We start from the raw sequence: 57,450 nt of genomic DNA on the forward strand, positions 1-57,450 counted from the left end.
CTGAAAATGCCGGCCTTTGAATGGGTTCATGTGCAGCTCCATCAGCAAAAGGGGATGATAAGTTTATCACCACCGACTATTTGCAACAGTGCCCAGTCCACGCCTCAGAACTTGTGGGCTCGCTTTTAAAAAGTTCCCGTCCGTCAGGGCTGGCGCAGGCGATTATGGAGGTGGGACGGGTCAACAAGACGCTGTACCTCCTCAACTACATTGATGATGAAGAATATCGTCGCAGGATACTGACTCAGCTTAACCGGGGAGAAGGCCGTCACGCCGTGGCAAGGGCGATCTGTTACGGCCAACGTGGTGAGATTAGAAAACGTTACCGTGAGGGGCAGGAGGATCAACTGGGTGCGCTGGGGCTTGTCACTAACGCAGTTGTATTGTGGAACACGCTTTATATGCAGGAAGCGCTATCACATTTGCGCAGCGCTGGTGAGATCCCGGAAGACGAGCATATCTCACGCCTGTCGCCACTGATGTACGGTCATATCAACATGCTGGGACATTATACGTTCACGCTGCCGGAAAATATTCTGAAGGGAGAGTTGAGGCCATTAAATTTCAATTCAAACAATGAATTATTGCCTTAACGTGGTTTTTTACACGATTGAACCTCGAACCCCTACTACGGCACGCGCGGCTGTCACTTCGACAACTATCCGAACGCCAAATATGCGGGTAGTTCACCGGCTCGCACCTCTTACGGCGACTGCATGGTGGAGATGAATGACGTCTTCGCTAACCTGTATAACGCGCTGGAGAAAAACGGCCAGCTGGAAAATACGCTGATTGTCTTTACCTCCGACAACGGCCCGGAAGCCGAAGTCCCACCGCATGGCCGTACGCCGTTCCGCGGTGCAAAAGGCTCAACCTGGGAAGGCGGTGTTCGCGTACCGACCTTCGTCTACTGGAAAGGGATGATCCAGCCGCGTAAATCGGACGGCATTGTCGATCTGGCGGATCTGTTCCCTACCGCGCTGGCACTGGCCGGGAAAGGCGGAGCCGAAGTCGCTAAGCTGGTGCCGACAACCACCTTTATCGATGGCGTCGACCAGTCTTCATTCTTCCTCGGTACCAACGGCCAATCTAACCGTAAAGCAGAGCATTACTTCCTGAACGGCCAGCTGTCCGCCGTACGTATGGATGAATTTAAATATCATCTGGTTATCCAGCAGCCGTATGCCTTTACCCAAAGCGGCTACCAGGGCGGTTTCTCCGGCGCCATCATGCAGACGGCCGGTACCGCGGTCTTTAATCTCTACACCGACCCGCAGGAAAGCGATGCTATCGGCGTGCGCCACATTCCAATGGGCGTGCCGCTGCAGACCGAAATTCATGACTATATGAAGATCCTGCAGAAGTATCCGCCGAAAGTACAAATTAAGCTGTAAGGTCAACTCGCCCGCCTCCATCCGGGAGCGGGCTTTTTATCACCCTACTGCTTTGCCCTCACCAGATGCACCTTCATGATGTCGCTCGCCGGACGGCCGTTCGCCAGCAGGTCGGCCATCGCTTTCAGGTAAGGCGGCAGATAGCCAAAATAGCGCTGGAACCCGGCGCAAAGATAGTTAAGCCCTGGTTCGCCGGATGCGGTCAGCATAAAGCGGTGCTTCGGGCAGCCTCCCCAGCAGGCTTTCAGCACGGCACACTCGCAGCACTGTGTTGGCAATGTGCTGTATTTCTCCTTGCCGAATTCAACCTGTACCAACGAGTCCACCATGCTCGCGAAAGTCTCGTGATGCAGATTACCTCGGCGGTATTCCGGGTACACGTAGTGATCGCAGGCATAAACATCGCCGTTATGCTCTATTGCCAGCGAACGCCCGCAGGTCGGCTGATGGTGGCAAACCGCGCCGGGCGCACCGACAAAGCTTGCGAACGCCCATTCAATGTTCATCACAAAAACGCGGCCGACATCGCGCTGACGCCAGCGGTCGAATACCGCAATCAGGAAGTCGCCATACGCTTCAGGACGAACGGACCACGGCGTGAGAGAACCTTTCATCTCACCGGGGGCATGCAGCGATAGACCAGCCCGGGCGGCGGTATCGTCGGCAAGACGTTCAACCACCGGCAGAAACTGAATGAAGGTGACACCTGCATCGCGCAAAAAGTCGTAAACCCGCTGCGGCTCGCACGCGCTCTGTCGATTCACGCAGGCCAGCACGTTGTACTCAACGCCGTGCTTTTGCAGCAGCTTCAGCGCGCGCATCACCAGCTTATGCGTGGGCCGCCCACCTTTCGTCACCCGGTAAAGATTGTGAATTTCCGCCGGGCCGTCCAGCGAAAGCCCAACCAGAAAATGGTGCTGAGCCAGAAACGCGCACCACTCGTCATCCAGCAGCACGCCGTTGGTCTGGAAGCTATTGCTAATCCGCCGCCCCGCGCCGTAAGTGTGCTGCAGCGCCACCGCGCGGCGATAGAAATCCAGCCCCAGCAGCGTAGGCTCTCCGCCCTGCCAGGTGAAGACGACTTCATCCTGAGGTTCGCTGGCCGCAATATAGTGGCGCACGTAGGCTTCAAGCGTGGCATCGTCCATATGCGTCGCGGGCTGGAGGGGATAAAGCGCGTGTTTTTCGAGATAGAAACAGTAGGTACAGTTCAGGTTACACGCTGAACCGCTCGGTTTCGCCATCGCGTGAAACGCACGCGTCGGAACCTGTTGCAGCATATTCACTCCTTCCTGAGTAAAACGTCGTCCATTGTGGAAGGGGGAATAGTACAGCTACGTAGAAAGAAGAGAGCGGCGTTTATTGCGGCGGGGCGTGAGCAGGATTGCAGAAAACAAAAAACCCCGCCGAAGCGGGGTTCAAAATTGGTCGGCGAGAGAGGATTCGAACCTCCGACCCACTGGTCCCAAACCAGTTGCGCTACCAAGCTGCGCTACTCGCCGAAATACTGCTTTTTGAATTATCGTTCAATTCGGTTTTTATTCATGACGTTAAGTCTTGAATAAAAAACCCTGCTCTGCAGGGTCTAAAATTGGTCGGCGAGAGAGGATTCGAACCTCCGACCCACTGGTCCCAAACCAGTTGCGCTACCAAGCTGCGCTACTCGCCGATGTACTGCTTTTTGAATTATAAATTCAATTCATTATAAAGTCGTGGTGCGAGGGGGGGGACTCGAACCCCCACATCCTAAGGACACTAACACCTGAAGCTAGCGCGTCTACCAATTCCGCCACCTTCGCAATTTCACAACTCTATCAAATAATGGGGTGGCTAATGGGATTCGAACCCACGACAACTGGAATCACAATCCAGGGCTCTACCAACTGAGCTATAGCCACCACTGCAAATCTCTTACGCGGTCTTTTAGAACCACCGCAGCTCCAGCACCGGGTAAATGGTGCGCCCGACAGGATTCGAACCTGAGACCTCTGCCTCCGGAGGGCAGCGCTCTATCCAGCTGAGCTACGGGCGCTTAGCGCCGTTGCGGGGTCGGATAATACGGACTTCCTCCCCCGCTGTCTAGTGCCTTTTAAAAGAAAATTATCGTTTGCTCATGCTTTGCGCGTTTTGTCGCTTATTTCTGCAAATCTTGCACTTCCGCGCCCTGGCTCATGCCAAAAACCTTATAAACCAGCGTCACAAGGGCCAGGAAGATCACGCCAACAAACAGCGACATCCGGGTGTCATCGTTGAATCCCATACCGATCAGCACGCAAATCAGGAACGCCATGGTCAGATAGTTGGCCCACGGGAACATAATCGAACGGAACGGATGGCTGGCAATCGCTTCTTTATGTGCTCGACGGAAGCGCAGCTGGCTAATCAGAATCACAAACCACGGCACCATGCCTGGCAGTACGCTTGCACTATAGACATAGACGAACACGCGCTGCGGGTTAGGAATGATGTAGTTCAGGCAGGAGCCAATCAGCAGGATAACAATCGACACGCTAACGCCCGCCGCCGGAACACCGCTTTTGGTCACTTTCGCCATCGCCGACGGCAGCTGACGGTTTTTCGCCAGCGCGTAGAGCATACGGCCACAGCTGTACATGCCGCTGTTACAGCCGGAGAGCGCCGCCGTCAGCACCACGAAGTTGATAATACCCGCCGCCGCGGTGATACCGATTTTAGCGAAGGTCAGGACAAATGGGCTGCCGTTGGTACCAATTTCATTCCACGGGAAGATGGTGACAATAACGAAAATCGCGCCCACGTAGAAAATCAGGATACGCCACAGCACTTTGCCTACCGCGCTGCGCAGGGTCACCTGCGGGTTTTTCGCTTCACCGGCGGTCATGCCGATAAGCTCAACGCCCTGATAGGATGCCACGACGATGCAGAGCGCCGTCAGGAAGCCTTTCCAGCCGCCGGCAAAGAAACCGCCGTGTTCTGTCAGGTTGCTAAAACCAATGGAGGTACCACCGTTGCCGAAGCCAAAGAAAATGACGCCGAGGCCGATGACAATCATCACGATAATGGTCGTGACCTTAATCATCGCGAACCAGAACTCGATTTCACCGTACAGGCGCACCGCCGCCAGGTTTGCCAGCGCGACCAGCCCCACGGCAATCAGCGCCGGTATCCACTGCACCATATCCGGGAACCAGAACTGGACGTAAACCCCTATCGCGGTAATCTCCGAGATCCCCACCGCCATCCACATAAACCAGTATGACCAGGCGGTGAGATAGCCGAAGAACGGGCTCATATAACGGTGCGCGTAGACGGCGAACGAACCGGTTACCGGCTCGAGAAACAGCATTTCGCCCATCGAGCGCATAATGAAGAAGACAAATACCCCGGCCAGAATATAGGCCAGCAGCACCGACGGCCCGGCCCACTTCAGGGTGCTTGCCGCACCCATAAATAGGCCCACGCCGATGGTGCCCCCAAGGGCAATTAATTCGATATGACGGGCTTCCAGACCGCGCTGGAGCTCCGGTTTATTCTCTGCCATAGATCCTCTTGTGTTTGCATTTGTCCGGTCGATGCCGGTTTTATTTTTTATAGAAAAATAGATGTCTGTCGGATACGGATACCGCCGTAGAAAATACGTAGATATCGTCAGGGCAGGCGAATGGTTTAACAATTTGGCTGAAATGGCAAATAGAAATGAGGAATAAAGTATCGGAGTTGTGAATGCATCACGCATATTCTGCGTGATGCATCACGGGTAACGCGCAGGAAATTCAGAGATTATTGGTGTAGTGCCAGCGTAAATAGCGCAGCAGACGAAGCTGGCGTTTAATTCGGCTTGGTTGGGATAGCAGGCGGTAAAGCCACTCTAGCCCCAAGTTCTGCCACACCTTCGGCGCACGCTTCACGTGGCCGGTAAAGACATCATAAGTGCCACCCACGCCCATATAGAGCGCGTCGGGGTAAACCTGCCGGCAATCGCGCATCAGGATTTCCTGCTTCGGTGATCCCATCGCCACGGTAACGATTTTTGCCCCGCTCTCACGAATACGCTCGAACAGCGCCTGTCGCGCTTCCGGCGTAAAGTAGCCATCCTGGGTGCCGACCAGATTCACGTTCCACTGTTTGCGCAGCTTCTCCACCGTTTCCGCCATCACCTCAGGCTTACCACCCACGAGGAACACCGGCGTGCCCTCTGCCCCGGCGCGCGCCATCAGAGCTTCCCAAAGATCTGCTCCCGCTACGCGCGAAACGTTAGCTTCGGGATATTTCTTGCGGACAGAGCGCACCACGGAAATACCGTCGGCGTACTTAAATTCCGCCGCGTTAATCAGTTCCCGCACCTCGGCGTTATCTTCCAGCGTCAGCATCTTTTCAGCGTTAATCGCCACCAGCGTGCCCTGCTTCAGATTGCCGTCCGCGTACAGATAGTCCAGCGCATGCTGCATGTTGCGCCAGCCGATAAGCTTCAGCCCACGCAGGGTATAAGTCGGCGCGGTTAATGAGTCAGCCATTTTGTCCTTCTCCAACGTGCGAGGGACGTTTTAGCCGCTGATGAATCAGCCCCGCGCTTTCAAACAACCAGTACAGCAGTTTTGCCACCAGCAAGCACACCCCAAAGATAACCATGAAAAAGACGACGCGAGAGCCGAAGGAGTCCAGCCCTTCACGCGCCAGCACGATCATATTGAAGATCGCGCCAAAACAGAAACTGTGCAGAATCGCCGATTTATAGCGGTTGGTTTCCCGATTGCCCAGCATATACAGCCAGTCGAACCATTTAATAATCAGACCCACCGCCACCGCGCCCAGTGGCACAAACCACATACCGCCCATCACCACCAGTGAACCGATAAGCGTCGGGGAGATAGCCAGCCCGGAATGGTTGTTCAGCACTTCCCAGGTAAAGTAGTTGGCGGTGTTCAGCACGATGCTTGGCCGTGATGGCCACATCCAGCTTGGGATAAAGACGTAGAAGTCGCGCACCATCGGCGCCAGCCCCTGGAAGTCAATCTTGTCGTAGTTCTGTAGCAACAACGCCAGGTTTTCCCACGGCGAGAAGGTATCGCGCGTCAGATAGAGGAAGGTATAGAACGCTTCATCGCCGCTAACGTTCATGCCGTAGCGCTTCAGCGCCAGCCAGAACATGCCAACAATCCCCATCACCCCGGCCGCCACCAGCATCCACAGCGAAATCCAGCCGCGAATGATGCCGATAAACAGGAAGATGGCGAAGGCGATAATAATGTTGGCGCGAGTACCGCCGACAATCGCGTAGGTCAGCAGGCCAAAGGCCGTCGTCGCGATCAAAAAGCCTATCCACCGCTTCCAGCTCGGATTGAGGAAATAGACCACCAGCATTGCCGGAATAAAGAAGTAGAAGAAGCGCTTAAGCGCCACGCCAGAGACTTCACTGGAGAAAATCTGGCTGTAGGAGCGCAGCTTAAACAGCAGAAAACCGTTATGCATGAAGAAGGTGCCGACCGTAAACAGCGCGATCACCATCAGCAAAATCCAGGTGATGTTCGTTTCAACGCGATTCATGGTAAACAACGGTCGCCGCGCAACGTTGGTCTGCGCAGGCCGCAGACGCGTTTTGTAGGTTACGTAGTAGACCGCATAGAAACAGACCGAGATCAGCAACGTTTGCAGCAGCACGTCCGGCGGCGACACGCCGACGCCAAAGCGGAACACCAGCGTACAGGTCAGCGGGAAGCCAAAGAAGAAGGTCAGCAGGAACAGCAACGAGAAGAAAACGTTGAAGTTAAAGCGAACACGGCGAAACTCAAACCAGGTCAGGGTGCCAATAAACAACGTCGACAACAGCCAGACGGCAAGCAGCCCGGTAAACTGCATTTCGCTCATACCGCTTCCCCCGCCGCCAGTTGCAGCGCCCGATGCCACGGCGCCAGATAGTTAGGTTTGAAAAAGGCGATGGCGTTTTTATCCACCAGCGCCAGCTGACGCTGCGCTTCACGCACCACCGGGACGGTCAGCGCATCGTCGGTGAATAACACCGGAATATGCTGCTCGGCCATATCCTGCCAGAACGGGTTCTGCCGGTTGAGTACGCAGGGGATCCCCGCCTGAATCAGCAAACAGAGCGTGCCGATACCTTGCTGGCGCGCAAAAATAAAATAGCCCAAATCGCAGCGGCGCAACAGCGCAAGATAGGCGTCAAATTCCAGCTTTTCACGAAGAATCTGCACATTTTCGGCACTGAATAGCGACAGCGCGGCTTCGTTTACTTCCGCAATATAGGCCGCGTTGTTCGCCGGGTAGCCCATCGGCACAATGACGTTTACCGTATCGCCAAACTGCTGATGCACGGCCTTCAATGCCGCAACATGTTCATTGCTACGATCGCCGGAGTTACCCACCAGTACCGTCAGCTTGCCGTCGCGCGGCGCGGCGTCTGCCAGACCGTTCAGCGAAGGGTCCATTCGCGTTGGGAAGTAAAGCAGCTCGCCGGGCACCTGCGGGTGACGGGCAGAAAAATAGCTGAGGTCGCCACGGGTTGCGAAGACACGGCCCACACGCCCCTGTGCCATGCGGCGCAGCGGATAAAACAGACGGAACTTCAGGCCGCGGGAGACTTCATACAGATCCGCCCCCCAGATATGCCAGCTCGCCTGCGATGGCTTCAGGCCGCCGCTGAGCAGCGCCAGCCAGATACCGGTATTAAACTGACCGTGGAAGAAAAAGCGCTGCTGCCGGTTGGCCTTCGCTTTTGCCACCACCGCCTTTGCCAGCGCGGATTTATCGTTATAGCGGTCTATCTCCAGCGAAGGAAATGCCTTCACCAGGCTCTCATCACCGCTTACCACCATAAATTGACGGGCGTGCGCGGACTCTGCGGCCAGCTCATCGGCAAAAAACCGTAGCACCGTCTGGTTATGATGAGGGATATTCGATCCCAGGATATGTATCAGTTCGGTCATTGCCGTTTACGCCAAATTAAAAATACGCCGCTACACAGCGTGAAATAGACAATATAGGTCGCCATATAGGCCTGCGCTGCCCCCAATGCGCCGTGCGCCGGGATAAGCCAGTGGGAGAACGCCGTCAGCAGCGTAAACTGGCTCAGTTCGGCCAGAATATAGAAACGCAGCGAGGCTTTGGCGATCACTAAATAGCCATAAACGTAAGCGCCTACTTTCAGTACATCACCCACCAGTTGCCAGGCGAACAGGTCGCGCATGGCGACAAATTTTGATGAAAACAGCAGCCAGATAGCAAAATCGCGCAGCAGCCAGACGGTCAGGCTTGCCGCCGCCACCGCTGGCACCACAAACTTCAGCGAGCGGCCAATTTCGCGGCCAATATCCTGCTTGGCGGTTAACCGCGAAAGCGTAGGTAACAGATAGACGCTAAACGAGGCGGTAATAAATTGTAGGTAAGCATCGGAGATACTGCTCACGCCTTGCCAGATCCCTACCTCATCCCAGCTGTAGTGCTCCGCCATTAGGTTTCGCATCATCACGTAGGCCACGGGCATGGTGACCGAGGTAATCACCGCCATCAGGGTAAATTTACCCAGTTGACCTGCCAGCAAACGGTCCCACTGCGGTTTGAGATAGCCCCAGGGAATGACGCCGCGCTTGCTGAGCATGACCGCCGCAGGAATCACGATCAGCGCCGGTACCAGCGCCAGCCCCAGCAACGCGCCCTGATAGCCGCCAAAGTGGTAGCAAGCGTAGTAAGCCACCACGCCAATAAGGCTACCGGCAATCAGCGACAGCGCATTGCCCGCCGCGTCACGGAAGCCTTTCATCAGCGCCAACAGCAGGTTAGCCCAGGCGATACCTAACTGCACCAGCGCGACGAGTCGCACCAGCCCCTGATAGTGAGTATGGCCAAACAGCCCCTGGCTTATCGGCGCCGCCGCGAGCAAAAAGACCACCGCCAGCAGCGTGGAGAAGCCGAGCACCATCGCTGACGAGGTGCCCACCACCTGGCGCAGTCGCGCCGGGTCATCGTGATGCTGGGCGACCAGCTTCGTCACCCCGTTAAAGATTCCCGCCCCGGCAAGCACGCCAAGTACAGTCACCAGCTGGCGAAAGTTACCCGCCTGACCCACCCCTGAAGGACCAAATGATACCGCCAGCAGCTTGACCACCAGCAGCCCAACGCCAATCTTTACCAGCGTGGACGCGGCGGTCCACACCGAAGCTTTTGCCAGTGACATATCAGGCGAAGTAGCTCAGCAGGGTATTAATGACCGTGCGCTGGTCAACCGGCGACAGGTTATAGAACAGTGGCAGGCGAAGTAAACGCTCACTTTCTTGCGTAGTGAAACGGTCCTGGCCGTGGAACTCGCCAAACTTCTCGCCCGCTGGGCAGGAGTGCAGCGGAATGTAGTGGAACACCGCGAGGATTTCCGCCTCTTTCAGCCAGCTAATCAGCGCGCTGCGATCTTCTACGTCGCGCAGTTTGATATAGAACATATGCGCGTTATGGCCGCAGTTTTCCGGGATCACCGGCAGGTCGATACGCCCGGCGTTTGCCAGCGGCAGCAGCGCGTCATAGTAGGTTTGCCACAGGGATAAACGCTGTTTATTGATCCGTTCGGCGGCTTCCAGTTGTGCCCAAAGATAGGCAGCCTGCAGGTCAGACATCAGGTAGCTGGAACCGATATCGCGCCAGGTGTATTTATCCACCAGGCCACGGAAGAACTGGCTGCGGTTAGTGCCTTTCTCACGGATAATTTCCGCGCGTTCCACCAGCGCGCGATCGTTAATCAGCGTCGCGCCGCCTTCACCGCCGGCGGTGTAGTTCTTGGTCTCGTGGAAGCTAAAGCAGCCGATGTGGCCGATGGAGCCCAGCGCGCGGCCCTTGTAGGTCGACATCACACCCTGCGCGGCATCTTCCACCACGAACAGATTGTATTTTTTCGCCAGCGCCATGATGGTGTCCATCTCACAGGCCACGCCCGCGTAGTGCACCGGCACGATGGCGCGGGTTTTGTCGGTGATGGCCGCTTCAATCAGCGTCTCATCGATATTCATGGTTTCTTTATGCACGTCGACAAACACAATTTTCGCGCCGCGCAGCACAAAGGCGTTGGCAGTGGAGACAAAGGTGTAGCTCGGCATAATCACTTCGTCGCCCGGCTGGATATCCAGCAGGATCGCCGCCATTTCCAGCGACGCGGTACAGGACGGGGTCAGCAGCACCTTGGCGCTACCGAAGCGCTGTTCCATCCACTGCTGGCAGCGACGGGTAAAGCCGCCGTCACCGCACAGTTTCCCGCTGCCCATCGCGGATTGCATGTAATCGAGTTCAGTACCCACTACCGGTGGGGCGTTAAATGGAATCATGGAGTCACCTGTATAGCCAGTACGCGGTGCTAACCACGTTAGCACCGCTATGAATATAGCGTTGAAGTGCTGCGGTATTGCCGGCTTGCGTCGCCACCCGTAGCGTCGAAAGACCGCGGGTATGCGCCCAGCACACCGCCGCCTGCATCAGTTCTGCACCCGCACCGCGCCCGGCCAGCAGGCCGATTCTCGCGTCACAGGCGTTTAATTCTCTTAAGGAGACAAAGGCGCGAATCGCCCCGCGTTCATCGCGAAACACCAGGCACTGGTTATCAAAGGTGCCTTTTACCGCGTTTTCAATCCACTGTGCATAGAAACGACCGCTCGCCTCCGGCGCATACCAGGGCGCGCGAAAACGGCTTTGGGCAAAAGCATGAGCCGCAAGGCTTCGCAGCGCGGGGATATCATCGTCAGTGGCAACCTGTGCCAGCGTGGTTCCACCCGCAGTCACCGGCAACGCCAGGTCAACTTCCCCCTCGACCAACCGGAAACCCAACTGCTGGAGCGCATCAAGATGTTCCACCTGATGCGCGGCGATTTTCGCCTGCACCCGCGCCCATCCCGCTAGTCGTTCAGCGGTCAGTAATGGCGCATCGTCGGCGATACGAACAATGGCGCTGTTCACACCGAAGAATTGGTTTTCCCACGTCAGGGGATCAATACTGGCGCGGACGAGCACGAAGCAGCTCCAGCAGATACTGGCCGTAGCCGGTTTTCGACAGCTGCGCGGCGGCGCGCTTAACACCGTCGTCGTCGAGCCAGCCGTTGCGCCAGGCTATCTCTTCCAGGCAGGCAATTTTGAAGCCCTGACGTTTTTCTACCGTCTGCACAAACATGCTCGCCTCAATCAGGCTGTCGTGCGTGCCGGTATCAAGCCAGGCAAAGCCGCGGCCCAGCAGTTCAACGGTCAGCTTGCCGTCGTCCAGATACATCTGGTTGATGGAGGTGATCTCCAGCTCACCGCGCTCGGAAGGCTTCACGCGCTTAGCGTACTCCACCACCTTGCTGTCGTAGAAATAGAGGCCGGTCACCGCCCAGTTGGATTTAGGCTGTTTCGGTTTTTCTTCCAGCGACAGCGCGTGGAAGTTATCGTCAAACTCCACCACGCCAAAGCGTTCCGGGTCCATCACCTGATAACCAAACACCGTCGCCCCTTCGGTACGCGCCGCTACGTGGCGCAGTTTCGGGCTAAAGCCCTGGCCGAAGAAGATATTGTCGCCCAGCACCAGGCATGACGGCTCGCCGTTGAGGAAAGCTTCGCCAATGATAAACGCCTGCGCCAGGCCGTCCGGGCTTGGCTGCTCAGCATACTGCAGCGAAATACCAAATTCACTGCCGTCGCCCAGCAAGCGCTGGAAGTAACTTTTGTCATCCGGCGTGGTGATGATCAGGATTTCACGGATTCCCGCCAGCATCAGCACCGACAGCGGGTAGTAGATCATCGGTTTGTCGTAAATCGGCAGCAGCTGTTTTGACACGCCGCGGGTGATCGGATGCAGGCGCGTGCCCGATCCGCCAGCAAGAATAATACCTTTCATTGCTTTCCTCCTCTGGGGTGATTACCCCTTCAGACCCAGACGTTCACCCTGATAGCTACCATCCTGTACCTGCTTCCACCAGCTTTCGTTGGCGAGGTACCACTGGACCGTTTTACGCATCCCACTTTCAAAGGTCTCTTCTGGGGTCCAGCCCAGGTCGCGGGCGATTTTCGCCGCATCGATAGCGTAACGTAAATCGTGGCCAGGACGGTCGGCGACAAACGTAATCAGGTCATGATAATGCGCGATGCCCTGCGGCTTTTCCGGCACCAGTTCTTCAAGCAGGGCGCAGATAGTCTCGACCACGTCGAGATTTTTACGCTCGTTATGACCGCCGATATTGTAGGTCTCCCCGATGCCGCCTTCGGTGGCAACGAGGTAGAGCGCACGGGCATGATCGTCAACGTAGAGCCAGTCTCGGATCTGCTGACCATTGCCGTACACCGGCAGCGGTTTCCCGGCCAGCGCGTTGAGAATGGTCAACGGAATCAGCTTTTCCGGGAAATGGTACGGGCCGTAGTTGTTTGAACAGTTGGTGATAAGCGTAGGCAAGCCGTAGGTACGCAGCCAGGCGCGAACCAGATGGTCGCTGCTGGCTTTAGACGCAGAGTAAGGGCTGCTTGGCGCATACGGGGTGGTTTCAGTGAAGAAATCATCCACCGAATGCAGGTCGCCGTACACTTCATCGGTTGAAATATGGTGGAAGCGGAACGCCGCTTTACCGTCGTCATCCAACGCAAACCACCAGGCGCGAGCGGCCTCCAGCAGCGTGTAGGTGCCGACGATATTGGTTTCGATAAACGCCGCCGGGCCATCAATAGACCGGTCAACGTGGCTCTCGGCCGCCAGGTGCATCACCACATCCGGGCGATACTGCGCAAACACGCGGTCCAGCTCTGCGCGATCGCAGATATCCACCTTCTCGAATGCAAAGCGCGGGTCTTGTGCCACCGGTACCAGCGACGCCAGGTTACCGGCGTAGGTTAGTTTGTCCACAACGACGACGCTGTCAGAGGTGTGGTTGATAATATGGCGGACGACCGCCGAACCGATGAAGCCTGCGCCACCGGTTACCAGAATGCGTTTCAACGCCAGACTCCTTTGGTATCAACCACGTACTGTTGAGCAATCGCGTCACCGCTGATAGCTTTAAACTGGCTGTGATCGACCAACATCACAATCACGTCAGCGCTGGCGAGCGCGGTTTCAAGCGAGACCAGAGAGCACAGCCCGTCGAGCTTTTTCGGCAACTGATGAATATTGGGTTCCACTACCAGCGTTTCGCCGCTGTGCCATTGGGCAATCAGCTGTGCAATTTCCATCGCCGGGCTTTCGCGCAGGTCGTCGATGTTTGGCTTAAACGCCAGGCCAAAGCAGGCAATTTTCAGCTCGCTGGCGCGCTTATCGCTGGCCGCCAGACAGTCGGCGACGTTAGCCTTCACCTTGTCGATAACCCAGAACGGTTTATGGTCATTAACCTCGCGCGCGGTGCGAATCAGACGCGCCTGATCCGGGTTTTGCGCCACGATAAACCACGGGTCGACGGCAATACAGTGCCCACCGACGCCTGGACCCGGCTGGAGAATATTGACGCGCGGATGGCGGTTCGCCAGACGAATCAACTCCCAGACGTTAATCCCCTGATCGGCGCAGATAAGTGACAGTTCGTTGGCAAAGGCGATGTTCACATCGCGGAAGCTGTTTTCCGTCAGTTTGCACATCTCGGCGGTACGGGCGTTAGTCACCACGCATTCACCTTCGAGGAAGATGTTATAGAGTTCACTGGCACGCGCGGAGCATACCGGCGTCATTCCGCCAATCACGCGATCGTTTTTAATCAGTTCCACCATCACCTGCCCTGGCAGCACGCGCTCCGGGCAATAGGCGATATTGATGTCCGCCTGCTCACCCGCCTGCTGCGGGAAGGTCAGGTCCGGACGCATCTCGGCCAGCCAACCGGCCATCAGCTCGGTTGCGCCCACCGGTGAAGTGGATTCGAGGATCACCAGCGCCCCTTTCTTCAGCACCGGCGCAATAGAGCGCGCCGCCGCTTCGACGTAAACCATATCCGGCTCATGGTCGCCCTTAAACGGCGTTGGCACGGCAATCAAATAGGCATCTGCCGCTTCCGGCGTGGTGGTGGCGCGTAAATAACCGGCGGACACCGCCGTTTTCACCACCCTGTCGAGATCGGGCTCAACAATATGAATCTCGCCGCGGTTGATGGTATCGACCGCATGCTGATTAATGTCTACACCCACCACCTGTTTTTGCCGCGAAGCAAACGCAGCTGCAGTTGGAAGGCCAATATAGCCCAGACCGATCACCGAGAGGGTTGAGAAACTCATAGCGTTACCTGATTATTTTTTAATGCTGACAATATACGTTCGCATGCCCGGCCATCCCCATATGGGTTATGGGCCCGGCTCATCCTTTGATATTCTTCTTCGTCGCGCAGTAGTCGCGTGACTTCATCCACGATGCGTTGGCTATCGGTGCCCACCAGGCGTACCGTCCCGGCATCAATGGCTTCCGGGCGTTCGGTGGTTTCGCGCATCACCAGCACCGGTTTACCCAGCGACGGCGCTTCTTCCTGAATACCGCCAGAGTCGGTCAGGATAAGCCAGGCATGGTTCATCAGCCAGACGAACGGCAGGTACTCCTGCGGCTCAATCAGCATGATGTTATCGATATGCCCCAGAATACGATTAACCGGCTCGCTGACATTCGGATTCAAGTGCACTGGGTAGACAATCTGTACGTCCGGGTTGTTCGCAGCGATTTCCGCCAGCGCGTGGCAAATTTGTTCAAAGCCCTGACCAAAGCTCTCCCGACGATGCCCGGTGACCAGGATCATCTTCTTTCCCTGGCTCAGGAAAGGGTAACGTTGGGAGAGATCTGCATTCAGCGCCTTATCGTTCATCACCCGATCGCGTACCCAGAACAGCGCATCAATCACCGTATTGCCGGTAACAAAAATCCGCTTACCTGACAGATTTTCTCGCAGCAGGTTCTGCCGGGAATTTTCAGTCGGTGCGAAGTGATACATCGCCAGATGCCCGGTCAGCGTCCGGTTGGCCTCTTCCGGCCACGGTGAATAGAGATCACCTGTACGCAGGCCTGCCTCAACGTGCCCTACGGGGATACGCTGATAGAAGGCCGCCAGGCTCGCGGCTGCAGTAGTGGTCGTATCACCATGCACCAGCACGACGTCAGGTTTAAACGATTCCAGAACGGGCTTTAACCCCTGCAGAATTCGGCAGGTAATTTCCGTTAAACCCTGTCCTGGACTCATGATGTTGAGATCATAATCCGGAACGATGGAGAAGAGGCTTAGCACCTGATCAAGCATTTCCCTATGCTGCGCAGTGACGCAGACCTTAGCCTCAAAATGAGGATCCTTTGCTAGCGCGTGGACCAGAGGCGCCATTTTGATCGCCTCCGGGCGTGTGCCAAATACAGTCAGTACTTTCACATCGATTCTCTTCTATAGATGAAACAGGCCCATCGCCCTTCATCAATTGATGGGTATTTACTGCGTGCGACGACGCGCCAGCGCTACCCCAGCACCAACCAATGCGCCGACAATGCCCCACATGACCATCAGGAATACACGACGTGGGCTAGTGCGTTTTACCGGTTCCTCCGGCGTGCGCAAATACCGATATGTCTGGAAACTTGGCGCCAGCGTCGGGCCTACGTTGAGGGTCGTTAGCATAGCCCTCCCCTGATCGTAATCAAGGTCAAACGTCGGACCTACGGCCTGAAGATTCTCCAGACGCGCCTGCAGCATCGGGCGGCCAAGCAGAGAGAGCTCAGAGTCCGGCAACTCATCGGACGGCACGTCGGTTTCGCTGCGATTAATATTGTGCTGCTGCGCGATTTTCAGCGCGGCTTCAATGCTGTGCAGACGGCGGTTGAAAATCGCCTGTGCGACCTCTTCCTGACGTTTTACCTGCGCCTTCACCTGAATGGTGCGGGCGGCCCAGGCGCCTTTCAGTTCGTCATTCAGGTGCCCCGCAGCCCGCTGGCTGGCGAAAGCCACGTACTGACGCAGCAAATTATTCGCGTCCGGTGCCGTTTCCGCCGTCAGCTTCACGCTGTCGCTGACGCTTTTCTGCGCATCGCCAGGGATAAACTGAATATCGTCAATCAGGTCATCGAGCAACGCAGCATCGGCGCGCGAGTTACCCACCATCCGCTGCTTGTAGTAATCCGTCTGCAGCCAGAAATCACGACGGGTATCCCAGGAAGCCAGTTGCATAACGAACTCTTTGTAGACTTCATCCATCACCGAAGGCGGCGTGGCGCTAGTCGGGTTGACCTTCACATCCAGATTGCGCAGGAACTGCTGCTGCGAATAGTAGCCACCCAGCATGTTTACGGTCGGCCGATCGGTGATCGCCGTAGCGCTCCACTCCTGCCGGGCAAAAAAGGTATAAATCAGCACCACGGCGGCAAACAGCACCGCAAAGCCAATAATCCAGTGTTTTCCTGACCACAACGCGCGAAACAGGCCGCGAATATCCAGTTCATTCTCAGCACTAGCCAACTGTGCTTCCGGTAATGGTTGTGTCATTACTACCCCAGTTTTACTTGGTTAATTTTGGATTGTTGTCGCTGTTCCGACGCATTCTGCGCTTCATGCGCTTAATAAAGCGCGCCACTTTCCAGGCCCGCTTGATGCAGTAACCATAGAGACCAAAGGCCAGCAGGAACAGTATCAGCATGACCCACTCAGGCACCACGCGGGTGTATTCCGCAACAACACCAATGGTTGCCAACAGCGCAGCGGCGAGGGTAATCAGCACCAGCGCCTGACGCGAGGTGAAGCCCGCGCGCATAATGAGATGGTGAATATGCTGGCGGTCAGGAGAGAACGGACTCATCCCTTTGCGTAAACGACGATACATGATGGCAACCATGTCCATCAACGGAATCGCCACAATCCACAGCGCCGTAACCGGACTTATCGGATGGTGCGTTCCCTGAGTGGTTTCCAGCAGGATCCAGATAACGGTAAAACCAATCAGCGTACTGCCGGCGTCGCCCATAAAGACTTTGTAACGGCGGCCCAGCACGCCCAGGTTCAGCATGATATAAGGCAGGATGGCGGCAATCATCGCGAAGCACCACATGGCGAGGCTCGTCTGGCCGTCAAACCACAGGATCAGGCCAATGGCGGCAAAGCTGACGCTCGACAGACCGCCAAGCAGACCGTCAATACCATCAACCATATTGAAGGCGTTAATCATCGCCCACACCGCAAAGAGGGTCAGGAAGAAACCAAACGGCCCCAACACCAGCTCCCATGAGCCAAAAATATAGCCCAGGCTTTGCAGATATAAATGGCCTGCGGTCATCATGACGATGCCTATTGCTGCCTGAACGGTGGCACGAATTTTGACGCTGATGTCGTAACGGTCATCCAAAGCCCCCACTAGCACCAGAACACCGGCACAAGCAAGGTACAGGGAAGCGTGTGGGATATAGTAATTGGCAATCGCGAAAGTGAGGCAGATCCCGGCATAGACAGAGATGCCGCCAACAAGCGGGATAAGCCCCTGGTGACGTTTACGAAAGTTTGGTTTATCCACCAAACCGACCCATTTTGCCGCTTTGCGGGCAAAAAACAGGAATACGGTGGTGAACAAGAAAATACTGATCAGGTCAGTACCGACGGTCAGTAAACTCACAATTTATACTCGCTGCGAATATTAATAGCGAAAGTATACCCACGATAGCAACGCATCAGAAGAGGAAGCCTGATGAATATTGGGGAAACTTGCCTGATTTATAACCGATTTTGCAAACTAACTATCATTGTAGCCACAAACTCCAAGTATCCATGAAAAAAATGCGATTCCCCATTGGCTAAACTCCTAAAAACAAAAACGCCACACGATTGTGTGGCGTTTGTCAGCAAAAACCTTATTTTACGAGCGTTTCATCATATCGAAGAAATCGTCGTTGGTTTTGGTCATGGCCAGTTTATTGATGAGGAACTCCATCGCGTCGATTTCACCCATTGGATGGATGATTTTGCGCAGGATCCACATTTTCTGCAGCTCTTCAGGCGTGGTGAGCAGCTCTTCTTTACGGGTACCGGAACGGTTGTAGTCGATAGCCGGGAAGACGCGTTTTTCAGCAATCTTACGAGAGAGGTGCAGTTCCATGTTGCCGGTACCTTTAAACTCTTCATAGATAACTTCATCCATTTTAGAGCCGGTATCGATAAGCGCGGTCGCGATGATAGTCAGGCTACCACCCTCTTCCACGTTACGCGCAGCACCGAAGAAACGCTTCGGACGGTGCAGGGCGTTGGCGTCCACACCACCGGTCAGGACTTTACCAGACGCAGGAACCACGGTGTTGTACGCACGTGCCAGACGAGTGATGGAGTCGAGCAGGATGATAACGTCTTTCTTATGTTCAACCAGACGTTTCGCTTTCTCGATAACCATTTCCGCAACCTGAACGTGGCGAGATGCTGGTTCGTCAAAGGTAGAAGCAACCACTTCACCTTTCACCAGACGCTGCATCTCGGTCACTTCTTCCGGACGTTCGTCGATCAGCAGAACCATCAGAACGCAGTCTGGGTGGTTGTAGGCGATGCTCTGCGCGATGTTCTGCAGCAGCATGGTTTTACCGGCTTTCGGCGGCGCTACAATCAGACCACGCTGGCCGCGACCAATTGGCGATGCCAGATCCAGGACACGAGCGGTTAAGTCTTCGGTAGAACCGTTACCACGTTCCATACGCAGACGAGAGTTTGCGTGCAGCGGGGTTAAGTTCTCGAACAGGATCTTATTGCGCGAGTTTTCCGGCTTATCGTAGTTAACCTCGTTAACTTTCAACAGCGCAAAGTAACGCTCACCCTCTTTTGGAGGACGAATCTTACCTGAAATGGTGTCACCAGTGCGGAGGTTGAAACGACGGATTTGGCTAGGGGAAACGTAGATATCATCAGGGCCGGCGAGGTAGGAGCTGTCTGCGGAACGGAGGAAACCAAATCCATCCTGCAGTATCTCCAGCACACCGTCGCCAAAGATATCCTCGCCACTCTTCGCGTGCTGCTTCAGGATGGCGAAAATGATGTCCTGCTTGCGCATACGTGCCTGGTTTTCCAGACCCATATTTTCGCCGAGAGTGATCAGCTCAGAAACCGGCGTGTTCTTTAATTCGGTAAGATTCATAATGGTGTGGGTTCTTAAACTCGGGGTAAATCTCGAACTTAATTTGTGAATGGTATGGCAGGGTCATCCGTGCCTGTTTACGGCCATCAACTCATGTCTGTTCGCTGCCTGGTCACAGGAGAGTACGCAGAACTGAAACGACAAGACGGAAAAGAGTGACAAGCCTGGAATTTTTCAACCTCTGGCGCTGTTAACGACAACGGGAGGTTTGGGTCAAACAGATTCAAACAAGGTATGTTTAAAACGAAGTCAAAGTTAACTTAGCACGACTGATGGCAAGCGTCCAGAGTTCCGCTCAAATTAAGAACACAGGAACCCTGAACGCCCACGTTGAATCTCTTACGCCAGGTTAGCGTCGAGGAACTCTTTCAGCTGGCCTTTAGACAGTGCGCCAACTTTAGTCGCCGCAACTTCGCCGTTTTTGAACAGCAGCAGCGTAGGGATACCGCGGATACCATACTTCGGTGCAGTACCTGGGTTCTGATCGATGTTCAGTTTAGCCACGGTCAGTTTGCCCTGATACTCCTCGGCGATTTCATCCAGAATCGGGGCGATCATTTTGCACGGACCGCACCACTCTGCCCAGAAATCGACGAGTGTCAGCCCGTCAGCTTTGAGTACGTCCGTGTCAAAACTGTCGTCAGTCAGGTGAATAATTTTATCGCTCATATTTAACTCCACAGGAATAAGCCTGGTGTGTTGGTGTAGCATTAACCAACGAGGTGTTGATGTTGACTTCGCCAACAAAGGTTGACGTTATTTCACCGGATACGCTTTCTTAATGCAATAGTAAGCTGATATTCTACCACACTATGAGCAAAACACATTTAACAGAACAGAAGTTTTCCGACTTCGCCCTGCACCCTAAAGTGGTTGAAGCCCTTGAAACTAAAGGGTTTTATAATTGCACGCCCATTCAGGCGCTGGCTTTGCCGCTGACGCTTGCTGGACGCGATGTGGCTGGACAGGCGCAAACCGGTACCGGGAAAACGATGGCGTTCCTGACGTCGACGTTTCATTATCTTCTTTCTCACCCGGCAGTTGCTGACCGCCAGGTGAACCAACCGCGCGCCTTAATTATGGCGCCAACCCGTGAGCTGGCAGTACAGATTCACGCTGACGCAGAGCCGCTGGCTCAGGCGACCGGCCTGAAACTGGGCCTGGCCTACGGCGGTGACGGCTATGATAAACAGCTGAAAGTGCTGGAAAGCGGCGTCGATATTCTGATCGGCACCACCGGCCGTCTCATTGACTATGCAAAACAGAACCATATCAACCTGGGCGCGATCCAGGTCGTGGTGCTGGACGAAGCCGATCGTATGTACGATCTGGGCTTTATTAAAGATATCCGTTGGCTGTTCCGCCGCATGCCTGCGGCCAACCAGCGTCTGAACATGCTGTTCTCCGCGACGCTGTCTTACCGCGTACGCGAACTGGCGTTCGAGCAAATGAACAACGCCGAATACGTGGAAGTCGAGCCAGAGCAGAAAACGGGCCACCGTATTAAAGAAGAGCTGTTCTACCCTTCCAATGAAGAGAAGATGCGTTTACTGCAAACGCTGCTGGAAGAAGAGTGGCCAGACCGCGCGATTATCTTCGCCAACACCAAGCACCGCTGTGAAGACATCTGGGGCCACCTGGCTGCCGATGGTCATCGCGTCGGCCTGCTGACCGGTGACGTGGCGCAGAAAAAACGTCTGCGTATTCTGGAAGATTTCACCCGTGGTGATATCGATATCCTGGTCGCGACCGACGTTGCGGCACGCGGCCTGCATATTCCTGCCGTTACGCACGTCTTTAACTATGACCTGCCGGACGACTGTGAAGACTACGTACACCGTATCGGTCGTACCGGTCGTGCAGGCGCAAGCGGTCACTCAATCAGCCTCGCCTGTGAAGAGTATGCGCTCAACCTGCCGGCCATTGAGACCTACACCGGTCACTCTATTCCGGTGAGCAAGTACAACCCGGATGCGCTGTTAACTGAACTGCCGAAACCGCTGCGTTTGACGCGCGTTCGCCAGGGTAACGGTCCGCGTCGTTCGGGCGCTCCGCGTAATCGTCGTCGTTCAGGTTAACTAAGTTATGCTCACTACCACCTCGCTCTATGCAGCTATCGATCTCGGTTCCAATAGTTTTCATATGCTGATAGTTCGCGAGGTGGCGGGCAGCATCCAGACGCTGACGCGCATTAAGCGCAAAGTACGTCTGGCCGCCGGGCTTAACCGCGACAACACCCTCTCGACGGAAGCGATGGAGCGAGGCTGGCAATGCCTGCGTCTGTTTGCTGAACGTCTTCAGGATATTCCCCCAACGCAAATTCGTATCGTGGCTACTGCGACGCTGCGTCTTGCCGTTAACGCCGACGTCTTTATCGCCAAAGCCCAGGAAATCCTCGGTTGCCCGGTGCAGGTTATCCGCGGCGAAGAAGAGGCGCGCCTGATTTATCAGGGCGTGGCGCACACCACCGGCGGCGACGATCGTCGTTTAGTGGTCGATATCGGTGGGGCCAGTACCGAACTGGTTACCGGCACCGGTGCGCAAACGACCTCGCTGTTTAGCCTCTCAATGGGCTGCGTCACCTGGCTTGAACGTTACTTTACCGACCGCAATCTGGCGCAAGAACATTTCGACGAAGCGGAACGTGCCGCCCGTGAAGTGCTTAAGCCGGTTGCCGATGAACTGCGTCAGCATGGCTGGAAAGTCTGTGTCGGCGCGTCCGGTACGGTACAGGCGCTGCAGGAAATCATGATGGCGCAGGGGATGGATGAACGCATTACCCTCGCTAAGCTTCAACAGCTTAAACAGCGCGCCATTCAGTGCGGCCGCCTGGAAGAGTTGGAAATTGAAGGGCTGACGCTGGAGCGCGCGCTGGTCTTCCCAAGCGGGCTCGCCATTCTGATCGCCATTTTCACCGAGCTGGATATCCAGTGCATGACCCTGGCCGGCGGCGCGCTGCGCGAAGGGCTGGTCTACGGCATGCTACATCTGGCGGTCGATGAAGATATTCGCAGCCGCACGCTACGTAATATCCAGCGCCGCTTTATGGTCGATATCGAGCAGGCAAATCGCGTATCCCAACTGGCGGCGAATTTTGTCGAACAGGTGAAAGATAGCTGGGATCTGGAGCCGCTAAGCAGCGAACTGCTGTTAAGCGCCTGTGCATTGCATGAAATTGGCCTTAGCGTCGATTTTAAACAGGCTCCGCAGCACGCGGCCTATCTGGTGCGCAATCTTGACCTGCCGGGCTTCACTCCTGCACAGAAAAAGCTGCTCGCTACCCTGCTGCTGAATCAGACCAACACCGTGAATCTTCCCACGCTCCACCAGCAGAACGCCGTACCGCCGCGCGTGGCGGAGCATCTCTGTCGCCTGCTGCGTCTGGCGATTCTGTTTGCCAGCCGTCGCCGCGATGATCTTCTGCCAACCATTACGCTGACAGCCGATGGGGAAAATCTGACCCTGACACTGCCGGAGAGCTGGCTGGAACAGCATCCGCTAGGGCGTGAGATGATTGATCAAGAGTGCCAGTGGCAAAGCTATATCCACTGGCCGCTGCAGGTTGCTGGCATCGGGCTACCGGATAGTTTGTAACGTCGGCTTCGGGAAGGTACTGTGCATATTCCCGGCGTCGCTCTGTTCGGTCGGGCGACCACTTATTGCATTATGATTTTTTCGCCTTCGCCAGCATTTCACGAATGTTGGCGACGTTTGCCTGCCCCTTGTGCATCCGTTCTTCAGGTGTAATCACCTTCCGCTCCTGCTCCCACACCACATCGTCCTGCGGCAGCTCCAACAGGAAACGGCTCGGTTCCGGGCGCACCAGTTCACCGTACTGGCGGCGCTCTTTGCAGAGGGTGAAAATCAGCTCTTTCTGCGCGCGGGTGATCCCCACGTAGGCCAGGCGGCGCTCTTCATCGACGTTGTCCTCGTCGATGCTGCTCTGGTGCGGCAGCAGCCCCTCTTCCATCCCCACGAGGAAGACGTACGGGAACTCCAGCCCTTTCGAGGCGTGCAGCGTCATGAGCTGAACCTGATCCAGCTCTTCTTCACTTTCGCCGCGTTCCATCATATCGCGCAGGGTGAAGCGAGTGACCACCTGAGTCAAGGTCATCGGCTCTTCCAGTTCGCTGCCTTCCAGCATCTCCGTCATCCAGCTAAACAGCGTGTTGACGTTTTTCATGCGCATTTCGGCGGCTTTTGGGCTTGGTGAGGTTTCAAACAGCCAGGACTCGTAGTCGATACCATGAATCAGATCGCGTACGGCGGCAATTGGCTCACGCTCCGCCAGGCGCTGGATTTCGCCCAGCCACTGGGTAAAACGGGTGAGGGATTCATAGCCGCGCCCGGTTAACGTCTGACTCAGCCCCATATCGAAGCTGGCAGTGAACAGACTTTTGTTGCGGGTCATCGCCCACTCACCGAGCTTTTGCAGCGTCGCCGAACCAATCTCACGCTTCGGCGTGTTGACGATGCGCAGGAACGCGCTGTCGTCGTCCGGGTTGCTCAGCACGCGCAGATAGGCCAGCAGGTCTTTAATCTCCGGGCGGGAGAAGAACGACGTACCGCCGGAAATTTTGTACGGGATGCGGTTTTGCATCAGGAATTTTTCAAACACCCGCGACTGGTGGTTGCCGCGATAGAGAATGGCGTAATCCTTGTACTGCGTCTTGTTGACGAAGTGATGGGCGATAAGCTCGCCGGTGACGCGCTCTGCTTCATGCTCTTCGTGGTTGGCGCTCAGCACTTTCAGCTCCGGGCCATAGCCCAGCTCGGAGAACAGGCGCTTTTCAAACACGTGCGGGTTATTGGCGATGAGGATGTTCGCAGCCTTCAGAATACGCCCGGAAGAACGGTAGTTCTGCTCCAGCTTAATGACCTGCAGCGCGGGGAAGTCTTTGCTCAGCAGCACCAGGTTCTGCGGACGCGCGCCGCGCCAGGAGTAAATCGACTGGTCATCGTCGCCGACCACAGTAAACCGCGCGCGCTGCCCTACCAGCAGCTTCACCAGCTCATACTGGCTGGTGTTGGTGTCCTGATATTCATCCACCAGCAGGTAGCGAATCTTGTTCTGCCAGCGCTCACGCACCTCTTCATTACGCTGCAACAGCAGCGTTGGCAGCAGAATCAGGTCATCGAAGTCCAGCACGTTGCAGGCCTTCATATGGGCGTCGTACAGGCTGTAGCAGTGGGCGAAGATGCGATCGCGCTCGCCCTTCGCGCTGGCCGCCGCCTGCGGTGGGGTCATCAGATCGTTTTTCCAGTTGGAGATCGTCGAGATCAGCTGCTGGAACACCACTTTATCGTCTTCGATCAGCCCTTCAGTCAGATCCTTGAGTAGCGCGGTTTGATCGGTATCGTCAAACAGCGAGAAGTTCGACTTCATGCCCAGCGCCGCGTATTCGCGCTTGATGATATCCAGCCCCAGGGTGTGGAAGGTAGAGATCATCAACCCGCGCGCCTCTTTACGCCCCAGCGTCTGCGCCACGCGCTCTTTCATCTCGCGCGCGGCCTTGTTGGTAAAGGTGACGGCAGCGATATGACGAGCCTGATAGCCGCAAACGCGGATCAGGTGCGCAATTTTATTGGTGATCACGCGGGTTTTGCCGGAGCCAGCACCCGCCAGCACCAGGCAAGGGCCAGTGACAAATTCGACGGCTTGTTGTTGTCCGGGGTTTAAACGCATAGGGGCATTGCTCAATCTGTAAACACGGGGGTGTGGATTGTAGCAGAAAGTCAGGCTGAGATTTACCCGCCGAATGGTAAAGTGTTGGGCAGCAACCCAACGATAAGAGTGACCTTATGGCAAAGAGCGCGGCAGCCCTGCATATCCTGGTAAAAGAAGAAAAACTGGCGCTGGAGATCCTCAGCAAACTGGAGCGAGGGATCAGCTTCGATCATCTGGCAAAACGCTATTCCCGCTGCCCTTCCGGACGCAACGGCGGCGATTTGGGGGAATTTAAGCAGGGTGCGATGGTGGGGCCGTTCGACGCCGCCGTTTTTAGCTGCCCGCTGCTCAAACCTTTCGGGCCGGTCAAAACCAAATTTGGCTATCACATCATCAAGGTGCTGTATCGGCGATAAGCCATGCTAAAATCGCCAGCCTTACAGACTCGCTTATAGAAAGGCACGATCATGGCAAAAACAGCAGCAGCAGTGCATATCCTGGTGAAAGAAGAGAAACTGGCACTGGATCTTCTGGAACAGATTAAAAACGGCGCCGACTTCGGCAAGCTGGCGAAGAAGCACTCCATCTGCCCATCGGGCAAACGCGGCGGTGACTTAGGTGAATTCCGCCAGGGCCAGATGGTTCCGGCGTTCGATAAAGTCGTCTTCTCCTGCCCGGTGCTGGAGCCAACCGGCCCGCTGCACACTCAGTTCGGTTACCACATCATTAAGGTGCTGTACCGGAAATAAACAGCAACGCCTTCTCATGGAGAAGGCGTTTCGTGTTTGCACCCTCTCCCCGTGGGAGAGGGCCGGGGTGAGGGCACCAGCGTGCTCGGTAATTAGCCAGCGACGCCGGTTTTTTTTATTTCTGCGATTGCAGCGTCTGCTGGGCGTTATGCTTCATCACATGGGTGCTAATCGCCGCCTGGAACACCTTAAACATCAGGCCGTTAATCAGCGTGGTAATGGTAATGACGATAAACGCCGTCATCACCCAATCAATCAGCGCAAAGCCGCTGTTTAACAGCGCCGGGCGATAGACCGCCATCCCGCCAAATACCACCCAGTGGCTTAAGCAGTAGAAGCAGTGGAACAAATGGCCCATCAGTGCATTCTTTTTCGCCGTCCATTCACGAAACGCGGCAAACAACTCCGTCTGCGTCACCGTCATCGAAATACTGCTCGCCGCCATCGCAATCATCAGGCAGGTGGTTAAAGTTTCAATCATGGTCGTGACCTTTGTCGTTGAAGTAGCTGATAAATTCGCTGCCGATATCCTGCAGCGTCAGACGCTTAAAGCGATCGAGGATCAGCGTCTGCGCATCGGCGAGCGTCTCTGACATCACCCGGTTTACCCCCTGTTCCACCAGGCACTGTGGGTTTTCACTGCGGTTGCCTAACGCAAACAGCGCCGGCTCGCCAAGCGCCATGTAGATATCGTAAAGCGTGATATCGCCGACCGGCCGGCACAGCCGCCAGCCGCCGTGGTGCCCCTTAGTGGCACAGACAATGTTGTTTTCCCTGAGCCCCGCAAGCAGCTTGCGGATGAATGCCGGATTACCGTCGATAAAGGCGGCCATCTGTTCGGACGTCAGAGGTTTATCCATCTGCTCCAGATGAAGCAGGATGTGCAGCGTGGCTGAGAATGAGTTGTTTGTTTTCATGTAACTTACGATATTACATTAAGTCCATGATGAGCAATCCTGAATGCTAAAATTTGTGTATAAATTGATATAGTTTATTGATAAATATGATTATTTATATTTTTCAGCAACGCTATTGATCAAAAATTATCTTATGTTACTTTGAATATTACATGAAATTCATCGTCAACAAATGAGGTAGCTATGCACGACGTTGAGCAACAGCCCGAAACCTTCTGGGAGTCGCATTACGATGCGATGTCTCCACGCTCCAACGGTATTCCGGGCAAAATTCTGGTGCGTTTCACCGAAAGTTTGGCACCGGGTAAAGCGCTGGAACTGGGCTGCGGGCGTGGGGATGATGCAGTCTGGCTGGCAAAACAGGGCTGGCAGGTGACGGCGGTCGATCTTTCGCACCGGGCAATTGAATACGCGGCGGCCAACGCCGAACGTGCTGGCGTCGATGTCACCTTCCAGCAGTGCGATCTCACTCAGGCTTTTCCGCAGGGTGAATTTTCACTGATTGCCGCCTCGTTCCTCGAGTCGCCGCTGGCGTTCGATCGGGCCACGATCTTCCGCGCCGCGCTCGATCACGTTGCGCCAGGCGGCATGTTGCTTATCACCTCGCACGGCAAAGTTCCGAGCTGGTCAAAGCACGTTCGCCCGTTCCTGCCTGCGCATGAAGTACTGGCCTCTCTGGGTAGTTTGCCACCGGGTTGGGAAGTGCAGTTTTGCGAGGAAGTCTCACGAACGATGACGGGGCCGGAAGGACAGCAGGACGAGGTGTCAGATGCGGTTGTCGCGTTAAAACGCGGATAAAAAAACGGCCCGGTAGCGAGGCGCTGACCGGGCCGGATAATAACGAGGTTTTATTAGCCAGCGACGGCGATACGCTTCATATCGGTCATGTAGCCGCGCAGTTTCTTACCAACCTGCTCGATAGCGTGACCGCGAACCGCTTCGTTCACGTCGCGCAGCTGAGCGTTGTCTACCGCGCCTTCAGCAATCGCTTTGCCCAGGTCGCCGGTCTGCAGGGTGGTCATGAACTCTTTCAGCAGCGGTACGCAAGCGTAAGAGAACAGGTAGTTACCGTATTCTGCGGTGTCGGAGATAACCACGTTCATTTCGTACAGACGCTTACGGGCGATGGTGTTCGCGATCAGCGGCAGCTCGTGCAGTGATTCATAGTAAGCAGACTCTTCGATGATGCCGGAATCCACCATGGTTTCGAACGCCAGCTCAACGCCCGCTTTCACCATCGCAATCATCAGAACGCCTTTATCGAAGTACTCCTGCTCGCCGATTTTGCCTTCAAACTGCGGTGCGGTTTCAAACGCAGTTTTACCGGTCTCTTCACGCCAGGTCAGCAGTTTCTTATCGTCGTTAGCCCAGTCAGCCATCATGCCGGAGGAGAATTCGCCGGAGATGATGTCGTCCATGTGTTTCTGGAACAGCGGCGCCATGATCTCTTTCAGCTGTTCTGACAGCGCATAAGCGCGCAGTTTCGCTGGGTTAGACAGACGGTCCATCATCAGGGTGATGCCGCCCTGCTTCAGCGCTTCGGTGATGGTTTCCCAGCCGAACTGAATCAGTTTTTCGGCGTAAGCCGCGTCGGTGCCTTCAGCCACCAGCTTGTCGAAGCACAGCAGAGAACCGGCCTGCAGCATACCGCACAGGATAGTCTGCTCGCCCATCAGGTCAGATTTCACTTCTGCTACGAAGGAAGATTCCAGTACGCCCGCACGGTGACCGCCGGTCGCTGCTGCCCAAGCTTTAGCGATGGCCATGCCTTCGCCTTTCGGATCGTTTTCTGGGTGAACGGCGATCAGGGTTGGAACACCGAAACCACGTTTGTACTCTTCACGTACTTCGGTACCCGGGCACTTCGGTGCCACCATCACAACGGTGATGTCTTTACGGATCTGCTCGCCCACTTCGACGATGTTGAAGCCGTGGGAGTAACCCAGCGCCGCGCCGTCTTTCATCAGCGGCTGTACGGAACGCACAACGTCGGAGTGCTGTTTGTCTGGCGTCAGGTTAACCACCAGGTCAGCCTGCGGGATCAGCTCTTCGTAGGTACCGACTTTAAAGCCGTTTTCGGTCGCTTTGCGCCAGGAAGCACGCTTCTCAGCAATCGCTTCTTTACGCAGGGCGTAGGAGATATCCAGACCGGAATCACGCATGTTCAGGCCCTGGTTCAGACCCTGAGCGCCACAGCCGACGATGACCACTTTTTTACCCTGAAGGTAGCTTGCGCCGTCGGCGAATTCTTCGCGGCCCATGAAGCGACATTTGCCCAGCTGAGCCAGCTGCTGACGCAGATTCAGTGTATTAAAGTAGTTAGCCATGATGGTGTACTCCGTGATGTTGTGTGTCGTTACTCTATGGATTTCGAGTTGCAGGAAGGCGGCAAGTCAGCGATTCCCCAGGAGCTTACTCAAGTAAGTGACTGGGGTGAGCTGACGCAGCCAACGCGCCTGCAACTTGAAAGACGACGAGTATATTGTTCGGTTCGCGTTTCAGCGAGAATGAACCCACATTACAACAGGAAATTTATTGCGGAAATTGATATATTCACAACGTTACATTGCAATTTATGCAACGTCGAAAACCGGAGACTCGTCTGTGGATTTACGCGATCTGAAAACCTTCCTGCATCTGGCGGAAAGCCGCCATTTTGGCCGCAGTGCGCGGGCGATGCACGTCAGCCCGTCCACGCTTTCCCGGCAGATTCAGCGCCTCGAAGAGGACCTCGGCCAGCCGCTGTTTGTTCGCGATAACCGTACGGTGACGCTGACTGAAGCGGGCGAGGAGCTGCGCGTCTTTGCTCAGCAGACGTTGCTGCAGTATCAACAGCTGCGCCATACCCTGGACCAGCAGGGGCCATCGTTATCCGGCGAGCTGCATATCTTCTGCTCGGTCACCGCCGCTTATAGCCACCTGCCACCGATTCTTGACCGCTTCCGCGCCGAACATCCCTCGGTTGAAATCAAGCTCACTACCGGTGATGCCGCCGATGCGATGGAGAAAGTCGCCACCAATGAGGCCGATCTGGCCATCGCCGGTAAGCCTGAAACGCTGCCCGGCGCCGTCGCCTTCTCAATGCTGGAGAATCTGGCGGTGGTATTGATTGCCCCAGCGCTGCCCTGTCCGGTGCGTAATCAGGTTTCCGTCGATGAGCCTGACTGGTCAACGGTGCCATTTATCATGGCCGACCAGGGGCCCGTGCGCCGCCGCATCGAGCTGTGGTTCCGCCGTCATAAAATCAGTAACCCATCGATTTACGCGACCGTCGGCGGACATGAAGCGATGGTATCCATGGTTGCGCTGGGCTGCGGCGTGGCGCTGATTCCTGAAATCGTGCTGGAAAACAGCCCGGAGCCGGTGCGCAATCGCGTGATGATTTTAGAGCGCAGCGATGAGAAGACCCCGTTCGAGCTAGGCGTCTGCGTGCAGAAAAAGCGGCTGCATGAACCGTTGGTGGATGCCTTCTGGAAGATTGTGCTGGAACGCAAAATCGCCGAATAGCGTTGATGTTTTCAGCCCCCAGTCATGCCCCAGGTTCGGGAGATTAATTGGTATCAAAGGTGCCAGGTGTAAACGGGCGCCGCAGGTAAAATCGTCACTAAAGAAACAGGACCTTACGAGAGGGAGTGACGATGCAAAAACCCAAAAAGATCTTCAACAACACCGATAATATTCGTAGCGAAATCATGGAAGGGCTGGTGTACGCCGGGCGCGGTAAGATCCACGCCCTGCCGGAGTATTGCGCGGTTTATCGCACGATGGCGCAAAACGGCCAGACCGTTATCGTCAGCGGCGGCGGCAGCGGCCATGAGCCGACGTTTGCCGGGTTCGTCGGCGAAGGCGGCATCGATGCCTGCGCACTGGGCGAAGTCTTCACCTCCCCCTCTCCCGACCAAATCATTGAAGCCAGCCGGGCCGTTCATCAGGGCAACGGCGTGCTGTTCCTCTACGGCAACTATTCCGGCGACGGCATGAACTTTGATATCGCGGCTGAAATCCTTGCGGAAGAAGGGATTGAGTGCCGCACCGTGCGCGCCACGGATGATATTGCCTCGGCGCCGCCGGAAAGAATGTCCGACCGCCGTGGCGTGGGCGGGCTGGCGTTTTTGTACAAGCTGACCGGCGCCGCAGCCCAGTTTGAGCACTACGCCCTACCTGAGCTGGAAGCGCTGGCGAACAAAGCCAACCATAACACCCGCACCATTGGCGTCGCACTCAGCGGTTGCGCGCTGCCGCAGGCCGACGCCTTTAACTTCACCCTGGCCGATAACGAAATAGAACTGGGTATTGGCATCCACGGCGAACCGGGACTGTGCCGTATTCCGATGCCGCAGAGCGATGAGCTGGTCGAGATGATGATTGAACGCCTGTGCAACGACCTGCCTTTCGCGAAGGGCGACAGCGTGTGCGTGTGCGTTAACAACCTCGGTGCGCTGAGCAATACCGAGCTGATGGTGGTCACCCGCAAAGTCGGCATGGCGCTGACGGCCCGCGGCATCAAAACCTACGACGTCCAGGTTGGCCATTTCTGTACCTCGCTGGAGATGTCCGGTTTTTCTCTGAGTATGCTGCGGCTGGATGACGAGATGCAGCGCCTGTACGACCACCCAATCCGCACCCTCGGCTGGAGAAACTAAGATGAACACCACACAATTTATCGCCTGTCTGCGGTACATCTCTGAGGGGATGATCGCCAGTGAACCACGGCTGACCGCGCTCGATCAGGTGATTGGCGATGGCGACCACGGTATCGGCATTAAACGCGGCTTTACCGCGCTCAACGCGCTGCTCAGCGCACCCGAATTTACCGCCACCGATATTGGCGATGCCCTGTTACAAAGCGGTACCCGTCTGATGACCAGCATGGGCGGCGCCTCCGGAGCCATTTTCGGTACCCTTTTCCGCGCCGGGGGTAAAGGTCTGGCAGGCCGTACTGAGCTGGATGCCGCCACCCTCGCCGAGTGGTTGGCGATCGGCATGCAGGCCATCCACCAGCGCGGCGGTGCCGAGCCGGGGGATAAAACGATGGTCGATGCGCTGGCCGCCGCCGCCGAGTGTGCCAAAGCAAATGCCGCGCTAACGCTGCCGGCAGCACTGGCCCACTGCGCACAGGCGGCAATGGCAGGCGCAGAGGGCACCAGCGCGATGGTTGCCCGCTTCGGGCGCGCGAAGAATCTGGGTGAACGGGCCATTGGCCACTGCGACCCGGGGGCAGTATCGATGGCGCTGATCCTGCAGTTTATGGCGGAATTTGCCCATCAGGAGCAATGATCGGTAGAGCCGGATGATGTGCGTCTGTACTAACTCCGGCCTACTCAATGACTGTCTTTATGAGCGCGATGAGCACCATGACCATCAATATAAAGAACGCGCTGTATTAACCAGAGAGAGACTATTTTATCAGCCGCTTTTTTTGCATCTGCTGTAGAGAAATACTTCTCCGTTTGTAACCAATACTCCATATCCTTACGGGCATGAGGTATCTCTTTCAATACTGCTTTACGTTCCTCCAGCGGCCACAACTTTTCATCCCAATCCCCAGCTCGGATATTATTTTCGAGGTCCCCATAGCTGGCAATAAGCTGAGCTCTTTCTGGATGAGCATTTTCTGGATCAGGCAACAGGTATTTTTTTGGCAGCACACTCACATCCAGCTCGAACAAATCCCAAGAAGCATAAAATGAATATCTAATTGACCCCTCACTGTATTGAGCTCGTTCGACTGCAGGCCTAATAGCTTTGTGCAATAGGTCCCACGCATATGATTTGAAAAACGAGCCCTGAGGTGAACATATTGGTGAAAAAGCATCCCTGTATGATGCATGTTGGGGGCCAAAAGCCTCGAGGGCCGCCTCGCCATGACGTTCAAAGATAAAACAGTGCACATACTTTCTCTGCGTGCCACCGGTATATCCTTTCTCGTAGCTAGCCGCTTCAATGCCTCTTCGCAACAAATCAAGAGTAGACGTCGTATCTATGGCGGGTACATCGGTTATGTGACGACCCATCACCTTATCAAGAGCATGCTGTTGGTACTGAATGGCCTCGTCGGAAGCCACCCCACTGCCTGGCTCGAATTGATAGAGATAAACCAGCCAGGCCGATGTTAGCGATGAACGATATTTTCGTAGCGTTTGCGCCGCACTCGCAGGAGCAAAAGGAATAGTACGGATAACATTGTCTAAAGAAGTAGCTCCCGCAATATAAATAAGCTCGAGCTCACGACTTCGCTGCTCAATGCTTTTCATCAGACAGCGGAATAACTCTTCTGGCTTTTCTGCGCAGGCATTTCGTGTTTTTAGCCACACCAGTTGCTCTTTACGTAACTCATCACCCTCAATAACAGGCAAATTAGCAATTGCCTGCCGAAAGTTGCTAGCTAAAGAGTTGTCTGAAACGCCGAGGGCAGATGAACTGCAGATGGCATGCTCAATGTCAGTGCTGGCTTTTGTACAATCAAAAGAAACAGCAAGTGTTGGCAGGGAGAAAAAGTAAAAAAATATTAAGGCGAAAAGAACAGAGCGTTGAGTCATTATTGAAAATCCTTTTCCATAGCATTCGCATCATAATCAGTAAGCAAAATTCGTCGTTCGACGACTACCAAACCACGACAGCCTCTCCATGAACAGTGTAAAAAAGGTTCGCATCCAGACATGAATCCTTTTGCTTTGCTACCAACACAGAGCCTGAAGGCTAAAATCAGTGGTAGATTCAGTATTGGCGCTCCTTTTCTGTATAATGTTGCGATCCATTGTAGTGGGGGGCTTGTTAACCATGTCGTTAAGCAAGCCAGAACAGACGGTGTCATTGCGCACTTGACAGCGAAAATACAAACTTAATTAGCCATCATTATGATAATCAAACCAAAAATTCGTGGATTCATCTGTACAACGACCCATCCGACTGGCTGTAAAGTCAATGTGGAAAAACAGATCGAGTACGTTAAGCAAAACGGGAAAATCGAGAACGGCCCTTCCCGCGTGCTGGTGATCGGTGCTTCCACCGGTTACGGCCTTGCATCCAGAATTTCCGCCGCCTTTGGCAGCGGCGCCGCCACTATCGGCGTATTTTTCGAAAAACCAGGCACGGAGTCCAAACCCGGTTCCGCAGGCTGGTATAACTCTGCCGCCTTCGACGAAGCGGCAAAGCGTGAAGGTCTGTATTCCAAAAGCATCAACGGCGACGCGTTCTCTGACGAATGCCGTGATGAAGTGATCAAGCTCATCAAAGAAGACCTGGGTCAGATTGATCTGGTGGTTTACTCACTGGCTTCCCCAGTGCGTAAAATGCCAAAAACCGGTGAAGTCGTCCGTTCTGCGCTGAAGCCAATCGGCGAGGTTTACACCTCTAAAGCGATTGATACCAACAAAGATCAGATCATGACTGCCAGCATTGAGCCGGCAACCGAAGAAGAAGTTCAGAACACCGTTACCGTCATGGGCGGCGAAGACTGGGAACTGTGGATGGGTGCGCTGAGCGAAGCTGGCGTGCTGGCTGAAGGCGTGAAAACCGTGGCCTACTCCTACATCGGTACCGACCTGACCTGGCCAATCTACTGGCACGGCGCGCTGGGCAAAGCGAAAGAAGACCTCGACCGTGCGGCGGGTGAACTGCGTAACCAACTGGCTCCACTGAACGGTTCTGCCAACGTTGCGGTACTGAAGTCCGTTATCACCCAGGCGTCTTCCGCCATTCCGGTGATGCCACTGTACATCTCCATGGTCTTCAAGCTGATGAAAGCGCAGGGGATTCACGAAGGTTGTATCGAGCAGATCAACCGTCTGATGACCACCAGCCTGTACGGCGACAAAGTGGCGCTTGATGACAACCAGCGTATCCGTATGGACGACTGGGAACTGCGTGAAGACATTCAGCAGGCCTGCCGCGACCTGTGGCCGCTGATCACCACTGAAAACCTGGCGCAAGAAACCGACTATGCAGGCTACAAGCAGGAATTCCTGAACCTGTTCGGTTTCGGCCTCGACGGCGTGGACTACGACGCCGACGTGAACACCGAAGTCGAATTCGACGTGATCACGCTGTAATTTATTGATGTCGTAACAAACGCAACACTTGATAAAGCCCTGGCCAAAAAGCCGGGGCTTTTAACTAATAAGGGCTGGACTTAATAACAACCACTCCTGTACGATTCAACCCAATTTCCAATATATAATGTTAATTAAGCATTGAATGTGATTTATAATCACCATCAAGATTAATTATATATCACTGGATAACCTGTAGTTTCCCCAAATAATTAATAGAATGAATTTAACGGAATACTTCCATTAAATAGTGAGAGTCTATCCTAATAGACACCATTGTTGCAGTCAGTTTGATCCAAGGTGCCTTCCCAGCCATACTGGGCTCGGAAGCCTTATTGGTCCTTAAGCAATCACCGGCAAACTATAGAATGGCCTATTGGGATAGACTCTAAATCCAGCTCATGGATTGGAGCTTAATATTATGTACTCAACGGATCTACATCAACTTAACCATTCAGGTAGTTTATTAGAAACGCCGAAATATATTCAAGAACAGCTATTCTCATCCCCGGAAGATATCGCTACAGCAGACAACCGCCCCTTAATTTCAGCAATCATTCCATGTCTGAATGAAGAAATGACGCTTGCTATCTGCATTAATAAAATAATGGTTGCCTTTGACCGTCGGGGTATTCGGGGTGAAGTCATCGTGGGGGATAATGGCTCAACGGACAACTCCGTCGACATTGCCCAATCGCTGGGCGCCCGGGTTATTCACCAGCCCATCAAAGGCTATGGTGCAGCAATAAGCGCCGCTGCCGGGGCGGCGCAGGGTAAGTATCTCATCATGGCTGACGCCGATGACTCCTACGACTGGAGTCAGATTGACATTTTTGTTGATGCGCTGGAAAGTGGCGCAGACTTCGTGATGGGTAATCGATTTGCCGGGGGAATAGAACCAGGGGCTATGCCCCCTCTGCATCGCTATCTCGGCAATCCGCTGCTTTCGGGCATTGCCCGACTGCTTTATCACTCTCCTATTCGTGATTTTCACTGTGGAATGCGGGCCTTTACCCGCGAGGCATTCCAGAAGATATCCGCCCACGCTACCGGTATGGAATTTGCCTCCGAAATGATCATTAACGCGCACCGCGCGGGGCTTACCATCCGTGAAGTACCAATTAAGCTCTACCCGGATAAACGTAACCGCCCGCCTCATTTACGCTCATTTCGTGATGGCTGGCGACACCTACGCCTTCTCATTGCCCACGCGCCGGATAGACTCTATTTGATCCCCGGATTTACGCTGCTTCTGCTCGGAACGATAGGCCTTGCGCTGCTTGCCCCTGGTCCTATCGAAATCTACGGCCACTATTTTGGTATTCATTTCGTCGCCCTCGCGACCATGTCGACGCTCATTGGCCTTATCTCAATTCTGCTAGGTGTGTTAGCTAAGGTCGCTATCGCCATTTATCACCCGGTTGCACAAAGTCGGATGATTCGCTGGCTGAGACGGGCGCACACTCTGGAGTGGCTGGTTTTCAGCGGCTCTGCGCTTGCTATAGCAGGTTTTTGCGCCGACCTCCTTCTGGCCTTTCAATGGCTTTTATCTCACGGTTCAATGGAGCAGTCGGTGCATGTTGTTTTTATCATCAGCACGGTTTGTATCGCCGGTGTGCTGATGGTGCTGGCCGGATTCGTACTGCAGTTGCTGCTGGACATCCTGAACCGACATGATTCAGATGCATCAAAAAAAGGGCCGTCGATATGGAAGGAGTGAGGGCTGCTATGACGAAAATACGCACCTCTTTTGCCTATATCTGCGTCTCTGGCGGGTGCTTCCTCGGACATAATGCCATCATGATTGCGGCGGAGCATTTATACGCAGCGCTCTGGTTAGCGATCCTCTTATCTTTCGTTATCACCGTGACTATCGGTTATGTGTTGCACAGCGTATTCACCTTCAAACAGGCGCTCTCGCCGCGCGCCTTTGGGCGCTATACCCTCGGCATGCTGCTGAATATCCCACTGGCTTATGCCACCACCTGGTTCTGGTACCACTGGCTGGGATTTCCAATGCTCGCTGCCGCGCCGCTTGCTTCGTGCTGCACGATCGCGCTGAATTTTTTCCTCAGCCGCTGGGCGATAAGCGTATCAGGCCGTAAGGCGCGTATGCCCTCATCTTCCCCAACCGTCTGGAAATAACGATGCGGCTGGAGAAAGTATCATCTTGAATATCCTGACGATAAGCCATTTCTATGAGGCGCACGGTGGTGGAATTGAACGCGTTGCCGGGCAGTTGTGCCGCCAGTTCGCTCGCCAGGGAGCAACACCGCAATGGGCAGCCAGCGCCAGCGATGCTTTGCCTGCAGGTGATCTCAAAATCATCGCGTTACGCTGCATCGATCCGCTGGAAAAACTGACCGGCCTGCCCATGCCGTTACCTGGCCCAGGGGCTATTTGGGCACTCCAGGACGCGGTACAGCGTAGCGACGCGGTGGTGATCCACGATGCGCTCTATGCCACCTCAATCCTTGGCATGATAATCGCCAAACTCCACGGGAAACCCGTCGTTCTGATTCAACATATTGCCGCGATTCCTTTCCGCTCCCCCGCGCTGCGTCTGCTTATGCGACTGGCTAACCTGGTCGTAACGCGCCCCATGCTATGGGCTGCCGATGTCCGAATTTTTATTAGCGATACGGTTCGTCACGACCTGCTCGGAACGCCTGCACGCTATCCCTATAAGTTGTTGTTTAACGGCGTTGATAGCGCCATTTTTTATCCACCAACGCCCTCAGAAGCCGGACGCAACCTGCCAGCAAACACTCACCTTTCTCCCTGTGCCCGGCGGATACTTTTCGTTGGCCGCTATGTTGAAAAGAAAGGATTGGCTGTATTACGCGCCCTGGCTGCGGCCAGGCCGGAGTGTCAGTTCTTGCTGGTCGGAAGCGGCCCTCTTCGGCCCGCAGAATGGGGGTTAGGCAACGTTTACGATCTTGGTGTTCAGCCTCCCGCCGCGCTGGCAGAACTTTATCGCGGTGCAGATTTGCTGCTATTGCCTACCGTCGGTGAAGGCTATCCCCTCGTTATCCAGGAAGCGATGGCCTCCGGGCTACCGGTCGTCTGCGGCGCCCCGGCGCATAGAGCGGACCCCGAGGCAGCAAGCTGGCTACGTGGCGTGAACATCGACCTTAGCGATCCACAGGGTTCGGCACAGCGTTGTTCTGCCGCAATAGATAGCGGTGGGCTGACCAACCGCGAACGTGAAGCGATGATTGGTTACGCCAGGGAGCGCTATCGCTGGCAAACCATGGCGCAGGAAATACTCAGGCTGGCGCAAAATGCCGTCAGGGCGAAGGACCAAACCGGAAGAGAATAAAATGGATACATCCAGTCAGCACTTTTTTCGCGATAACCCGCGGAGCGTTACGCTGCTCCTCGGCGCGAGTATTGCCATTAAAGTGGCGCTTATTTTCATTTTTGCCTGGCATATTCGTCTGATCATGGATGAGTTCGCCCAGCTTGGTTACGCCAAATATTTTGCCAATGGGCTATTCGATACCATTCAACCGCCAAAGGCCGTGGGCTTTGCGGTGTTTTATAAACTGGCTCATCTGATTGGTTGGAACGCCGCCTCGATTATTCATATCGGGCGAATGCAGATGGCCCTGCTCGCCTGCGCAACGCTACTCCTGGTTTACGCCTGCGCGCGTGCGCTGGGCGAGCAGCGTTTACGCTCACTGCTGATTGTTCTGGTTTTACTGTGCTTTACTAATTTTATGGAGCGCATCTTCCGTACCCGCTCCGAGCCCCTGGCGCTGTTTTTCGCCCTGGCTGCCATGCTGGTGATATTGCGCGGCCCAACCCTCAACGCCAGAAAAATTTTCATCGCCGGGATCTTAAGCGGGCTGGCATTTTTGGTTACCCAAAAATCAGCCTTCTTCAATCTGGCCCTTGGGCTTGGCTTAGTGGTTGACGCTACGCTGCGAAAAGATGTCATCACGGCTCTCGTTCGCGGTTTTTACTTAACCGTCGGATGGCTATTTCCCGCAATGGTCTATTGCTTGATATTCGGCGGCAGCGACCCACTGCGTATTGCTGATGGTTTGATCTTTGGCCCGCTAGAAGTGGCGGTAAGCGGTAGCGAAGCCTATAGCGGCGCGCTTCGCACGTTCGTCTTACAAACTCTGATGGAAAATGCGTGGCTCTATCTGCTCTGTTTTAGCGGCATGGCCATTGCGGTGAAACGCTTTCGCGTTTTACATGAAAAAAACCGTATCGCTCTGATATTTTCGCTCGTGATTACCACGCTGGTGTTCACGCATAGTCAGCCATGGCCCTATGTCTTTATTATGGCACTACCGTTTTTATCGCTCTGGTCTCTTGCTCCGCTGGACGTTCTCTTCGCTCATCACCGTAAGCCAAGCCTGAGATTATTTATGCTAGCGGTGGCTATATTCCTTCTGCTTTCAAGCTACCGTACCAATTTCAGCTATCTGAAAATCAGCAATGTGCGGCAGCTTGAACTGGTTAGCCGGGCAGAAGCACTGCTTAAACCTGATGAAAAATACTTCGATGGTATAGGGATATTGCCCAACAGGCTGGAACCGACAACCCTGTGGCTCGATACCTGGTATGTTTTAAAGACGCTGCGTGAAGGTAAAAGCTCCGAAGCCTGGCAGGTACTTACCCAATCCCCGCCGAAGATTGTTTTATGGTCCTACCGACTGAGTAATATCTATCCTGCCATCGCCGACGCCATCGATAACAGCTATGTCCAGGTTGCGCCGAATATCAGGATGATGGGGCAACGAGTGCACCTCGACCGTCAGGTTGTGTACAAGGTGCCGCTCGCCGGAAGATATCAGCTGTACAGCGAAACCGGTGCGCCCATTTCCGCACAAATCAACGTGGACGGGATCGCACTCGTTCCCCCTATAACCCTATCGACGGGCCGTAAAATCATCACGTTGCTCAACGGCCCAAAGCAAGCGCTGCTGTTACCCGAAGGCACCTACACAGGCCTTTTCAAAGAGGGGGAGGATAACCAGGACCTATTTGCTAACGCCTATTATCGGTAAGCGTGATAAACCGCCGCGGTAACGGCGGTTTTTGTTGAGGCTAATCGAAACCAAAGCCCTCCGCGAACAACACCTTCAGCTTCGCCATCGCCTCCTGCTCGTCGCTGCCGCTGCAGATGATCTCAAGCGATCCTCGTCCTTTGATCCCGGCCCCCAGAATGCTCATGATGCTTTTTCCCTTGATGGTTTTGCCATCGTAGATCATCTCGATCCGCGACTGATACTGCGCGCACGCCTTTGCCAGCACGCCCGCCGGGCGGGCATGAATACCGTGCAGGTTGCTGATTTTCACCACTTCTTTCAACATAATTGCGGTTCCTTACTTACTGTCCGTTAGCCGGGTACATCGCCTGAACGACGTTAAAATAGCCCTGAATCAGAAGCTGGGCGACCATCGCGCCCGGGTCGACGAACGCACGGGACCGTTCTCCGTGGATAGCCGCACGCCCGTGCTTCGCCACCATGGTGGTGGTCTGCTGCACGCCCTGCTGTGCCGCTAACAACGCTTCCCGCGCCACGTTCAGCGGTTCGCCCTGACCACGCAGCGCCACCAGCGCCGGTGCCATCCCATCAAGAAAGGTTTTTTCACCCGGCTGCGCTTTGCCGCGCTGCTGCACGCCATCAAACCAGGCCTGGAAAAAGTCGCCCGCATCCTGCAGCGTCATCGCTTCTCGTCCCTTAAAGACTTTTCCCGCCTGCATCAGGCCGGAAGCCATCAGCGTCCCCATCGTGGAGGGCACCGCCGAGGCCATCGCTTTACCCGCCAGATAAAAAAACCGTCCCAGATCGGGTTCGCCGCTGTGCTGTGCATAGTCCGACGCCGCGGTAAAACCGTCGCTCATGGTAAGGCCCAGATCGCCATCGCCCACCACGCTGTCCAGTTCAGTTAGCACCGTCTTGTTGCCCTGCATCACCCGCGCCCACTCGGCAAAGAGCGGGCGTAAGCTCTCGCTGTTTAACGTCATAGCGCCTCCTTAGGCGGGAAACTGCCGGAACATCGGCGTGTCGGCCTGCGCGTTCAACAGCGCCTTAAGCTCATCGTCTACCGGCATCAGGCTAATGGACATGCCGGTCATCTCCATCGCCGTGGCGAATTCCCCCACCCACACGCGGAAGACACGGATGTTGCTCTGCGCCAGAATCTGGTGCACATGGCGATACATCAAGTACAGCTCTTCCAGCGGCGTCGCACCGAGGCCGTTAATCAGCACCGCCACTTCATCGCCCTGCTGGCAGGGGGAGTCGGCAATCAACCAGGACATCATCTCTTCAGCAATATTTTCAGCACTCAGCTGCGGCCCGCGACGAATGCCGCTTTCGCCATGGATACCCATGCCGATTTCCATCTCGTTGTCGCCAATATGGAAACCCGGCTTACCGATACGCGGCACGATGCACGGCGACAGCGCCACCCCCAGCGTCCGCACACGATCACCGGCCTTCTGTGCGATACGCTGGACGGTGTCAAGGTCATCCATTCTGGCGGCCGATGCGCCAGCACATTTGTAGACGAAGAAAATCCCCGCCACACCGCGTCGCGTGGTGGCACCACCGCCCGGCACGGCACCGGCGGAATCATCGGCGGCAACGACCGTGCAGGTCCGGATGCCGTTCTCCATGTCAGCCATTTCCGCCGCCATGTCAAAATTGAAGATATCGCCGTTATAGTTGCCGTACAGGTAGAGCACGCCCGCACCGCTGTCTACCGCCTGCGTGACGGCCAGAATTTGCTCCGGTGACGGTGACTGGAACACATCGCCAATGGCGCAGCCGTCCAGCATGCCCTGCCCCACATAGCCGAGGAACAGCGGCAGGTGCCCGGAGCCGCCGCCGGTGACAATCCCTACCTTGCCGGGTACCGGGCGAGCCGTGGCAAGGCAGTGCAGATCCTCATTCACAAAGCGGAATTTATCGGGGTGCGCCAGATAGATGCCTTCCAGCACCTCCGGGATAAAGTCCTCCGCCTGATTCAGAAATTTTTTCATGCGTTCTCTCCATGAATATCCCGCCCGAACGGGCGGGCGCGTCAATTAACGGGCAAATTTGATCTGTGACGGGTAGGCCCAGCGCTGCAGCTCTTCCGGGGCGAAGGATTCAGGCTCCTTGCCGCCGTTAATCACCAGCGCGTGGTAGTAAATCTGCGCCATCTCCTCCAGGTACGCGGATTTCAGCACCGCTTCATACGGGTCTTTATCCACGCCGATTGCGCCATGTTTTTCCATCAGAATGGCATCGGCACGCTTGATAGGTTCGATCACGCTCTCGGAAAGCGCTGGCGTGCCGGGGCGGCCGTACGGCGCAACCGGGATCACCCCGTCTTTCAGGTTGAGAATGGCGCACTCGTACACCACCGCCGGAATAGGCTTATTCAGCACGGCAAAAGAGGTCGCGTAGAGGGAGTGCGTGTGGGAGATGGCGAACACGTCCGGGCGCGCTTTATAAATCTCGATATGCATCAGGCATTCGCTGGTTGGACGCAATCCCGCTTCGCTTTCAATCACATTGGCTTCAACGTCCATCACCACGATATCGCGCGGCGTTAAATGCATTTTGTCGATAGTGGTTGGGGTCACCAGAATAAGCCCGGTCTCTTTATCCCGTACGCTGGAATTACCCGCTTTATGTTTACAGAGCCCCCATTGCTGAGCGGTTCTGGCCATTTCAACGACGTGTTTTTTCTGAATGTCTAACATAATATTTATCCTGTATACGGTTGTAGGGGCGAGCGATGTCGCGACAATGATTGCCGGGAAATAACGTTGCAGCTTTTACGCTGCAACGGCGTTTAATTAATGATTACGAATGACGGACAAATTCATTTATCAGTGCATATTCATCCTGTGCGCGGCGAATAACATTGCCGCCATCATAGAATTCGAGAAACTCATTTAATTGCGCGAGCGCCTTAAGATGCTTTTGCGGATTATTCGTCGCCAGGACGATAATAATATCGGCCTGCATATAACCGGCGAAATCAATCTTTGAAGGCAGGCGTAATAGCGTCATCCCCGTTTCCAGCGCACCATCATCGACGCCCGCATGGGCGATAATCACGCCGTCGGCCAGCATGATATAGGGTTGCTCATCGGCGATTTTATTCAGCATAATTTGCAGGTAACGCGGTTCGATCACCCCATTTTCCAGCAGCGATGCAGAGGCCTCGGTAATCGCCTGCTGCCAGTCACCGGGCAGCGACGTGGCAAACTGAACGTGTTCACGCTGCAGCAAATCCGTCAGCGATGGCGTCGGCGGTTCAATGTTACCCGCTGCGCTCGCGGCGCTGTTCTCATCATAGATGTAACTGGCGAGCGCGCGCTGTAGCCCTTTGTGATCGATGATATTGCCAAAGCGCTCGAAGATAAGCAGCAGTTGCTCTATCTGAATGATGTTCGGGTCCACGCCCTGCAGCGCACCGATCACATGATTGCGGAACGCACTTTTGTGAATGCTGCTGATGGACGGATTGACCACAAATACCATCTTGCTGGTATTCAGATGCGTGGTCGAAAAGACCACGTCGTAGTGCCCGGTATAGCGCTCAAACTCGCGCCGTGACATCACTTCGGTAAAGTGTAGTTCCGGGAAAAGCACCTGCAGCGTCAGGAACAGATAGGTAGAGATCGTGGCGCTGTTTTCGCACACCACCACCGCCGTTTTCTGTAGCTTAATCTGATGGATTACCCCTTCGCGGGTCAGCCAACCGCCAAAAAGCACCGTCAAAAACGCCATCTCTTCATCGGGAATTTCGCAGTGCAGTACCGTCTCGAACGGCACCGCAGCGCGGCGAACCATCTCGTGCAGATGGCTGAACTCTTTCACCACCAGATCGTAAACGCTGCTGGTATTGGTCAGATGATAGCGAATACGGTAATAGGCTGGTTTCCAGTGCTGATAGATTTTTTCAATCAGCTCATTTTTCTCTTTGATGGTGACGCAGCTTATTTTTTCAAAGTTGTCGACTACCGCCACCACGCTTTCAAGCAGCAGCGTATCCAGGTGGAAATATTTATCGGCAATACTTTGAATATTTGAGCTTTGGATCAGTGCCGTCAGGAAAACCAGTTCATTTTCGCTATTGATATTGATTTTACTGATAACGCTCTGCATCAGGGTAAATTCTCTGCTGCCAATAATATCGGCGTAGCTGCTCGGAATATTAACCAGACCTTTTCCTGAATCAATACGGTGCAGGACAAAGCAGATAAAATAGATAAGCTCCTGAAGCTGGCGGTCGGTAAACTGAATTTTAAAACGTTTTTCAATTTCGCTAAAAACGTTGCCGACCTTTTCCAGATAGTCGCTCATCACGTTGTTGTAGTGGGCGAGGATATTTTTGGCGACCGGAATTTCCAGCACCCGACGTAAACAGTTCAGCAGCAGATAACGTTTTTCCAGCTCCTCACCCAGAATATGGTAGCCGTTGCCCCGGTCGTAGCTTATCTCCAGCCCGTGCTCGATAACCTCTGTACGCACCTTTTTCAGGTCGTTGATAATCGTATTCTGACTCACGCCCAGCGAAGAGGAGAGATGCAGCAATGACAGCCGTTCGCTACGGGTCAGCAGCATAAAGATAATCATCTGTCCGCGTTCTTCTTCAGAGTAGAGATAGCGGTGCTCGGTTTCAGAGGTCTGATTCTGACGAAAATGCTCAATCACATGGCGCGGGATATGCAGCTTCCCGGTTTTCAGGCGGTTGATCCGGTCAAAGTGGTTCGACTCCAGGTAGTCATTCACCTTTTTCAGCGTATAGCTCAGCTGTTTGCGCGTCAGGCAAAACTGCTCTTCAAGCTTCGTCCCCGTGATGCCGGGATCGTTCACAATGGCATCCAGCACTGCAACCACGCGTTTATCCATAGCCATGCCGACTCTCCTGCAATGAAAAGCCTGGCGGCGACGCCTGCCGCCAGACATGAACATGAAACCCAGAATTACGCCTGCTGAACCTTCTCCTGCTGTTCGGCTTCCTGCTGCGCCAGATTGCTTTCACGACGCAGTTCGCGGGAGTAGAAGAAGTAGCCACAGCCCCACCACACCGCGAAGATTAGCGGGATAAAGTTGCCTTCCAGGAATTTGAACAGGAAGGAGAAGGCATAGGTGAAGACCGGTGCATCAATCGAACTGTTCGAAATCAGTTGCCCTGCCGGGATGGTGATCGCTTTAGTGGCCAGACCGAGGTCGGTAATCATTGGCGCGAACTGCGTCCCCACGAACAGGAAGAACGGCACGCCAATAATGCTCAGGATAACCATGCGCAGCGTGTTACCGCGCGTCACCAGGTAGGCCGGAACAATCAACGCAATATTGATGATGCCGGCAAATGGCAGGATCTTATTTCCCGGCAGAATCAGCGCCCACAGCAGGGTGAACGGGATGGCAACGATAATGGCAAACCAGATCTCGCTCGCGCCGCCCATAAACGGCCAGTCGATACCCACGAACAGCTTACGCCCGGAGAATTTCTTGTTCATATAGTCGCTGATGGCCTCTGAGATCGGCGACAGCGCCTGCATAAAGAGCTTGGAAATCATCGGGAACAGCACCAGCGCCGTTGAGGCCTGCACCCCCAGCATCAGCGTTTTCGCAACGCTATAGCCCGCAATCACCCCAAACAGGATCCCCAGAATAAAACCGATGATGTGGTTTTCGGCAAAGACCCCGACTTTGGCACGCAGCGCGCTGGCATCCATCGGCTTATTGCAGACCGGAATTTTCCGCAGCAGCAGATCGAACGGGTAATAGATAGCACCAAAGAAGACCATACGGTGCGTACAGGTTACCCCTGGGATCCCCGTGAGCTTCTCAATACGATGCTGGTGAATATCCCCCGCGTTCAGTTCCATAATGATCTGGAAAGCGGCAACAAGGAACGCCAGTACCAGGCTCCAGACCGGGCCAAACAATGGGGTGGTGACGCTCACCACGATAAACGCGGTAAAGATTTTCCCCCACACGTTCCAAAGGTCGGCGTTGAAGGTATTGGTCTTGTTCAGCATCAACATCACAATGTTTACGCCAACCTGAAGCGGGAACATGGCGAACGCATAAGGCCAGGCCCAGGAGATATTCGCCATCGTCGTCCAGCCGCCGTCGACGATACTTAACTCAAGGCCGGTACGGTTCATCATGGTCTGCGCGGCAACGCCGATGGCATCAACCATAAAGCCAATCAGCATGCTCATCCCGACGAAGGCGACGCCCAGCGTGATGGCCGCCGAGGCCGCATCGCGGAATTTCATCCGCACCACCAGCCCGGCTAATAACATAATAAAAGGCACAAAAACCGGCGCGCCTAAATTCAGAATATAATTTATGACTACACCAAGAAAGTCCATAGCACTTCTCCACTAAAATAATTATACGGATTAAAGAGCTACACCTTATTTACAGGCATCAATGACCTTTTGTAATTCCTGCTCCATCCCCATGCCGGTCAAAAAAGCAATCCCGTTAATTACCGGGATAGGATATTGCTTATCAACTTTTGTGATGGCGATATAAGCCGCGCTATCTTTTATATGACTATCAAGCGATTTCAGGTCGATGACTTCAACTTTGATATGCGACTGCTGGCGTTCATTCAATAGGCGGGTCACTTTACTGGCAACCGTTTGTGAGGTAGCAACGCCGCTTCCACATGCAACAATGACTTTTTTCATCTTATAAATCCTTATCTAATTGCAGTCTTGATGTGAGGGTACAGAGAAAGTTTTCTACATCGTCTATTTCGCGTAGGGTCTGGACAACCTCTTCATCCGCAAGGCAGTCCATGAGCTTTTGCAGCGCGGTCAGGTGGCTACTATGGTCAACAAAACCAAGTAAAACAATAAAATGAACGTAAAGCGTGTTGTCATCATTGCCCATTTCCTGCCAGGCAATAGGCGTAGACAACCGCGTTACGGAGATAAAAGGGCGAATAACGTGCTGAGGGTCGGTATGAGGAAGCGCGATGGACACCGGCAGCGTTGGCAGCGCGGTAGGGTACGCTTTTTCACGGGCGATGATGGCGTCAAGAAAAGAGTCCCGGACATAGCCTTGCTCTTTCAGCAGCAAAAATATCGAAGAAAAAAAGTCCGTGGAATTATTATAATGTTTATCCAGAAATGTGAGCTGAGGCGTAAAATATTCACATCCTTGCGCACTTTCATTCGGGGCATCAATTATATCCGTTATCATCCGAATATCCTCTCTAACCGCTAAGAATTAACTAGAGACAATGTTAATTCAGGAGCAGCAAGCGAGCGACAAATATTGCCCCCAAAAGATGTGCGCAGGCTGGCGCAACGCGGTGAGCGTTTTATTATGAATTACGTCACATTTTTATCGTTGAGATTCGTTGGCAGCGAAATAATTTGGCGGGTTACGACAAATAAAAAGGAGATCGGGAGATAATCCACACAGATTATCTCCCGTTAAGCGGCACTTAGCCCGCAAGGAAGAAGCGGAACGCAGGGTTATTGGTCTCGTTATGACAATCGTAACCCAGTTCGTTGAGTCGGGTTTCAAAGTCCGGCTCGTTCTCGCCAAGCTCAAATGCAGCCAGTACGCGACCATAGTCAGTGCCGTGGCTGCGGTAGTGGAACAGAGAGATATTCCAGTGCGTGCCTAAGGTGTGCAGGAACTTCAGCAACGCGCCCGGAGATTCCGGGAACTCAAAGCTGTAAAGGCGTTCCTGTAGCGGCTTAGACGGACGACCACCGACCATATAGCGTACGTGCAGCTTCGCCATCTCATCATCGGAGAGATCCACCACGCTGTAGCCGCCCTCGTTGAGCAACTGCAGGATCTCTTTACGCTCTTCCAGACCCCGGCTCAGACGAACACCAACAAAAATGCAGGCATTTTTCGCATCGGCGAAACGGTAGTTGAACTCGGTAACCGAACGCCCGCCCAGCAGCTGACAGAACTTCAGGAAGCTGCCCTTCTCTTCTGGAATCGTCACCGCCAGCAGCGCTTCACGCTGTTCCCCCAGCTCGCAGCGTTCAGAAACATAGCGCAGGCCGTGGAAGTTAACGTTCGCACCGGACAGCACGTGCGCCAGGCGTTCGCCGCGAATGTTGTGCTGGGCGATGTATTTTTTCATGCCTGCCAGCGCCAGCGCCCCGGAAGGCTCCGCCACCGCACGCACATCTTCGAACAGGTCTTTCATCGCCGCGCAGATAGCATCGCTATCGACGGTGACGATATCGTCGAGATACTCCTGACACAGGCGGAAAGTTTCATCACCGATGCGCTTCACCGCCACGCCTTCAGCGAAGAGACCCACACGCGGCAGGTCAACCGGATGACCGGCATCCAGCGCCGCTTTCAGGCAGGCAGAATCTTCGGCTTCTACCGCAATGACCTTGATTTGCGGCATCAGTTGCTTAATCAGCACCGCCACGCCCGCCGCCAGACCACCACCGCCAACCGGCACAAACACGCGGTCGAGGTGAGCGTCTTGTTGCAACAATTCCAGCGCCAGCGTGCCCTGCCCGGCAATTACCATCGGGTGATCGAAAGGCGGAACCCAGGTGAAACCCTGCTGCTGCGCCAGCTCAATGGCTTTGGCTTTCGCTTCGTCAAAGTTCGCGCCGTGCAGCAGCACTTCGCCGCCAAAACCGCGTACGGCATCGACTTTGATGTCGGCGGTCGCAACCGGCATGACGATAAGCGATTTCAGGCCAAGCCGGGCAGATGAGAACGCCACGCCCTGCGCATGGTTGCCCGCGGATGCGGTGATCACGCCATGCGATTTCTGCTCGGCCGTCAGGCCCGCCATCATCGCGTAGGCCCCGCGCAGCTTAAAGCTGTGCACCGGTTGGCGGTCTTCGCGCTTCACCAGAATCACGTTATCGAGGCGCGAAGAGATCTTTTCCATTTTCTGCAGCGGCGTCACCTGCACCGCTTCATAGACCGGTGCGCGTAGCACCGCTCTGAGATACTCGGCCCCCTCAGGGGAGCCGGATAGGGGTTGTGAATCTGCCATGATTAGCCACCCAGTTTCGATTTATCACGTACGGCGCCTTTGTCGGCGCTGGTTGCCAGGCTAGCGTAAGCGCGAAGGGCGAAGGAAACCTGACGCTCACGATTTTTCGGCGTCCACGCCTGGTCGCCACGGGCTTCCTGCGCTTCACGACGTGCGGCGATTTCCGCGTCGCTCAGCTGCAGCTGAATACCACGGTTCGGGATATCGATAGCAATCATGTCGCCATCTTCGATGATCGCGATATTGCCGCCGCTTGCCGCTTCTGGAGAAACGTGGCCGATAGAGAGGCCAGAGGTACCGCCGGAGAAACGACCATCGGTGATCAGGGCGCAGGCTTTGCCGAGACCCATCGATTTCAGGAAGGTGGTTGGGTAGAGCATTTCCTGCATGCCCGGCCCGCCTTTCGGCCCTTCGTAGCGAATGACCACCACGTCGCCTGCGACAACTTTGCCGCCGAGGATGGCTTCTACCGCGTCATCCTGGCTTTCGTACACTTTTGCCGGGCCGGTGAATTTGAGGATGCTGTCATCCACGCCTGCGGTTTTTACGATACAGCCGTTTTCCGCAAAGTTACCGTACAGCACGGCCAGGCCGCCGTCTTTGCTGTAGGCGTGTTCCAGAGAACGGATACAGCCTTCGGCGCGGTCATCGTCCAGCGTATCCCAGCGACAATCCTGCGAGAACGCCTGTGTGGTACGGATACCGGCCGGGCCTGCACGGAACATTTTCTTGACCGCTTCGTCCTGGGTAAGAGTGATGTCGTACTGCTCCAGCGTCTGCGGCAGGGAGAGACCGAGAACGTTTTTCACGTCGCGGTTCAGCAGGCCTGCACGGTCCAGCTCACCGAGGATCCCCAGCACGCCGCCGGCGCGGTGCACATCTTCCATATGGTATTTCTGGGTACTTGGCGCCACTTTACACAGCTGCGGTACCTTGCGGGACAGCTTGTCGATATCACTCATGGTGAAGTCAATTTCGGCTTCCTGTGCCGCCGCCAGCAGGTGCAGAACGGTGTTGGTGGAGCCGCCCATGGCGATATCCAGCGTCATGGCGTTCTCAAACGCTTCTTTGCACGCGATGTTGCGCGGCAGCGCGGATACATCATCCTGCTCGTAGTAGCGTTTGGTCAGCTCAACGATGCGCTGGCCCGCAGTGAGGAACAGTGCTTTGCGGTCAGCGTGGGTAGCCAGCAGCGAGCCGTTACCCGGCTGAGACAGACCCAGTGCTTCAGTCAGGCAGTTCATCGAGTTGGCGGTGAACATGCCGGAACAGGAGCCGCAGGTTGGGCAGGCAGAACGTTCAACCTGTTCGCTTTGTGAGTCAGAGACTTTCGGGTCCGCGCCCTGAATCATCGCATCGACCAGGTCGAGCTTAATGATTTTGTCAGAGAGCTTGGTTTTTCCGGCTTCCATCGGGCCGCCGGAAACGAAGATAACCGGAATGTTCAGGCGCAGAGAGGCCATCAACATCCCCGGGGTGATTTTGTCGCAGTTGGAGATACAGACCATCGCATCGGCGCAGTGGGCGTTCACCATGTACTCAACGGAGTCAGCGATCAGCTCGCGGGACGGCAGTGAATAAAGCATGCCGCCATGGCCCATAGCGATACCATCATCCACCGCAATGGTATTGAACTCTTTAGCAACGCCGCCGGAGGCTTCGATCTGCTCAGCAACCAGTTTACCGAGGTCGCGCAGGTGAACGTGGCCCGGCACGAACTGGGTAAACGAGTTTACGACAGCAATAATCGGTTTACCGAAGTCATCATCGGTCATCCCGGTGGCGCGCCACAGTGCGCGGGCGCCCGCCATATTGCGGCCGTGAGTGGTGGTGGCGGAACGGTATTTAGGCATGCTTTAGTACTCCCAGTCTTTATCTTGTTAAATGGGGTGTTGCGTGACACCCCATCTTTTTATGCTTATGGATTAACCTGATCCAACCAACCCCATTTATCTTCGGTTTCACCGGTAAAGAGGCCAAAGAATGCTTGCTGAACGCGCTTGGTGACCGGGCCACAGCGACCTTCACCAACCTGGATGCCGTCAACGCTACGCACCGGCGTGATTTCAGCGGCGGTACCGGACATGAATACTTCATCTGCAAGGTACAGGGATTCGCGAGACAGCACCTGCTCGCGCACTTCAATACCGAGGTCTTTCGCCAGCTTGATGATGGCGTCACGGGTGATACCCGGCAGCGCGGACGAGGTGAACGGAGGGGTAAAGATCACACCATCTTTCACTTCAAACAGGTTTTCGCCCGCACCTTCAGACAGGTAGCCGTTCACGTCCAGAGCGATACCTTCCTGATAGCCGTGGCGGCGCGCTTCGCTGCCCACCAACAGTGAGGAAAGATAGTTACCGCCCGCTTTTGCCGCCGTTGGGATGGTGTTCGGTGCGGCACGGTTCCAGGAAGAGACCATGGCATCGATCCCCTGATCCAGCGCTTCTGCGCCCAGGTATGCTCCCCATGGGAACGCCGCGATGATCACGTCAGTGGTGTAGCCGTCCGGCGGGTTAACGCCCATGCCCACGTCGCCGACGAAGACCAGCGGACGAATATAGGCGCTGGTCAGGTTATTTTTGCGCAGCACTTCGCGGCAGGCTTCCATCAGCTCGTCAACGCTCTGAGAAACCGGGAAACGGTAGATTTTGGCGGAGTCACGCAGGCGCTGCATGTGCTCGCGGTGGCGGAATACAACTGGGCCTTTATGGGAGTCGTAGCAGCGGATGCCTTCAAATACGGAGGTACCGTAGTGCAGCGCGTGGGACATGACGTGTACTTTCGCATCTTCCCAACGCACCATCTCACCGTTGAACCAAATGTAATCCGCTTTTTTCGTCGTCATTTCTCTTCCTATTGCGCTCAGGCGCGAATCTGTTGTTGTGATGTGCTTGTACATTGCTGAACGGCAACCGAGGCCACGTCCACCAGTTTATTTAATTGACTAAACAGTAAGTCGACTGACCGTGGGCTGGCAACGGTCAGTTCAATATTTATGTTCTGTGCATCACTAGCCGTTTCCATATTCATCGAGCAAATCTGAAAGCCGCGATGGCGAACCACACGTAAGACGCGTTCTAAGGTTTCCGGGTTGAAGCGGGCCTGCACGTTGACCTGATGTTGCATCATGATAATTTCTCCAGCATTTGTGAGTTACTGGCGCCAGGTGGCACCAGTGGCCAGACATTCTCAAGTTCGTCGATTGAGACATGAAGCAGGTACGGGCCTTCGCTTGCGAGCATGGTGTCGAGTGCCGCTTCTACCTGGTCTTTACGGGTGATGTGTTGGCCAGGAATGCCGAAGGCGCTGGCCAGCGTGAGGAAATCGGGGTTATCGGTCAGGGTGGTTTCGCTATAACGTTCCTGGAAGAACAGCTGCTGCCATTGGCGAACCATCCCTAACCGCTGGTTATCGAGCAGTACGATCTTCAGCGGCAACTGCTTGCGTTTTACGGTGCCCAACTCTTGTACGTTCATCATGAAAGAGCCGTCACCGGAGATACAGATAACCGTATCGTTCGGGCGCGCGACCTGCGCACCAACGGCCGCCGGCAGACCGAAGCCCATCGTGCCTAAGCCGCTTGAGGTGATGAAGTTCTCCGGGCGGGTGTAGGTCATGTGTTGAGCGGACCACATCTGGTGCTGGCCAACGTCAGTCGTCACCACACTTTCCGCCGGTTTACGATCGGAGAGCTGCTTCAGCAGCAACGGCGCATAGATAGCCTCGCCCGGATGGTCGTAACGCCACTCATGCTCGGCGCGCATCGCCGCGTTATGTTCACACCAGGAGTCAATCGCCAGTGGCTGCTGCAGCGCGGGCAGCAGCGCATTCAGGTCGCCCTGCAGGGCAACATGCGCCTGGCGCAGTTTGTTCATTTCTGCCGGGTCGATATCCATATGGATAACTTTGGCATGCGGCGCGAAGGTGTTCAGCTTGCCGGTTACGCGGTCATCAAAGCGTGCGCCAACGGCGATCAGCAGATCACACTCTTGCACCGCCAGGTTCGCCGCTTTGGTACCGTGCATACCCAGCATACCGAGATAGTACGGATAATCCGCAGGCACGGCACCCAGGCCTTTCAGCGTGCAGGTCGCGGGCATGTTCGTGACCGCCATAAACTCACGCAGCGCGGGAACCGCCTGCGCCATCCCTACGCCGCCGCCGACGTACAGCATTGGCTTCTGCGATTCGGCCAGCATCTGCTGCGCCTGCGCCATTTCGCTATACGGGAAACTGTCGTCGCTTTCTACGGTGGAGAAGTACGGATCCAGATCGCCTTGTGCAATCTGAATATCTTTAGGGATATCAACCAGAACCGGGCCAGGACGACCTGAGTTTGCCACCTGGAAAGCTTCAGCGATTACACGCGGCAGCTCTTCCAGGGATTGCACCAGGAAACTGTGTTTGGTGCAGGCCAGCGACAAACCGAGGACGTCCACTTCCTGGAAGGCATCCGTACCGATAAACGGTGCGGCAACCTGGCCGGTGATGGCAACAACAGGAACGGAATCGAGCAGCGCGTCCGCCAGGCCAGTGATCAGGTTGGTTGCTCCTGGGCCTGAAGTGGCGATACAGACGCCGGTTTTACCGGTAGAGCGGGCATAGCCGATGGCCGCCATCGCCGCGCCCTGCTCGTGTCGACACAGCAGATGCTCTACACCGCCGTCATACAGAGCGTCGTAAACGGGCATAATGGCACCACCTGGATACCCAAATACCGTTTCGACTCCCTGCGCTCGCAACGCATGTACCACCCACTGTGCGCCATTCATAGTTAGTTCCCCGCCTTAGATCGTAAGAAACAGAATTTTGTGCTACTCGACATTCTCTGCTCCTCGTTATTGTTTTTTAGTCATAAAAAAACCCCCGGACCTTTCGGTGCGGGGGTCTTAGTTCGTTAAGGCTTGATTTCTAAGCCTTTCCTCGTCCAAGTGCAGCCCCGCACGGTGGGATAATAATCACCACCACGCTAATCACGACCAGGCTAATCACTCGTAGAAGGGCTGTCATTTTTGTCTATTCTTGCATCTTGTTCGAAGGAATACCTACAGAGTTACCACAGACATCACAAAAAGCACAAGTTTTTTTTATGACGCCATTGATTACCATGCTAAGGATTATTAGAAAAAGATTTGTTTTATATAGAAAAAATATGAAATGAAAATATTTCACCATCTGACGTCCGCCACCCACAAAAGCGGGTGTCACAGGGCGATTGCGTAAAAAAATGCGGGCGTGCTTCCGTGAAAAATGAAAATGCATGAAAAGTAGCAAAAATAGCAGGATAAGACGCGTAAATACGCGAAGTAACGGATTAATGCGACAATACGCCGATGCATAATGTCCTTCATCAGGGAGGAATTATGTCACTATCCGTCGTCTATACGCGCGCAGCGCTCGGCGTGAATGCGCCACTTATTACCATTGAAGTCCATATCAGTCAGGGGCTGCCGGGGCTGGTGATGGTGGGTCTGCCGGAAACGACCGTCAAAGAGTCCCGGGATCGGGTTCGCAGCGCAATCATCAACAGCGGTTATACCTTTCCGGCGAAAAAGATCACCATCAACCTGGCGCCCGCCGACCTGCCGAAAGAAGGCGGTCGATATGATTTACCTATCGCTATTGCGCTCCTGGCAGCCTCTGAGCAGCTTAGCACCCAGAAACTGGGTCAATATGAGTTCGTAGGGGAATTGGCGCTTACAGGCGCGTTACGCGGCATTCCTGGGGCTATCTCTGCGGCAATGGAGGCCATCAGCGCCGGACGGCAGATAGTGCTTTCCGAAGACGATGCCCCACTGGTTGGGCTGCTCGGCGGCAATGATTGCCTCATCGCCAGCCATCTTCTGGAGGTATGTGCGTTTCTGGAAGGGAAGCAGGAACTGCGGCTTCCACCAGTGGAGACGCCCGTCATTACCGAGACCGTTGACGACCTGAGCGAAGTCATCGGCCAGCAGCAGGGGAAGCGCGCGTTAGAGGTGACGGCTGCAGGCGGGCATAATTTATTGCTGATTGGTCCACCGGGAACCGGGAAAACCATGCTCGCCTCGAGACTCAGGGGGCTACTGCCGCCGCTTAACGATCGCGAGGCGCTGGAAAGTGCAGCTATCATCAGTCTGGAAAATAGTCGCCGCGTGCAGGCAGAGTGGCGCTGTCGGCCTTTCCGCGCACCACACCATAGCGCGTCTTTAACCGCGATGGTGGGCGGAGGATCAATACCTGCCCCTGGCGAGGTCTCGCTGGCCCATAACGGGATTCTGTTTCTGGATGAATTACCGGAGTTTGAACGCCGGGGGCTGGATGCATTACGGGAGCCTATCGAGTCGGGCAAGATCCATATTTCACGGACGCGCGCCAAAATCACCTACCCTGCTCGCTTCCAGCTTATTGCTGCCATGAATCCCAGCCCGACCGGGCACTATGAGGGAAAACACAATCGCTGCACGCCAGAACAGACGCTGCGCTACCTCAATCGCCTGTCGGGGCCTTTCCTCGACCGTTTCGATTTATCGCTTGAGATCCCCATGCCTCCGCCAGGATTGCTGAGCCAGCCCGTCCGCCATGAAGAGAGTAGCCTGGAGGTACAGCGTCGCGTGATTGCTGCCCATCAGCGCCAGTTTTCCCGGCAGGGAAAGCTTAATGCCCATCTCGGTAGCGGCGAAGCAAGGGTACATTGTGTTCTCTGCGATGAGGATTCACGCTGGCTGGAACAGACGCTCACGCAGCTGGGGCTTTCTATTCGGGCGTGGCAGCGGCTGCTTAAGGTTGCGCGTACGTTGGCCGACATGGAGGGCGTTGACGCCATTGAGCGTCGACATTTGCAGGAAGCGTTGAGCTACCGAGGAATTGACCGCATGCTCAGCCACCTGCAAACCTTACTGCAATAAAAAAGGGGCCGGAGCCCCTTTCTCTTAGTCGTCGCTTTCAGTGTAGTCGTCAGCGCCTTCCATCTGTGGTTTACCACCAGACAGCGTATGGAAACGCTTAGGACGCTTAATGCGAGTCACATACTTGTGCCATACGCGTTCAGCTTCTGAAGCCGGTTCACGCTCACCGCGACATACCGCGACGAACTGGTGTTCCTCATCGGTTGCAGGCTCACGCTTGCCAAGATCGAGTTCGTTAAAGGCAAAGCCATAACGCTCCAGCAGCTGCGCCTCTTTGATGGTGAAGTCACCATGACGAGAGAACCCGCGCGGATAATTTTTATTATCAAAAAAACGATTAGTCGTCGTAAAGCTTTCCGCCATCCTACACGCTCCTAATTCTTTGGCCGAGCTATTTATGGCGCGGAGTATTAGATACGCTTGACAGAGTGTAAAACAAAAGATTTAAATCATTACGACAAAAAATTTTGCGGAGAAAGCTGTGGATACCGAATTGCTGAAAACTTTCCTCGAAGTGAGCAGAACTCGCCACTTCGGGCGAGCCGCAGAAGCGCTCTATCTGACACAATCTGCGGTGAGCTTTCGCATTCGTCAGTTAGAGAATCAGCTTGGCGTAAATTTATTTACCCGTCACCGCAATAACATACGGCTGACGGCTGCGGGAGAAAAGCTGCTGCCTTACGCCGAGACGCTGATGAGTACATGGCAGGCCGCGCGTAAGGAGGTCGCCAGTACCTCACGACATAACGAGTTTTCGATTGGCGCCAGCGCTTCGCTGTGGGAGTGCATGCTCAATGAGTGGCTAGGAAGGCTCTACCAGGCAGATGATGCCCTGCAGTTTGAAGCGCGAATTGCACAGCGGCAGTCGCTGGTGAAGCAGCTGCATGAGCGCCAGCTCGATCTGCTGATCACTACCGAAACGCCGAAGATGGATGAATTTAGCAGCCAACTGCTGGGACATTTCACCCTTGAGCTGTTCTGTGCATCACCGGCCACCATCAAAGCCGATCTGAATTACCTTCGCCTTGAGTGGGGGGCAGATTTTCAGCAGCATGAAACCGGGCTTATCGCCAGTGATGACATTCCGTTATTAACCACCAGTTCGGCTAGCCTGGCCTATCGACAGCTGCTGCCGTTGAAAGGCTGTACCTGGTTGCCAACGTCATGGGCTCAGGAGCAAAACGGTATATATCCGGTTGCGGATGGTTCATCAATTTCGCGGCCTTTATACGCGATCTGGCTGCAAAATAGCGACAAACAGGCGCAAATTCGCGACATACTGAAAAACAACGTTTTTTAATAAGCAGGAAATAATGAGCGGCCCGGAGTGAACAGCGACGGGTCTTTAGAAAGGCAAATTTTGGGCAAAAAAAATCCTTTGCCTAAGCAAAGGATTATATATGGCAGGGGCGGAGAGACTCGAACTCGCGACACCCGGTTTTGGAGACCGGTGCTCTACCAACTGAGCTACGCCCCTAAAGACTTCTTAATTTTTCTTATCATTAAGCCTGCTAATGTAGCAGGCTTAATTTTAAATAAGTGGCGGAACGGACGGGACTCGAACCCGCGACCCCCTGCGTGACAGGCAGGTATTCTAACCGACTGAACTACCGCTCCACCGAATTTCTTTGTCACTACCCGGATTATTCATCCCGGTTTACTGCAATTTGATGCCTGGCAGTTCCCTACTCTCGCATGGGGAGACCCCACACTACCATCGGCGCTACGGCGTTTCACTTCTGAGTTCGGCATGGGGTCAGGT

At 54.9% G+C, this 57,450-nt stretch carries 51 protein-coding genes, 7 tRNA genes, 1 rRNA gene and 3 pseudogenes; 17 read left to right on the forward strand and 45 right to left on the reverse strand.

The features are described 5' to 3' along the window. Positions 1-95 precede the first annotated feature (95 nt). Positions 96-593: pseudogene (locus tag HII27_RS22215) on the forward strand (Tn3 family transposase); the annotation flags it as partial. A 33-nt stretch (positions 594-626) separates the two neighbouring features. Then, positions 627-1,394: pseudogene (locus HII27_RS22220) on the forward strand (sulfatase-like hydrolase/transferase); the annotation flags it as partial. 44 nt (positions 1,395-1,438) lie between these two features. Here the strand turns inward: HII27_RS22220 and HII27_RS22225 are convergent. The 22 genes and pseudogenes from HII27_RS22225 to trxA form a co-directional block, all read right to left on the reverse strand. Further along, positions 1,439-2,674: an anaerobic sulfatase maturase gene (locus HII27_RS22225; protein WP_185669597.1), complete on the reverse strand. Its 1,236-nt coding sequence runs from the start codon at positions 2,672-2,674 to the stop codon at positions 1,439-1,441. Positions 2,675-2,819: 145 nt separating this feature from the next. Next, positions 2,820-2,896 (reverse strand) — tRNA-Pro (locus tag HII27_RS22230). A 90-nt stretch (positions 2,897-2,986) separates the two neighbouring features. Then, positions 2,987-3,063: transfer RNA gene (locus HII27_RS22235), tRNA-Pro, on the reverse strand. A gap of 44 nt (positions 3,064-3,107) precedes the next feature. Next, a tRNA-Leu gene (locus HII27_RS22240) sits at positions 3,108-3,193 on the reverse strand. A gap of 23 nt (positions 3,194-3,216) precedes the next feature. Next, a tRNA-His gene (locus HII27_RS22245) sits at positions 3,217-3,292 on the reverse strand. A 57-nt stretch (positions 3,293-3,349) separates the two neighbouring features. Further along, positions 3,350-3,426, reverse strand: a tRNA-Arg gene (locus HII27_RS22250). A 102-nt stretch (positions 3,427-3,528) separates the two neighbouring features. Beyond that, positions 3,529-4,914 (reverse strand): bifunctional threonine/serine APC transporter ThrP, encoded by a 1,386-nt coding sequence (gene thrP / locus HII27_RS22255; RefSeq protein ID WP_185669598.1) that lies wholly within the window; start codon positions 4,912-4,914, stop codon positions 3,529-3,531. A 232-nt stretch (positions 4,915-5,146) separates the two neighbouring features. Then, the gene (wecG, locus tag HII27_RS22260) at positions 5,147-5,887 is read right to left on the reverse strand and encodes a lipopolysaccharide N-acetylmannosaminouronosyltransferase (RefSeq protein ID WP_185669599.1); all 741 of its coding nucleotides are present in this window, start codon (positions 5,885-5,887) and stop codon (positions 5,147-5,149) included. Continuing rightward, positions 5,880-7,238, reverse strand: a complete 1,359-nt coding sequence (gene wzyE, locus HII27_RS22265; RefSeq protein ID WP_185669600.1) for an ECA oligosaccharide polymerase — start codon at positions 7,236-7,238, stop codon at positions 5,880-5,882. The genes wecG and wzyE overlap by 8 nt, the downstream gene beginning before the upstream one ends. Then, positions 7,235-8,314, reverse strand: coding sequence for a TDP-N-acetylfucosamine:lipid II N-acetylfucosaminyltransferase (locus HII27_RS22270; RefSeq protein ID WP_185669601.1), 1,080 nt, complete (start codon positions 8,312-8,314; stop codon positions 7,235-7,237). The genes wzyE and HII27_RS22270 overlap by 4 nt, the downstream gene beginning before the upstream one ends. Continuing rightward, complete coding sequence (gene wzxE / locus HII27_RS22275) at positions 8,311-9,561, reverse strand: lipid III flippase WzxE (protein WP_185669602.1); 1,251 nt, start codon at positions 9,559-9,561, stop codon at positions 8,311-8,313. Before wzxE ends, HII27_RS22270 begins: the two co-directional genes overlap by 4 nt. Position 9,562: 1 nt before the next feature. Then, positions 9,563-10,693: a dTDP-4-amino-4,6-dideoxygalactose transaminase gene (gene rffA, locus HII27_RS22280; protein ID WP_185669603.1), complete on the reverse strand. Its 1,131-nt coding sequence runs from the start codon at positions 10,691-10,693 to the stop codon at positions 9,563-9,565. 4 nt (positions 10,694-10,697) lie between these two features. Beyond that, complete coding sequence (rffC, locus tag HII27_RS22285) at positions 10,698-11,372, reverse strand: dTDP-4-amino-4,6-dideoxy-D-galactose acyltransferase (RefSeq protein ID WP_185669604.1); 675 nt, start codon at positions 11,370-11,372, stop codon at positions 10,698-10,700. After that, positions 11,350-12,231: a glucose-1-phosphate thymidylyltransferase RfbA gene (rfbA, locus tag HII27_RS22290; protein WP_185669605.1), complete on the reverse strand. Its 882-nt coding sequence runs from the start codon at positions 12,229-12,231 to the stop codon at positions 11,350-11,352. The genes rffC and rfbA overlap by 23 nt, the downstream gene beginning before the upstream one ends. Before the next feature lie 21 nt (positions 12,232-12,252). Beyond that, positions 12,253-13,320 (reverse strand): dTDP-glucose 4,6-dehydratase, encoded by a 1,068-nt coding sequence (gene rffG, locus HII27_RS22295; RefSeq protein ID WP_185669606.1) that lies wholly within the window; start codon positions 13,318-13,320, stop codon positions 12,253-12,255. Next, positions 13,317-14,579, reverse strand: coding sequence for a UDP-N-acetyl-D-mannosamine dehydrogenase (gene wecC, locus HII27_RS22300; protein ID WP_185669607.1), 1,263 nt, complete (start codon positions 14,577-14,579; stop codon positions 13,317-13,319). The genes rffG and wecC overlap by 4 nt, the downstream gene beginning before the upstream one ends. After that, positions 14,576-15,706, reverse strand: a complete 1,131-nt coding sequence (gene wecB / locus HII27_RS22305) for a non-hydrolyzing UDP-N-acetylglucosamine 2-epimerase (protein ID WP_185669608.1) — start codon at positions 15,704-15,706, stop codon at positions 14,576-14,578. The genes wecC and wecB overlap by 4 nt, the downstream gene beginning before the upstream one ends. Positions 15,707-15,763: 57 nt before the next feature. Next, positions 15,764-16,810 carry an ECA polysaccharide chain length modulation protein gene (gene wzzE, locus HII27_RS22310; RefSeq protein WP_185669609.1) on the reverse strand — a complete coding sequence of 349 codons (1,047 nt, stop codon included), beginning with the start codon at positions 16,808-16,810 and terminating at the stop codon, positions 15,764-15,766. A 13-nt stretch (positions 16,811-16,823) separates the two neighbouring features. Next, the gene (wecA, locus tag HII27_RS22315) at positions 16,824-17,927 is read right to left on the reverse strand and encodes a UDP-N-acetylglucosamine--undecaprenyl-phosphate N-acetylglucosaminephosphotransferase (RefSeq protein WP_185669610.1); all 1,104 of its coding nucleotides are present in this window, start codon (positions 17,925-17,927) and stop codon (positions 16,824-16,826) included. 240 nt (positions 17,928-18,167) lie between these two features. Continuing rightward, a complete protein-coding gene (gene rho, locus HII27_RS22320) occupies positions 18,168-19,427 on the reverse strand; it encodes a transcription termination factor Rho (RefSeq protein ID WP_035895778.1) in 1,260 nt (419 codons plus the stop codon). 86 nt (positions 19,428-19,513) lie between these two features. Beyond that, a pseudogene (locus HII27_RS27265) lies at positions 19,514-19,576 on the reverse strand (rho operon leader peptide); the annotation flags it as partial. A gap of 190 nt (positions 19,577-19,766) precedes the next feature. Beyond that, on the reverse strand, positions 19,767-20,096 hold the full coding sequence (trxA, locus tag HII27_RS22325) for a thioredoxin TrxA (protein WP_002883224.1): 330 nt from the start codon (positions 20,094-20,096) through the stop codon (positions 19,767-19,769). 143 nt (positions 20,097-20,239) lie between these two features. Between trxA and rhlB the strand changes: the two genes are divergently transcribed. Then, positions 20,240-21,505 carry an ATP-dependent RNA helicase RhlB gene (gene rhlB / locus HII27_RS22330; RefSeq protein ID WP_185669611.1) on the forward strand — a complete coding sequence of 422 codons (1,266 nt, stop codon included), beginning with the start codon at positions 20,240-20,242 and terminating at the stop codon, positions 21,503-21,505. Between the two features lie 7 nt (positions 21,506-21,512). Next, positions 21,513-23,021, forward strand: a complete 1,509-nt coding sequence (gppA, locus tag HII27_RS22335; protein ID WP_185669612.1) for a guanosine-5'-triphosphate,3'-diphosphate diphosphatase — start codon at positions 21,513-21,515, stop codon at positions 23,019-23,021. Between the two features lie 70 nt (positions 23,022-23,091). Here the strand turns inward: gppA and rep are convergent, their stop codons facing one another. Then, entirely contained in the window at positions 23,092-25,113 is a 2,022-nt protein-coding gene (gene rep / locus HII27_RS22340) for a DNA helicase Rep (RefSeq protein WP_185669613.1), read from the reverse strand. Positions 25,114-25,229: 116 nt separating this feature from the next. Between rep and ppiC (HII27_RS22345) the strand changes: the two genes are divergently transcribed. Further along, entirely contained in the window at positions 25,230-25,511 is a 282-nt protein-coding gene (ppiC, locus tag HII27_RS22345) for a peptidylprolyl isomerase PpiC (protein WP_185669614.1), read from the forward strand. A 51-nt stretch (positions 25,512-25,562) separates the two neighbouring features. Beyond that, positions 25,563-25,844, forward strand: coding sequence for a peptidylprolyl isomerase PpiC (gene ppiC, locus HII27_RS22350; RefSeq protein ID WP_023309650.1), 282 nt, complete (start codon positions 25,563-25,565; stop codon positions 25,842-25,844). 115 nt (positions 25,845-25,959) lie between these two features. On the opposite strand, the gene HII27_RS22355 is transcribed toward ppiC (HII27_RS22350), so the two are convergent. Both HII27_RS22355 and HII27_RS22360 read right to left on the reverse strand, forming a co-directional pair. After that, positions 25,960-26,325, reverse strand: coding sequence for a DUF1360 domain-containing protein (locus tag HII27_RS22355; RefSeq protein WP_185669615.1), 366 nt, complete (start codon positions 26,323-26,325; stop codon positions 25,960-25,962). Then, the gene (locus HII27_RS22360; RefSeq protein ID WP_185669616.1) at positions 26,318-26,761 is read right to left on the reverse strand and encodes an Rrf2 family transcriptional regulator; all 444 of its coding nucleotides are present in this window, start codon (positions 26,759-26,761) and stop codon (positions 26,318-26,320) included. Before HII27_RS22360 ends, HII27_RS22355 begins: the two co-directional genes overlap by 8 nt. Before the next feature lie 183 nt (positions 26,762-26,944). On the opposite strand from HII27_RS22360, the gene HII27_RS22365 reads away from it, so the two are divergent. Beyond that, positions 26,945-27,559: a class I SAM-dependent methyltransferase gene (locus HII27_RS22365; RefSeq protein ID WP_185669617.1), complete on the forward strand. Its 615-nt coding sequence runs from the start codon at positions 26,945-26,947 to the stop codon at positions 27,557-27,559. A 53-nt stretch (positions 27,560-27,612) separates the two neighbouring features. Here HII27_RS22365 and ilvC read toward each other — a convergent pair whose 3' ends face one another. Continuing rightward, on the reverse strand, positions 27,613-29,088 hold the full coding sequence (gene ilvC / locus HII27_RS22370; RefSeq protein WP_035896549.1) for a ketol-acid reductoisomerase: 1,476 nt from the start codon (positions 29,086-29,088) through the stop codon (positions 27,613-27,615). Between the two features lie 208 nt (positions 29,089-29,296). On the opposite strand from ilvC, the gene ilvY reads away from it, so the two are divergent. The 3 genes from ilvY (at position 29,297) to dhaL (ending at position 32,038) form a co-directional block, all read left to right on the forward strand. Then, complete coding sequence (gene ilvY / locus HII27_RS22375) at positions 29,297-30,268, forward strand: HTH-type transcriptional activator IlvY (RefSeq protein ID WP_185669618.1); 972 nt, start codon at positions 29,297-29,299, stop codon at positions 30,266-30,268. A 131-nt stretch (positions 30,269-30,399) separates the two neighbouring features. Continuing rightward, positions 30,400-31,404, forward strand: coding sequence for a dihydroxyacetone kinase subunit DhaK (locus HII27_RS22380; RefSeq protein ID WP_185669619.1), 1,005 nt, complete (start codon positions 30,400-30,402; stop codon positions 31,402-31,404). Between the two features lies 1 nt (position 31,405). Further along, positions 31,406-32,038 (forward strand): dihydroxyacetone kinase subunit DhaL, encoded by a 633-nt coding sequence (gene dhaL, locus HII27_RS22385; protein WP_185669620.1) that lies wholly within the window; start codon positions 31,406-31,408, stop codon positions 32,036-32,038. Between the two features lie 44 nt (positions 32,039-32,082). Here the strand turns inward: dhaL and HII27_RS22390 are convergent, their stop codons facing one another. Continuing rightward, the gene (locus tag HII27_RS22390) at positions 32,083-33,300 is read right to left on the reverse strand and encodes a lysozyme inhibitor LprI family protein (RefSeq protein WP_185669621.1); all 1,218 of its coding nucleotides are present in this window, start codon (positions 33,298-33,300) and stop codon (positions 32,083-32,085) included. Positions 33,301-33,618: 318 nt separating this feature from the next. Here HII27_RS22390 and fabV point away from each other — a divergent pair, with 318 nt between their 5' ends. The 5 genes from fabV (at position 33,619) to HII27_RS22415 (ending at position 39,836) form a co-directional block, all read left to right on the forward strand. Next, the gene (gene fabV / locus HII27_RS22395) at positions 33,619-34,812 is read left to right on the forward strand and encodes an enoyl-ACP reductase FabV (RefSeq protein WP_185669622.1); all 1,194 of its coding nucleotides are present in this window, start codon (positions 33,619-33,621) and stop codon (positions 34,810-34,812) included. Between the two features lie 421 nt (positions 34,813-35,233). Further along, positions 35,234-36,532 carry a glycosyltransferase family 2 protein gene (locus tag HII27_RS22400; protein ID WP_185669623.1) on the forward strand — a complete coding sequence of 433 codons (1,299 nt, stop codon included), beginning with the start codon at positions 35,234-35,236 and terminating at the stop codon, positions 36,530-36,532. An 8-nt stretch (positions 36,533-36,540) separates the two neighbouring features. Continuing rightward, positions 36,541-36,957, forward strand: a complete 417-nt coding sequence (locus tag HII27_RS22405; protein WP_185669624.1) for a GtrA family protein — start codon at positions 36,541-36,543, stop codon at positions 36,955-36,957. Between the two features lie 25 nt (positions 36,958-36,982). Then, positions 36,983-38,134, forward strand: coding sequence for a glycosyltransferase family 4 protein (locus tag HII27_RS22410; RefSeq protein ID WP_185669625.1), 1,152 nt, complete (start codon positions 36,983-36,985; stop codon positions 38,132-38,134). Further along, positions 38,097-39,836, forward strand: a complete 1,740-nt coding sequence (locus tag HII27_RS22415; RefSeq protein WP_185669626.1) for a DUF7056 domain-containing protein — start codon at positions 38,097-38,099, stop codon at positions 39,834-39,836. The genes HII27_RS22410 and HII27_RS22415 overlap by 38 nt, the downstream gene beginning before the upstream one ends. 40 nt (positions 39,837-39,876) lie before the next feature. Here the strand turns inward: HII27_RS22415 and HII27_RS22420 are convergent, their stop codons facing one another. The 14 genes from HII27_RS22420 to ilvL all read right to left on the reverse strand — a co-directional run bounded on the left by HII27_RS22420 (position 39,877) and on the right by ilvL (position 53,814). Further along, positions 39,877-40,143 carry an HPr family phosphocarrier protein gene (locus HII27_RS22420; protein ID WP_035896560.1) on the reverse strand — a complete coding sequence of 89 codons (267 nt, stop codon included), beginning with the start codon at positions 40,141-40,143 and terminating at the stop codon, positions 39,877-39,879. Between the two features lie 16 nt (positions 40,144-40,159). Beyond that, positions 40,160-40,801, reverse strand: coding sequence for a dihydroxyacetone kinase family protein (locus HII27_RS22425; protein WP_185669627.1), 642 nt, complete (start codon positions 40,799-40,801; stop codon positions 40,160-40,162). Positions 40,802-40,810: 9 nt separating this feature from the next. Further along, the gene (locus HII27_RS22430) at positions 40,811-41,821 is read right to left on the reverse strand and encodes a dihydroxyacetone kinase subunit DhaK (RefSeq protein WP_185669628.1); all 1,011 of its coding nucleotides are present in this window, start codon (positions 41,819-41,821) and stop codon (positions 40,811-40,813) included. A gap of 45 nt (positions 41,822-41,866) precedes the next feature. Next, a complete protein-coding gene (locus tag HII27_RS22435) occupies positions 41,867-42,529 on the reverse strand; it encodes a class II aldolase/adducin family protein (protein WP_185669629.1) in 663 nt (220 codons plus the stop codon). A gap of 103 nt (positions 42,530-42,632) precedes the next feature. Continuing rightward, on the reverse strand, positions 42,633-44,696 hold the full coding sequence (locus HII27_RS22440) for a BglG family transcription antiterminator (RefSeq protein WP_185669630.1): 2,064 nt from the start codon (positions 44,694-44,696) through the stop codon (positions 42,633-42,635). A 68-nt stretch (positions 44,697-44,764) separates the two neighbouring features. Then, a complete protein-coding gene (locus tag HII27_RS22445) occupies positions 44,765-46,168 on the reverse strand; it encodes a PTS galactitol transporter subunit IIC (protein ID WP_185669631.1) in 1,404 nt (467 codons plus the stop codon). 45 nt (positions 46,169-46,213) lie between these two features. Continuing rightward, positions 46,214-46,492 carry a PTS sugar transporter subunit IIB gene (locus HII27_RS22450; RefSeq protein WP_035896401.1) on the reverse strand — a complete coding sequence of 93 codons (279 nt, stop codon included), beginning with the start codon at positions 46,490-46,492 and terminating at the stop codon, positions 46,214-46,216. A 1-nt stretch (position 46,493) separates the two neighbouring features. Beyond that, positions 46,494-47,009 (reverse strand): PTS sugar transporter subunit IIA, encoded by a 516-nt coding sequence (locus tag HII27_RS22455; RefSeq protein ID WP_185669632.1) that lies wholly within the window; start codon positions 47,007-47,009, stop codon positions 46,494-46,496. A gap of 247 nt (positions 47,010-47,256) precedes the next feature. Further along, positions 47,257-48,801 (reverse strand): threonine ammonia-lyase, biosynthetic, encoded by a 1,545-nt coding sequence (ilvA, locus tag HII27_RS22460; protein ID WP_185669633.1) that lies wholly within the window; start codon positions 48,799-48,801, stop codon positions 47,257-47,259. 2 nt (positions 48,802-48,803) lie between these two features. Beyond that, on the reverse strand, positions 48,804-50,654 hold the full coding sequence (ilvD, locus tag HII27_RS22465) for a dihydroxy-acid dehydratase (RefSeq protein ID WP_185669634.1): 1,851 nt from the start codon (positions 50,652-50,654) through the stop codon (positions 48,804-48,806). A gap of 65 nt (positions 50,655-50,719) precedes the next feature. After that, on the reverse strand, positions 50,720-51,649 hold the full coding sequence (gene ilvE, locus HII27_RS22470) for a branched-chain-amino-acid transaminase (RefSeq protein WP_035896405.1): 930 nt from the start codon (positions 51,647-51,649) through the stop codon (positions 50,720-50,722). Positions 51,650-51,666: 17 nt separating this feature from the next. Further along, the gene (gene ilvM / locus HII27_RS22475; RefSeq protein WP_040118523.1) at positions 51,667-51,933 is read right to left on the reverse strand and encodes an acetolactate synthase 2 small subunit; all 267 of its coding nucleotides are present in this window, start codon (positions 51,931-51,933) and stop codon (positions 51,667-51,669) included. Then, entirely contained in the window at positions 51,930-53,576 is a 1,647-nt protein-coding gene (gene ilvG, locus HII27_RS22480; RefSeq protein ID WP_185669635.1) for an acetolactate synthase 2 catalytic subunit, read from the reverse strand. The genes ilvM and ilvG overlap by 4 nt, the downstream gene beginning before the upstream one ends. A 139-nt stretch (positions 53,577-53,715) precedes the next feature. Further along, the gene (gene ilvL / locus HII27_RS22485; protein WP_001311244.1) at positions 53,716-53,814 is read right to left on the reverse strand and encodes an ilv operon leader peptide; all 99 of its coding nucleotides are present in this window, start codon (positions 53,812-53,814) and stop codon (positions 53,716-53,718) included. Between the two features lie 353 nt (positions 53,815-54,167). Here ilvL and HII27_RS22490 point away from each other — a divergent pair, with 353 nt between their 5' ends. Next, positions 54,168-55,688 carry a YifB family Mg chelatase-like AAA ATPase gene (locus HII27_RS22490; protein ID WP_185669636.1) on the forward strand — a complete coding sequence of 507 codons (1,521 nt, stop codon included), beginning with the start codon at positions 54,168-54,170 and terminating at the stop codon, positions 55,686-55,688. 24 nt (positions 55,689-55,712) lie between these two features. Here the strand turns inward: HII27_RS22490 and HII27_RS22495 are convergent, their stop codons facing one another. Further along, positions 55,713-56,051 carry a DUF413 domain-containing protein gene (locus HII27_RS22495; RefSeq protein WP_035896409.1) on the reverse strand — a complete coding sequence of 113 codons (339 nt, stop codon included), beginning with the start codon at positions 56,049-56,051 and terminating at the stop codon, positions 55,713-55,715. 118 nt (positions 56,052-56,169) lie between these two features. Between HII27_RS22495 and hdfR the strand changes: the two genes are divergently transcribed. Then, positions 56,170-56,988: an HTH-type transcriptional regulator HdfR gene (gene hdfR / locus HII27_RS22500; protein ID WP_185669637.1), complete on the forward strand. Its 819-nt coding sequence runs from the start codon at positions 56,170-56,172 to the stop codon at positions 56,986-56,988. 101 nt (positions 56,989-57,089) lie between these two features. Here hdfR and HII27_RS22505 read toward each other — a convergent pair. From HII27_RS22505 to rrf, 3 genes are all read right to left on the reverse strand, one after another. Further along, positions 57,090-57,165 (reverse strand) — tRNA-Trp (locus HII27_RS22505). Positions 57,166-57,228: 63 nt separating this feature from the next. Continuing rightward, a tRNA-Asp gene (locus HII27_RS22510) sits at positions 57,229-57,305 on the reverse strand. A gap of 55 nt (positions 57,306-57,360) precedes the next feature. Then, a 5S ribosomal RNA gene (gene rrf / locus HII27_RS22515) occupies positions 57,361-57,450 on the reverse strand; the annotation flags it as partial.

Source organism: Kluyvera sichuanensis (genome assembly GCF_014218705.1).
Classification (GTDB): Bacteria; Pseudomonadota; Gammaproteobacteria; order Enterobacterales; family Enterobacteriaceae; genus Kluyvera; species Kluyvera sichuanensis.

Excerpts from the sequence above, each read along its gene's own strand:
- HII27_RS22390 (WP_185669621.1), bottom strand. The coding sequence starts at position 33,300 with ATGACTCAACGCTCTGTTCTTTTCGCCTTAATATTTTTTTACTTTTTC.
- HII27_RS22495 (WP_035896409.1), bottom strand. The coding sequence starts at position 56,051 with ATGGCGGAAAGCTTTACGACGACTAATCGTTTTTTTGATAATAAAAAT.
- rho (WP_035895778.1), bottom strand. The coding sequence starts at position 19,427 with ATGAATCTTACCGAATTAAAGAACACGCCGGTTTCTGAGCTGATCACT.
- wecC (WP_185669607.1), bottom strand. The coding sequence starts at position 14,579 with ATGAGTTTCTCAACCCTCTCGGTGATCGGTCTGGGCTATATTGGCCTT.
- HII27_RS22405 (WP_185669624.1), top strand. The coding sequence starts at position 36,541 with ATGACGAAAATACGCACCTCTTTTGCCTATATCTGCGTCTCTGGCGGG.
- ilvG (WP_185669635.1), bottom strand. The coding sequence starts at position 53,576 with ATGAATGGCGCACAGTGGGTGGTACATGCGTTGCGAGCGCAGGGAGTC.
- HII27_RS22440 (WP_185669630.1), bottom strand. The coding sequence starts at position 44,696 with ATGGCTATGGATAAACGCGTGGTTGCAGTGCTGGATGCCATTGTGAAC.
- rffA (WP_185669603.1), bottom strand. The coding sequence starts at position 10,693 with ATGATTCCATTTAACGCCCCACCGGTAGTGGGTACTGAACTCGATTAC.
- HII27_RS22360 (WP_185669616.1), bottom strand. The coding sequence starts at position 26,761 with ATGAAAACAAACAACTCATTCTCAGCCACGCTGCACATCCTGCTTCAT.
- HII27_RS22435 (WP_185669629.1), bottom strand. The coding sequence starts at position 42,529 with ATGTTAGACATTCAGAAAAAACACGTCGTTGAAATGGCCAGAACCGCT.
- HII27_RS22365 (WP_185669617.1), top strand. The coding sequence starts at position 26,945 with ATGCACGACGTTGAGCAACAGCCCGAAACCTTCTGGGAGTCGCATTAC.
- HII27_RS22420 (WP_035896560.1), bottom strand. The coding sequence starts at position 40,143 with ATGTTGAAAGAAGTGGTGAAAATCAGCAACCTGCACGGTATTCATGCC.
- ilvC (WP_035896549.1), bottom strand. The coding sequence starts at position 29,088 with ATGGCTAACTACTTTAATACACTGAATCTGCGTCAGCAGCTGGCTCAG.
- ilvL (WP_001311244.1), bottom strand. The coding sequence starts at position 53,814 with ATGACAGCCCTTCTACGAGTGATTAGCCTGGTCGTGATTAGCGTGGTG.
- HII27_RS22430 (WP_185669628.1), bottom strand. The coding sequence starts at position 41,821 with ATGAAAAAATTTCTGAATCAGGCGGAGGACTTTATCCCGGAGGTGCTG.
- rep (WP_185669613.1), bottom strand. The coding sequence starts at position 25,113 with ATGCGTTTAAACCCCGGACAACAACAAGCCGTCGAATTTGTCACTGGC.
- ppiC (WP_185669614.1), top strand. The coding sequence starts at position 25,230 with ATGGCAAAGAGCGCGGCAGCCCTGCATATCCTGGTAAAAGAAGAAAAA.
- ilvE (WP_035896405.1), bottom strand. The coding sequence starts at position 51,649 with ATGACGACGAAAAAAGCGGATTACATTTGGTTCAACGGTGAGATGGTG.
- ilvD (WP_185669634.1), bottom strand. The coding sequence starts at position 50,654 with ATGCCTAAATACCGTTCCGCCACCACCACTCACGGCCGCAATATGGCG.
- HII27_RS22455 (WP_185669632.1), bottom strand. The coding sequence starts at position 47,009 with ATGATAACGGATATAATTGATGCCCCGAATGAAAGTGCGCAAGGATGT.
- wzxE (WP_185669602.1), bottom strand. The coding sequence starts at position 9,561 with ATGTCACTGGCAAAAGCTTCGGTGTGGACCGCCGCGTCCACGCTGGTA.
- thrP (WP_185669598.1), bottom strand. The coding sequence starts at position 4,914 with ATGGCAGAGAATAAACCGGAGCTCCAGCGCGGTCTGGAAGCCCGTCAT.
- wzzE (WP_185669609.1), bottom strand. The coding sequence starts at position 16,810 with ATGACACAACCATTACCGGAAGCACAGTTGGCTAGTGCTGAGAATGAA.
- HII27_RS22270 (WP_185669601.1), bottom strand. The coding sequence starts at position 8,314 with ATGACCGAACTGATACATATCCTGGGATCGAATATCCCTCATCATAAC.
- wzyE (WP_185669600.1), bottom strand. The coding sequence starts at position 7,238 with ATGAGCGAAATGCAGTTTACCGGGCTGCTTGCCGTCTGGCTGTTGTCG.
- HII27_RS22225 (WP_185669597.1), bottom strand. The coding sequence starts at position 2,674 with ATGCTGCAACAGGTTCCGACGCGTGCGTTTCACGCGATGGCGAAACCG.
- fabV (WP_185669622.1), top strand. The coding sequence starts at position 33,619 with ATGATAATCAAACCAAAAATTCGTGGATTCATCTGTACAACGACCCAT.
- HII27_RS22355 (WP_185669615.1), bottom strand. The coding sequence starts at position 26,325 with ATGATTGAAACTTTAACCACCTGCCTGATGATTGCGATGGCGGCGAGC.
- wecG (WP_185669599.1), bottom strand. The coding sequence starts at position 5,887 with ATGGCTGACTCATTAACCGCGCCGACTTATACCCTGCGTGGGCTGAAG.
- rfbA (WP_185669605.1), bottom strand. The coding sequence starts at position 12,231 with ATGAAAGGTATTATTCTTGCTGGCGGATCGGGCACGCGCCTGCATCCG.
- HII27_RS22400 (WP_185669623.1), top strand. The coding sequence starts at position 35,234 with ATGTACTCAACGGATCTACATCAACTTAACCATTCAGGTAGTTTATTA.
- rhlB (WP_185669611.1), top strand. The coding sequence starts at position 20,240 with ATGAGCAAAACACATTTAACAGAACAGAAGTTTTCCGACTTCGCCCTG.
- dhaL (WP_185669620.1), top strand. The coding sequence starts at position 31,406 with ATGAACACCACACAATTTATCGCCTGTCTGCGGTACATCTCTGAGGGG.
- HII27_RS22450 (WP_035896401.1), bottom strand. The coding sequence starts at position 46,492 with ATGAAAAAAGTCATTGTTGCATGTGGAAGCGGCGTTGCTACCTCACAA.
- HII27_RS22490 (WP_185669636.1), top strand. The coding sequence starts at position 54,168 with ATGTCACTATCCGTCGTCTATACGCGCGCAGCGCTCGGCGTGAATGCG.
- HII27_RS22425 (WP_185669627.1), bottom strand. The coding sequence starts at position 40,801 with ATGACGTTAAACAGCGAGAGCTTACGCCCGCTCTTTGCCGAGTGGGCG.
- HII27_RS22380 (WP_185669619.1), top strand. The coding sequence starts at position 30,400 with ATGCAAAAACCCAAAAAGATCTTCAACAACACCGATAATATTCGTAGC.
- HII27_RS22415 (WP_185669626.1), top strand. The coding sequence starts at position 38,097 with ATGCCGTCAGGGCGAAGGACCAAACCGGAAGAGAATAAAATGGATACA.
- ilvA (WP_185669633.1), bottom strand. The coding sequence starts at position 48,801 with ATGGCAGATTCACAACCCCTATCCGGCTCCCCTGAGGGGGCCGAGTAT.
- gppA (WP_185669612.1), top strand. The coding sequence starts at position 21,513 with ATGCTCACTACCACCTCGCTCTATGCAGCTATCGATCTCGGTTCCAAT.
- trxA (WP_002883224.1), bottom strand. The coding sequence starts at position 20,096 with ATGAGCGATAAAATTATTCACCTGACTGACGACAGTTTTGACACGGAC.
- ppiC (WP_023309650.1), top strand. The coding sequence starts at position 25,563 with ATGGCAAAAACAGCAGCAGCAGTGCATATCCTGGTGAAAGAAGAGAAA.
- HII27_RS22445 (WP_185669631.1), bottom strand. The coding sequence starts at position 46,168 with ATGGACTTTCTTGGTGTAGTCATAAATTATATTCTGAATTTAGGCGCG.
- ilvM (WP_040118523.1), bottom strand. The coding sequence starts at position 51,933 with ATGATGCAACATCAGGTCAACGTGCAGGCCCGCTTCAACCCGGAAACC.